The organism is Synechococcus sp. R5-15, assembly GCF_047462035.1.
Taxonomy (GTDB): Bacteria; Cyanobacteriota; Cyanobacteriia; order Thermostichales; family Thermostichaceae; genus Thermostichus.
Map to the genome: position 1 here is coordinate 1 of NZ_JANSIK010000072.1, position 57,671 is coordinate 57,671.

Annotated in this window: 52 protein-coding genes and 1 pseudogene; 27 read left to right on the plus strand and 26 right to left on the minus strand. The window is 58.8% G+C overall.

The features are described from left to right. Positions 1–465: 465 nt before the first annotated feature. The 6 genes from NW839_RS06670 to NW839_RS06695 all read right to left on the minus strand — a co-directional run bounded on the left by NW839_RS06670 (position 466) and on the right by NW839_RS06695 (position 4,326). Complete coding sequence (locus NW839_RS06670) at positions 466–738, minus strand: hypothetical protein (RefSeq protein ID WP_414347213.1); 273 nt, start codon at positions 736–738, stop codon at positions 466–468. Between the two features lie 47 nt (positions 739–785). Beyond that, entirely contained in the window at positions 786–1,124 is a 339-nt protein-coding gene (locus NW839_RS06675) for a DUF86 domain-containing protein (RefSeq protein ID WP_414349889.1), read from the minus strand. Beyond that, entirely contained in the window at positions 1,114–1,404 is a 291-nt protein-coding gene (locus NW839_RS06680; protein ID WP_414329506.1) for a nucleotidyltransferase family protein, read from the minus strand. Before NW839_RS06680 ends, NW839_RS06675 begins: the two co-directional genes overlap by 11 nt. A 203-nt stretch (positions 1,405–1,607) precedes the next feature. Continuing rightward, the gene (locus NW839_RS06685) at positions 1,608–1,802 is read right to left on the minus strand and encodes a PIN domain-containing protein (protein ID WP_202943711.1); all 195 of its coding nucleotides are present in this window, start codon (positions 1,800–1,802) and stop codon (positions 1,608–1,610) included. Positions 1,803–2,295: 493 nt separating this feature from the next. Continuing rightward, the gene (locus NW839_RS06690) at positions 2,296–3,273 is read right to left on the minus strand and encodes a putative CRISPR-associated protein (protein ID WP_414349890.1); all 978 of its coding nucleotides are present in this window, start codon (positions 3,271–3,273) and stop codon (positions 2,296–2,298) included. 711 nt (positions 3,274–3,984) lie between these two features. After that, complete coding sequence (locus NW839_RS06695) at positions 3,985–4,326, minus strand: DUF4288 domain-containing protein (protein WP_414349891.1); 342 nt, start codon at positions 4,324–4,326, stop codon at positions 3,985–3,987. 888 nt (positions 4,327–5,214) lie between these two features. Here NW839_RS06695 and NW839_RS06700 point away from each other — a divergent pair. Together NW839_RS06700 and NW839_RS06705 are read left to right on the plus strand one after the other, a co-directional pair. Further along, positions 5,215–6,195: an integron integrase gene (locus NW839_RS06700; RefSeq protein ID WP_414349892.1), complete on the plus strand. Its 981-nt coding sequence runs from the start codon at positions 5,215–5,217 to the stop codon at positions 6,193–6,195. Positions 6,196–6,436: 241 nt separating this feature from the next. Further along, the gene (locus NW839_RS06705; protein ID WP_414349893.1) at positions 6,437–10,423 is read left to right on the plus strand and encodes a magnesium chelatase subunit H; all 3,987 of its coding nucleotides are present in this window, start codon (positions 6,437–6,439) and stop codon (positions 10,421–10,423) included. Positions 10,424–10,500: 77 nt separating this feature from the next. Here NW839_RS06705 and NW839_RS06710 read toward each other — a convergent pair whose 3' ends face one another. From NW839_RS06710 to cphA, 3 genes are all read right to left on the minus strand, one after another. Next, positions 10,501–11,355 carry a prepilin peptidase gene (locus NW839_RS06710; RefSeq protein WP_414380536.1) on the minus strand — a complete coding sequence of 285 codons (855 nt, stop codon included), beginning with the start codon at positions 11,353–11,355 and terminating at the stop codon, positions 10,501–10,503. 137 nt (positions 11,356–11,492) lie between these two features. Further along, positions 11,493–11,693: a hypothetical protein gene (locus tag NW839_RS06715; RefSeq protein WP_011432545.1), complete on the minus strand. Its 201-nt coding sequence runs from the start codon at positions 11,691–11,693 to the stop codon at positions 11,493–11,495. A 322-nt stretch (positions 11,694–12,015) separates the two neighbouring features. Beyond that, positions 12,016–14,712, minus strand: coding sequence for a cyanophycin synthetase (cphA, locus tag NW839_RS06720; protein WP_414349895.1), 2,697 nt, complete (start codon positions 14,710–14,712; stop codon positions 12,016–12,018). Between the two features lie 257 nt (positions 14,713–14,969). Here cphA and NW839_RS06725 point away from each other — a divergent pair, with 257 nt between their 5' ends. Continuing rightward, the gene (locus NW839_RS06725) at positions 14,970–17,246 is read left to right on the plus strand and encodes a ComEC/Rec2 family competence protein (RefSeq protein WP_414349896.1); all 2,277 of its coding nucleotides are present in this window, start codon (positions 14,970–14,972) and stop codon (positions 17,244–17,246) included. 182 nt (positions 17,247–17,428) lie between these two features. Here the strand turns inward: NW839_RS06725 and NW839_RS06730 are convergent, their stop codons facing one another. Next, positions 17,429–17,704 (minus strand): hypothetical protein, encoded by a 276-nt coding sequence (locus NW839_RS06730; RefSeq protein WP_414349897.1) that lies wholly within the window; start codon positions 17,702–17,704, stop codon positions 17,429–17,431. Between the two features lie 248 nt (positions 17,705–17,952). On the opposite strand from NW839_RS06730, the gene NW839_RS06735 reads away from it, so the two are divergent. The 3 genes from NW839_RS06735 to NW839_RS06745 all read left to right on the plus strand — a co-directional run bounded on the left by NW839_RS06735 (position 17,953) and on the right by NW839_RS06745 (position 20,994). Next, complete coding sequence (locus tag NW839_RS06735; protein ID WP_414343102.1) at positions 17,953–18,756, plus strand: prohibitin family protein; 804 nt, start codon at positions 17,953–17,955, stop codon at positions 18,754–18,756. 80 nt (positions 18,757–18,836) lie between these two features. Further along, positions 18,837–19,775, plus strand: a complete 939-nt coding sequence (locus NW839_RS06740; protein ID WP_414349898.1) for a prohibitin family protein — start codon at positions 18,837–18,839, stop codon at positions 19,773–19,775. A 193-nt stretch (positions 19,776–19,968) separates the two neighbouring features. After that, positions 19,969–20,994, plus strand: coding sequence for an HD-GYP domain-containing protein (locus tag NW839_RS06745; RefSeq protein ID WP_414349899.1), 1,026 nt, complete (start codon positions 19,969–19,971; stop codon positions 20,992–20,994). On the opposite strand, the gene NW839_RS06750 is transcribed toward NW839_RS06745, so the two are convergent. After that, positions 20,972–21,664: a ComF family protein gene (locus NW839_RS06750; protein ID WP_414349900.1), complete on the minus strand. Its 693-nt coding sequence runs from the start codon at positions 21,662–21,664 to the stop codon at positions 20,972–20,974. The two genes, NW839_RS06745 and NW839_RS06750, sit on opposite strands and share 23 nt — an antisense overlap. 209 nt (positions 21,665–21,873) lie before the next feature. On the opposite strand from NW839_RS06750, the gene rpsL reads away from it, so the two are divergent. The 6 genes from rpsL (at position 21,874) to dapB (ending at position 27,797) form a co-directional block, all read left to right on the plus strand. After that, the gene (gene rpsL / locus NW839_RS06755; RefSeq protein ID WP_414349901.1) at positions 21,874–22,281 is read left to right on the plus strand and encodes a 30S ribosomal protein S12; all 408 of its coding nucleotides are present in this window, start codon (positions 21,874–21,876) and stop codon (positions 22,279–22,281) included. A gap of 83 nt (positions 22,282–22,364) precedes the next feature. Continuing rightward, on the plus strand, positions 22,365–22,835 hold the full coding sequence (rpsG, locus tag NW839_RS06760; RefSeq protein WP_011432554.1) for a 30S ribosomal protein S7: 471 nt from the start codon (positions 22,365–22,367) through the stop codon (positions 22,833–22,835). A 153-nt stretch (positions 22,836–22,988) separates the two neighbouring features. Then, complete coding sequence (gene fusA / locus NW839_RS06765; RefSeq protein WP_011432555.1) at positions 22,989–25,112, plus strand: elongation factor G; 2,124 nt, start codon at positions 22,989–22,991, stop codon at positions 25,110–25,112. 31 nt (positions 25,113–25,143) lie between these two features. Further along, positions 25,144–26,373: an elongation factor Tu gene (tuf, locus tag NW839_RS06770; RefSeq protein WP_414343112.1), complete on the plus strand. Its 1,230-nt coding sequence runs from the start codon at positions 25,144–25,146 to the stop codon at positions 26,371–26,373. Between the two features lie 124 nt (positions 26,374–26,497). Beyond that, positions 26,498–26,815, plus strand: coding sequence for a 30S ribosomal protein S10 (gene rpsJ, locus NW839_RS06775; protein WP_414328725.1), 318 nt, complete (start codon positions 26,498–26,500; stop codon positions 26,813–26,815). A 121-nt stretch (positions 26,816–26,936) separates the two neighbouring features. Next, positions 26,937–27,797, plus strand: a complete 861-nt coding sequence (gene dapB / locus NW839_RS06780; protein WP_414349924.1) for a 4-hydroxy-tetrahydrodipicolinate reductase — start codon at positions 26,937–26,939, stop codon at positions 27,795–27,797. Here dapB and NW839_RS06785 read toward each other — a convergent pair. The 9 genes from NW839_RS06785 to NW839_RS06825 all read right to left on the minus strand — a co-directional run bounded on the left by NW839_RS06785 (position 27,794) and on the right by NW839_RS06825 (position 38,075). Continuing rightward, positions 27,794–28,711: a methylenetetrahydrofolate reductase gene (locus NW839_RS06785; protein ID WP_414349902.1), complete on the minus strand. Its 918-nt coding sequence runs from the start codon at positions 28,709–28,711 to the stop codon at positions 27,794–27,796. The genes dapB and NW839_RS06785 overlap by 4 nt on opposite strands. A gap of 78 nt (positions 28,712–28,789) precedes the next feature. Continuing rightward, positions 28,790–30,385: a hypothetical protein gene (locus NW839_RS06790; protein ID WP_414349903.1), complete on the minus strand. Its 1,596-nt coding sequence runs from the start codon at positions 30,383–30,385 to the stop codon at positions 28,790–28,792. A 224-nt stretch (positions 30,386–30,609) separates the two neighbouring features. Further along, on the minus strand, positions 30,610–31,479 hold the full coding sequence (locus NW839_RS06795) for a DUF2993 domain-containing protein (protein ID WP_414349904.1): 870 nt from the start codon (positions 31,477–31,479) through the stop codon (positions 30,610–30,612). A gap of 106 nt (positions 31,480–31,585) precedes the next feature. After that, positions 31,586–33,034: an NAD(P)/FAD-dependent oxidoreductase gene (locus tag NW839_RS06800; protein WP_414349905.1), complete on the minus strand. Its 1,449-nt coding sequence runs from the start codon at positions 33,032–33,034 to the stop codon at positions 31,586–31,588. Beyond that, positions 33,021–33,635: a nucleotidyltransferase family protein gene (locus NW839_RS06805; protein WP_414349906.1), complete on the minus strand. Its 615-nt coding sequence runs from the start codon at positions 33,633–33,635 to the stop codon at positions 33,021–33,023. The genes NW839_RS06800 and NW839_RS06805 overlap by 14 nt, the downstream gene beginning before the upstream one ends. After that, positions 33,625–34,311: a twin-arginine translocase subunit TatC gene (tatC, locus tag NW839_RS06810; protein ID WP_414349925.1), complete on the minus strand. Its 687-nt coding sequence runs from the start codon at positions 34,309–34,311 to the stop codon at positions 33,625–33,627. Before tatC ends, NW839_RS06805 begins: the two co-directional genes overlap by 11 nt. Before the next feature lie 254 nt (positions 34,312–34,565). Then, complete coding sequence (locus tag NW839_RS06815) at positions 34,566–35,771, minus strand: amino acid ABC transporter permease (RefSeq protein WP_414349907.1); 1,206 nt, start codon at positions 35,769–35,771, stop codon at positions 34,566–34,568. Positions 35,772–35,774: 3 nt separating this feature from the next. After that, positions 35,775–36,947 (minus strand): amino acid ABC transporter permease, encoded by a 1,173-nt coding sequence (locus tag NW839_RS06820; RefSeq protein WP_414380538.1) that lies wholly within the window; start codon positions 36,945–36,947, stop codon positions 35,775–35,777. A gap of 108 nt (positions 36,948–37,055) precedes the next feature. Further along, positions 37,056–38,075, minus strand: a complete 1,020-nt coding sequence (locus NW839_RS06825) for an amino acid ABC transporter substrate-binding protein (RefSeq protein WP_414349909.1) — start codon at positions 38,073–38,075, stop codon at positions 37,056–37,058. A gap of 281 nt (positions 38,076–38,356) precedes the next feature. Between NW839_RS06825 and NW839_RS06830 the strand changes: the two genes are divergently transcribed. Further along, entirely contained in the window at positions 38,357–39,145 is a 789-nt protein-coding gene (locus NW839_RS06830; protein ID WP_414349910.1) for an amino acid ABC transporter ATP-binding protein, read from the plus strand. An 8-nt stretch (positions 39,146–39,153) separates the two neighbouring features. On the opposite strand, the gene NW839_RS06835 is transcribed toward NW839_RS06830, so the two are convergent. Beyond that, positions 39,154–40,002: a class I SAM-dependent methyltransferase gene (locus NW839_RS06835; protein ID WP_414349911.1), complete on the minus strand. Its 849-nt coding sequence runs from the start codon at positions 40,000–40,002 to the stop codon at positions 39,154–39,156. 28 nt (positions 40,003–40,030) lie between these two features. Between NW839_RS06835 and NW839_RS06840 the strand changes: the two genes are divergently transcribed. The 12 genes from NW839_RS06840 (at position 40,031) to NW839_RS06895 (ending at position 50,042) form a co-directional block, all read left to right on the plus strand. Next, positions 40,031–40,246, plus strand: a complete 216-nt coding sequence (locus NW839_RS06840) for a hypothetical protein (RefSeq protein ID WP_011430147.1) — start codon at positions 40,031–40,033, stop codon at positions 40,244–40,246. Positions 40,247–40,377: 131 nt separating this feature from the next. Next, complete coding sequence (locus tag NW839_RS06845; RefSeq protein ID WP_414349912.1) at positions 40,378–41,793, plus strand: ABC transporter substrate-binding protein; 1,416 nt, start codon at positions 40,378–40,380, stop codon at positions 41,791–41,793. A gap of 61 nt (positions 41,794–41,854) precedes the next feature. Next, complete coding sequence (trpA, locus tag NW839_RS06850; protein ID WP_414349913.1) at positions 41,855–42,670, plus strand: tryptophan synthase subunit alpha; 816 nt, start codon at positions 41,855–41,857, stop codon at positions 42,668–42,670. Positions 42,671–43,061: 391 nt separating this feature from the next. Further along, the gene (locus NW839_RS06855; protein ID WP_304411987.1) at positions 43,062–43,583 is read left to right on the plus strand and encodes a phycocyanin subunit beta; all 522 of its coding nucleotides are present in this window, start codon (positions 43,062–43,064) and stop codon (positions 43,581–43,583) included. 140 nt (positions 43,584–43,723) lie between these two features. Further along, on the plus strand, positions 43,724–44,212 hold the full coding sequence (locus NW839_RS06860) for a phycocyanin subunit alpha (protein ID WP_011432574.1): 489 nt from the start codon (positions 43,724–43,726) through the stop codon (positions 44,210–44,212). Positions 44,213–44,532: 320 nt separating this feature from the next. Further along, complete coding sequence (locus NW839_RS06865) at positions 44,533–44,802, plus strand: phycobilisome linker polypeptide (RefSeq protein ID WP_414349914.1); 270 nt, start codon at positions 44,533–44,535, stop codon at positions 44,800–44,802. A gap of 73 nt (positions 44,803–44,875) precedes the next feature. Next, the gene (locus NW839_RS06870) at positions 44,876–45,646 is read left to right on the plus strand and encodes a HEAT repeat domain-containing protein (protein WP_414349915.1); all 771 of its coding nucleotides are present in this window, start codon (positions 44,876–44,878) and stop codon (positions 45,644–45,646) included. A 64-nt stretch (positions 45,647–45,710) separates the two neighbouring features. Then, entirely contained in the window at positions 45,711–46,352 is a 642-nt protein-coding gene (locus NW839_RS06875; RefSeq protein ID WP_414349916.1) for a HEAT repeat domain-containing protein, read from the plus strand. Between the two features lie 58 nt (positions 46,353–46,410). Continuing rightward, on the plus strand, positions 46,411–47,136 hold the full coding sequence (locus tag NW839_RS06880) for a phycobilisome rod-core linker polypeptide (protein ID WP_414349917.1): 726 nt from the start codon (positions 46,411–46,413) through the stop codon (positions 47,134–47,136). A gap of 142 nt (positions 47,137–47,278) precedes the next feature. Continuing rightward, positions 47,279–47,590 (plus strand): DUF6825 family protein, encoded by a 312-nt coding sequence (locus tag NW839_RS06885; RefSeq protein WP_414329408.1) that lies wholly within the window; start codon positions 47,279–47,281, stop codon positions 47,588–47,590. Between the two features lie 29 nt (positions 47,591–47,619). Further along, on the plus strand, positions 47,620–49,323 hold the full coding sequence (locus NW839_RS06890; protein ID WP_414349918.1) for an ABC1 kinase family protein: 1,704 nt from the start codon (positions 47,620–47,622) through the stop codon (positions 49,321–49,323). Beyond that, complete coding sequence (locus NW839_RS06895) at positions 49,323–50,042, plus strand: PP2C family protein-serine/threonine phosphatase (protein ID WP_414349919.1); 720 nt, start codon at positions 49,323–49,325, stop codon at positions 50,040–50,042. Before NW839_RS06890 ends, NW839_RS06895 begins: the two co-directional genes overlap by 1 nt. Before the next feature lie 11 nt (positions 50,043–50,053). On the opposite strand, the gene NW839_RS06900 is transcribed toward NW839_RS06895, so the two are convergent. Next, on the minus strand, positions 50,054–50,971 hold the full coding sequence (locus NW839_RS06900) for a histone deacetylase (RefSeq protein WP_414349920.1): 918 nt from the start codon (positions 50,969–50,971) through the stop codon (positions 50,054–50,056). Positions 50,972–51,102: 131 nt separating this feature from the next. Between NW839_RS06900 and NW839_RS06905 the strand changes: the two genes are divergently transcribed. After that, positions 51,103–53,019 (plus strand): serine/threonine-protein kinase, encoded by a 1,917-nt coding sequence (locus tag NW839_RS06905; RefSeq protein ID WP_414349921.1) that lies wholly within the window; start codon positions 51,103–51,105, stop codon positions 53,017–53,019. A gap of 3 nt (positions 53,020–53,022) precedes the next feature. Further along, entirely contained in the window at positions 53,023–55,377 is a 2,355-nt protein-coding gene (locus tag NW839_RS06910) for a transglycosylase domain-containing protein (RefSeq protein ID WP_414349922.1), read from the plus strand. 147 nt (positions 55,378–55,524) lie between these two features. Here the strand turns inward: NW839_RS06910 and NW839_RS06915 are convergent, their stop codons facing one another. From NW839_RS06915 to NW839_RS06930, 4 genes and pseudogenes are all read right to left on the minus strand, one after another. Further along, positions 55,525–55,752, minus strand: a complete 228-nt coding sequence (locus NW839_RS06915) for a YccF domain-containing protein (protein ID WP_238376904.1) — start codon at positions 55,750–55,752, stop codon at positions 55,525–55,527. A 21-nt stretch (positions 55,753–55,773) separates the two neighbouring features. Beyond that, positions 55,774–55,962 (minus strand): annotated as a pseudogene (locus tag NW839_RS06920) (hypothetical protein); the annotation flags it as partial. A gap of 61 nt (positions 55,963–56,023) precedes the next feature. Further along, entirely contained in the window at positions 56,024–57,304 is a 1,281-nt protein-coding gene (locus NW839_RS06925; protein ID WP_414349923.1) for an MDR family MFS transporter, read from the minus strand. Between the two features lie 26 nt (positions 57,305–57,330). Next, positions 57,331–57,549: a hypothetical protein gene (locus NW839_RS06930; RefSeq protein WP_414331694.1), complete on the minus strand. Its 219-nt coding sequence runs from the start codon at positions 57,547–57,549 to the stop codon at positions 57,331–57,333. Positions 57,550–57,671 lie beyond the last annotated feature (122 nt).

A 57,671-nucleotide genomic window follows, 5' to 3' on the forward strand; every position in this document is an offset into this window, starting at 1 on the left:
ACGTGATCGAGCTGCTCTGGGATGCCTGTAGCGGCTTGCTGGAATCCCTGGTTCCCGGGATCCAATGCCCACCGTTGCCCCCCCGTGCTTGAGAGCTTGTGTGTTTACTTATAGTCAATTCAAATGGCGATGAGACGGTAGCCAGTACAATAGCTCCGTTTGCGATAGTCATTCCGAATAAGTCTGGGACATTTGCCCTGCCTTCGATCTCTAACCGGCCAACACAAACATACCCCTTATCTGTCTCCCAAAGCAGACTAGGGGAACCTGGGATCCCCAAGTTGCTTTCCTGCAGTCTGAAACAACCATATATCCTGGCCCAGAGGGATCCTCATCTAACTTAATTGCCTCTATTTCCGATAATTGCCTCTATTTCCGATGCTGCTCCGGCAATTTGTCGGATTCATCCTCATCAGCGTTTTGTGCAGATTGGGATCCACGTAACTCCAGACACCGCGCCTTTGCTTAGGTACGGGCTGAGAAGGGAACTTCCGGCTCCTCCGAGCCAACGATGTACGGGTCGTCTCCAAACGAAGTGTATTCGCTGTAGAGCTCGTCAGCAGTCATGCTGGGCCGCAAAGCCTCAATCAAAAACTCGTCGACGATACGCTTACAAGCGGCAATTGCGGCTTCGAGGGTCTCAAACTTTCCGTACTCGTACTCTTTATATTTCTCCACATAGTGGAAGTTGTCGGCAACCACCACAGTAAATGGGCGCGCTGGATCGGAGCCGGGCATGAGGTGAGGTCTAATGCTGCTGTTACTTCCGACATTATACATTTCTCTTAAGGGTTTATCAATTGTCGAAGAGAGGTTTCTAATAAAATAAGATCTTCTTGAATCGTTTGCCAGATGATGGACAAACTCACTTGAAAATACTCATGGATCACAATATTCCGCATTCCCCGCATTTCGTCCCATGGAACTTCAGGATGCGAAGCCTCCACCTCTGGTGGAATGCCGCGAACTGCTTCACCAATAATTGCAAGATTATACAAAACTGCCCCAACTGTCTTTCGATCGACTTGAAATTCATCGAACGTGATGTCTTTTATAAACTCTCGGATCTCTTCAATCGCAGCTAGCACGTCTCTTACTCTGTTCTGCCAATCTCTAGAAGGCACGAACCACCTCCCGGAGAACGGATTCTTGCAGATAGGGCTTGAGGGAGTCAGGCGTACCTAGATCAACCGGACTCTCTAAAATTTCCTCTAGATATCGTTTCAAGCGTACAAAAGTGAACAATCCAACTGGACGGTCAAACTCTACTAGCAGATCGATATCACTGTCTGTTTGCGCTTCATCCCTTGCTACTGAACCAAAGAGCATTAGAGACTTTACGCCAAAGTCCTTCAGAGTGTTCTGGTGATTTGCCAGTAATGTAAGGACTTCCTGTTTTTGCATTACCCAACCTGCAATGAAAAGAAAAGTCCATTATGAATTATAGCTCACCTATTTCCTCTCAATTACGACTCAAACAAAGATTCATAACGCTTTGCAGGTCGCAGGCACAGTTGAGCCGAGGCACACCTTGCAGAGGACAGGGATCCCTGGGTTCCCGCAATGAGGGCATTTGAGCTTGCTCATCATCTTGTCTCTGGGTACATCTAACGGCACGCACATCTTGCCTTGCCATTAACAGCCAGTTCAAGAAACTTGTCGTCTTTGGGATCACGACACGTCGCCACGCGCTCTACAATCTCCACCAAGACGCCATCTCTAACAAAAGTGCTCAAGAACTCCATCCGTTCTTCCTCGGTTATATACCTTTCAAATCCTTTGCGCCGCAGGACATCGCTCAATTCTTCTTCTTTACACGTGGGGTGGGAACACAGTGTGACTTGAGGGGGGAGAAATCAACCCCGGCATCCCTCACCGTGAACCTTAGCCTCCCTGCTTGCAGTGGCACCCTGCATGTCTTATCAAGGAACCCATCCCACATCGGATTCTCGATTTCGGTCCCGTACCTCATTACGCATCTCCCCCCCGCCTTACCCGCCACTTCGATGGTCGTAGAGCCGAAGGCGAAGAAGACCAACCGCCGCTCAGGAGTACACGCGCCGAAATCGATCTCAATATCAGCGCGCCCTCCCTGAGCGTGAGTCGGTACAGATGTCAGTGGCAAGACGAGCAGCGCCGAGGCCATAACCCTGAGAGCTATACATCTCTTCATCGGCAGACTTCTCATTATGAACCGCATCGATCAGCCATCTAACGGCCTGCGCTTCACCTGCGCCGCGAAGCGCAGCGGAGCGGTGTCAGGTGGAAGCGCGTGTTGGGCGGCGTAGTTGTTGTTCATGGTCTGTACTTCTGGTTTAAGGTGTATGCCGCCCATGCTAAGGCGATTGAAGATTCATCGGTAACATGAATCCAAAACCTTGCGCCAAAATTATCTTTATCTTGGAACGTTCCTATAAGCCGTTTTTTGCCATCTTCTTCTCGAACATAGAATCCAATACCCTTAATTGATTTCTGCTTGTCGTAAGGCAATGAGTTCGCTGTTACTATCCATGGGTTTTCCCGCCAAACTTTTCCCACGAAATCTCTAAACCCAATTGGGTAATGGTCATCTCTAAACGATGGCTCTTTTTTATTTTCGGCTGGTATTAGTCTTACCGGCTTTGGGTTGCGGATACGAAAACCTGTTAAGTAAATCTGCCCTATCGGACTTAATTCGTAAACAGACTCCCCATCAACAACAATCTCTGCCAATAAAACACGAAGCTTTTCGTCAATTTCACCTAATTCACTGCGCGAAAACGCTCCGCCGCGTTCAAAGTCTGTTAGTACATCTGCATTTTGTGCAAGAATTTCGTAGTCGAATGATATGGGCAACGGAGGAAAATCTATAATTTCCGAAAATCTCTCGTGTTTATAAAAAACAGGTATGTTCAATGCCTGCCCAACAATAACGGCTATTGCTATTTGCGCTTTGTATCCGCCAGTTGCGTCAATGGCGACATATTCAGCACCACCAAATCTTTGTATATATTCGCCAGCTTTGCGAACAAGATTTCTTAAGCCGTGAACTCTAAAATCTGTGGGGCGCTCATCTTGAAGATTATCAACAGTTTGATATTCGAGATTTCGTAAATTGAGGTCGGTACGTCGTTCAAAATAGCGCTTTAGAAATTCTCCTGTGTTTTTTCCTTTAGGAGTATCCGAAACAAGAAAAATTAGATTTTCAAGTTCAAGCCAGCTTTTTCTTCGGGCTTCTTCTATTGTGTTGATTTCAGCGCCGCACACTCTGTCGGTTGGCGAGACTCTAAGCATCTCTTCAGCTAAATTTGTCCAATTTTGTTCATCATAAGCCTAAATTTGTCCAATTTTGTTCATCATAAGCCTTGCGAATATTTTCCCAATTTGATGGCACATTGGGTGTAGTTGCTGACAAACGACTTAAGTTGCCTTCAAAAAGACTTGTTCCAACCGTGCATATCAAAGTATTTCTCTGGGGCATAAAATCTCTCCCAACTTGAACTTAGGCGAAGCCGCCCAACGTCTGAACTCACCCGCGGCCACTGGCTTTGGATGATATGAACAGCTTAGCATACGGTCGGGTGCAGTGACTTGTTATGTTGTGTAAATTTTTCCACCGATCGGTTCAACTACCCACAGACCCCAGCGCCCCTTCACCAACAACCTTGACTAGGCACAAGTCTAGCGCTGGCAACATAACGGCCGAACTCACCCGCCACCCCAAACCAAGGATCCCAATCAGTAATCTACCTCAAGGTCGGGTGCAGTGACTTGTTATGTTGGGTAACCCATCAGCCCCAAAAGCATCAGGATCCTCAGTGACCAGCCCCCAGGGATCCCTACCCAATCACTGACTTTCTACCAAGGCTGGCAACATAATGACAATGATTTGGGATGAGGCTCGCGCTATATCGAGATTTCTGAGCTTGGTTGAGGGATCCATTTTTTTTTGCTTATTGTATTGAGTACATTGAGACCATTAGAATTGAGCATAGGAAAGCCAAACTATAGTTCTTCACCTGACAAAAGTGGTTCAAACTCTTTGTATGCTTGATAATTACGAAAATGTCGAGCGTAAATTTCTGCTCCATCAAGATCGACATCATACAAAACTTGATTCACATCAACAATATGCTTTAACTTCCACGTTATTGAGTCACCTACTTCATTATTAAATGTACATATATGAGCGTTTGCATATTCCTGGGCTTTCTGATTTGCTTCTTCTAGAGAACTAGCCTTTATTAGCATAAAACTCTCTTCAAAAAGAGTTTTATAGTCTGGCGATGATGATGAAGATTCATAAACTAACACAGCGATATAAACGTTTATGTCTTGACGATCCATTCTGATTCTCCAACTATTTCAAAAATCCGCGATCATTTAACAGCTTCCACGCTTTCTTGTAGTTTGCGGCATTTCCCGCCTTTATGTTGCCAAGTGTTTCGTTCAAAAGCTCTCCTGGAAATTCTTGTCTGATTGATGCTTTTCGGCATCTGCTAATGAAGCTATCAGCAATGTCACCCAAATTGTTATTAGCAACACAGTCGGCAGACGGACAACTGGCGGTGTAGAAAGCTGGATCCGCTGAGGATAGGGATCGCTCTACGGATGGGCCACAGGGATCCGGGGCAGGCAGATAACAGCTATCTTCTACCTTCAGGCAGATAACAGCTATCTTCTACCTTATTGCAGGCACATCCCGGCGGTTGATGGCACTCCAAGTTGACGTTGATGCAGCTATTGCCACAGGCTTTACCCGTCACACATCGACGACAACAGGTACTGCAATCGACGGGATCACCTGGCTGTGACCGTTCTACCCCAATGATGGACAGTGATGGATCCGAGTTAATAGTCGAAGCAGTCCGAGATCCACTGCCACAACCCACAAATAGGAGCAGCGATAACAGTATTAGAAAAAACTGTGCGAGCTTAAATGGTTGAGCTTTCATACAATGAGATCCATCAGTTTGCTTCACTCGTGCTAATTGAGAGGACAAGGTATCGATGACAAGAGTTTTAGAATCTTGACTTGTCATGTCAATGGAATCCCTTTCTTTAGCAACGAGTCTTGATTAGGGCTGGCAACATAACATGTGTTTCTGCAGCTAGATGACTGATAATCACCTAAGAAGCAGACTTTTCCATCGCCTAGTGTAATGCTACCCTAATTTGTCTGTATAGTCAACATTTTGAGCGATAATTACCTCCAAAGGGTTTTTATCTGGCTGAATGAGCATTAACACACCCATACCTAGACCCAGAAAGCTCCTGGAGCAAGTCAGTGATGCCCTCCGGGTCAAACACTACTCCTACCAAACCGAGAAATCTTATCTTCTCTGGATCCGTCGCTTTATCTTGTTTCACAACAAGCGACACCCCAAGGAGATGGGCGGCGAAGAAATCAACGCCTTTCTCACTCACCTGGCGGTGGAGGGTAAGGTTGCCGCTTCCACCCAAAACCAGGCTCTCAGTGCGCTGTTGTTCCTTTACCGAGAAGTGCTGCATCTGGAGCTAGACCTTGACCTAGACGCCGTGCGAGCCAAACGGTCACGCTATTTGCCTACGGTCTTAACCCCTGAGGAGGTCAAAGACATCATTGTGCATCTATCCGGGATCCATCGCTTGGTGGTGCAGGTGCTGTATGGCAGTGGCTTGCGATTGGCGGAAGCCCAGCAGCTCCGGGTCAAAGATGTGGATTTTAACCAACGGCAACTGGTGATTCGCAATAGTAAAGGGATGGAGAGCCGGTTAACGATGCTGCCAGAAACCTTAGTGGAACCTTTGCAAGAACACTTGCTCTGGGCAAAGCGACAACATCAGCAGGATTTGGAACAAGGATACGGCTCAGTCTATCTGCCATTTGCTTTGGAGCGCAAGTATCCCAATGCGGAGCGGGAGTGGAGCTGGCAATATGTCTTTCCGGCAGAAAGGTTATCTCAGGATCCTCGCACTGGTATCACCCGCCGCCATCATTTGCATGAGTCTGGATTACAACGGGCGATTAAACAAGCTGTCCAAAAAACCGGGATCCCCAAGCGGGTCAGTTGCCACACCTTCCGCCATAGTTTCGCCACTCATCTCCTGCAAAACGGCTACGACATCCGCACCGTCCAAGAATTGTTGGGCCACAAAGATGTCAAAACCACCATGATTTACACCCATGTGCTGAATAAAGGCGGGCGCGGGGTGAGAAGTCCATTGGATCCTTAGAAGGGGACGCTCTCTGGGGAAGGGATCCTCTTCCCCTTTACAGTACCTCAGCGATCATTGCGAATTATTACGACCTTGCCGCCATGCTCCCAGCAGGGATCCGTTTCTCTGGTAGAACGGGAAACAGACAATAGGGGATCCTGCCTATCGCGTCAGAGGGACGGAGTCCTTTCGCGTTAGCAGGACAGAATCCTTTCCCCGGTTTACCCAATTTTTGCATTGCACGACGGAGAGCGACCGCATGTTTACTCTGGTTAAGCCCATCACCCGCCACGTTACCCCTGCCGAGGTAGGGGATCGCCGCTTGATGAAGGTGGTGTATGTGGTGTTGGAGCCGCAATATCAGAGTGCCCTGACCGCAGCAGTGCAGCGCATCAACGCCCACAACTCCAAGCTGGCGGTGGAGCTGTCCGGCTATCTGGTGGAGGAGCTGCGGGATCCCGCGGGCTATGAGGCTTTTCGGCGGGATCTGGAAACGGCCAATGTCTTTATTGGATCCTTGATCTTCATCGAGGACATTGCCCAGAAGGTGGTGCAGGCGGTAGAACCCCTGCGGGAACGGCTGGATGCGGTGGTGGTGTTTCCCTCCATGCCGGAGGTGATGCGCCTGAACAAGATGGGAGCCTTTTCTATGGCGCAGCTAGGCCAGTCCAAGAGCGCCATCGCCCAGTTCATGCGCAAGCGCCAGCAGGGATCCAACTTCCAGGAGGGGATGTTGAAGCTGCTGCAGACGCTGCCCAAGGTGCTGAAGTATCTGCCCTTCGACAAGGCGCAGGATGCCCGCAACTTCATGCTCAGCTTCCAGTACTGGCTGGGGGGATCCCGCGAGAACCTGGAGAACTTTTTGCTGATGTTGGCGGATCGCTACCTGCCGGGGATGCGGGGGCAGCTCTCCTTTGCCGAGCCGGTCACCTACTTGGAGATGGGCATCTGGCACCCCTTGGCGCCGCAGATGTTTGCCAGTCTGGCGGAGTATTTGGATTGGTACAACGCCCGCGAGGATCTGCCGCAGGACGTGAAGGATCCCTTGGCTCCCTGCGTGGGGTTGGTGTTGCAGCGCACCCACCTGGTGACGGGGGATGATGCCCACTACGTGGCCATGGTGCAAGAGCTGGAGTCGCGCGGGGCGCGGGTGGTGCCGGTGTTTGCCGGGGGTCTAGATTTCTCCAAGCCAGTGAACGAGTTTTTCTGGAACGCGCAGAAGACAGCGCCCATTGTGGATGTGGTCGTGTCGCTAACCGGGTTTGCCCTGGTGGGAGGGCCGGCGCGGCAGGATCACCCCAAGGCGGTGGAAGCGCTGCAACGGCTGAATCGCCCCTACATGGTGGCGCTGCCCTTGGTGTTTCAATCGACGGAGGAATGGGCTGCCAGCGACCTGGGGCTGCACCCGGTGCAGGTGGCTCTGCAGATTGCCATTCCCGAGCTGGACGGGGCCATTGATCCCATCATCCTCTCAGGGCGGGACGCGGCCACCGGCAAAGCTCACGCAATGCAGGATCGGATCGAGCTGATCGCGGCGCGGGCCATTAAATGGGCCAATTTGCGGCGCAAGCCCAAGCTGGAGAAGAAGATCGCCATCACCGTCTTCAGCTTCCCACCGGACAAAGGCAATGTGGGGACAGCAGCCTACTTGGATGTATTTGCCTCTATTCACCGGGTGATGCAGGCCCTGGCCCACAACGGCTATGACCTCGGCTCTGTTCGCGACAGCGGGACGGAGTCCTTGCTGCCCAAAACCCCGCAGGAGCTGATGGAGTCCATCCTGCACGATCCCCAGGCCCAGTACGCCAGCCCGGAGCTGAATGTGGCCGCCAAACTGTCGGTGCGGGAGTACGAGGCGCTGACACCCTACGTGAAAGCCATCGAGCAATACTGGGGGCCAGCGCCGGGGCACCTGAATACCGATGGGCAAAATCTGTTGATCTACGGCAAGCACTTTGGCAATGTGTTCATCGGGGTGCAGCCCACCTTCGGCTATGAAGGGGATCCCATGCGGCTGCTTTTTTCCAGGTCAGCCAGCCCCCACCACGGCTTTGCTGCCTACTACACCTACCTGGAGAAAGTGTGGGGGGCGGATGCGGTGCTGCACTTTGGCACCCATGGATCCCTGGAGTTCATGCCGGGCAAGCAGATCGGCATGTCGGGCGAGTGCTATCCGGATAATCTAATTGGATCCCTGCCCAACCTGTACTACTACGCCGCCAACAATCCCAGTGAGGCCACTATTGCCAAGCGGCGGGGCTACGCCTGTACCATCAGCTACCTGACGCCGCCGGCAGAAAACGCCGGCCTCTACAAGGGGCTGCAAGAGCTGCGGGAGATGATCGGCTCCTACCAAACCCTGCGGGAGGGGGCGCGGGGCATCGCCATCGTCAACGCCATCTGCGACAAGGCGCGGCTGGTGAACCTGGACAAGGATGTGGAGTTGCCCCAGGGGGACGCCGCCCAGTTGAGCTTGGAAGAGCGGGACAGGGTGGTGGGCAAGCTCTACGCCCAGCTGATGGAGATCGAGTCGCGGCTGCTGCCCTGTGGCCTGCACGTGATCGGGGCGCCCCCCACCGCCGAAGAGGCGATTGCCACCTTGGTGAGCATTGCCAGCATCGACCGCCCGGAAGAAGGGATCCTGGGTCTGCCGCGCATTCTTGCCCAAAGCCTGGGCCGGGACATCGACGAGATCTACCGCAACCGAGATCGGGGGCACCTGGCGGATACGGAGCTGCTGGATCGCATCAACAAAGCTTGTCAAAAGGCAGTGGCAGCTCTGGTGCAGGAGCAGACCGATGCCCAGGGCCGGGTCGCGCGGGTGGCCAAGCTCAACTTTTTCAACATGGGCCGGCAAGCCCCCTGGTTGGCAGTCCTAAAAGAAGCGGGCTACCCCCAGGTGGATCCGGATCTTTTGAAGCCCTTGTTTGAATTTCTGGAGGAGTGCCTCAAGCAAATTACCGCCGACCAAGAGCTGGGATCCCTGCTGCGGGCCTTGGAAGGGGAGTACATTTTGCCGGGGCCGGGGGGGGATCCCATCCGCAACCCCAATGTGTTGCCGACAGGGCGCAACATCCACGCTTTGGATCCCCAGTCTATCCCCACGGCAGCCGCGATTAAGTCTGCGGAGATCGTGGTGGAACGGCTGCTGGCCCGCGAGATGAGCAGCAACGGCGGCAAGTACCCGGAGACCATCTCGGTGGTGCTCTGGGGCACCGACAACATCAAGACCTATGGGGAATCCCTGGCGCAGGTGCTGTGTTTGCTGGGGGTGCGACCCAAACCCGATGCCCTGGGGCGGGTGAACAAGGTGGAGCTGATCCCCTTGGAGGAGCTGGGCCGTCCCCGAATCGATGTGGTGGTGAACTGCTCGGGGGTATTCCGGGATCTGTTTGTCAACCAGATGGATCTGATCGACCGGGCGGTAAAGCTGGCGGCCACGGCCAACGAGCCCCTGGAGCTGAACTTCGTGCGCAAGCACGCCTTGCAGCAGGCAGAAGAGCTGGGGCTGACGTTGGAGCAGGCGGCAACGCGGGTCTTTTCCAACGCTTCCGGATCCTACTCCGCCAACATCAACCTGGCGGTGGAAAACAGCTCCTGGGAGGACGAGAGGGAGCTGCGGGAGATGTACCTATCCCGCAAGTCCTTTGCCTTTGGCTCGAATCTGCCTAACCAGCAGATGCGGCAGCTTTTTGAAGCCAGCTTGAAGACGGTGGATGTGACCTTCCAGAACCTGGACTCCTCGGAGATCAGCCTGACCGATGTCAGCCACTACTTCGACGCGGATCCCACCAAGCTGGTGCAAAGCCTGCGCCCCGACGGCAAGGCCCCCTCGGCCTACATGGCAGATACCACCACGCCCAACGCCCAGATCCGCACCCTGAGCGAAACCATCCGTCTGGACGCCCGCACCAAGCTCCTCAACCCCAAGTGGTATGAGGGGATGCTCAAGCACGGCTACGAAGGGGTACGGGAGATCGCCAAGCGGTTGGTCAACACTTCGGGCTGGTCGGCCACGGCAGGTGCGGTGGACAACTGGATCTACGAGGAAACCAACGAGACTTTCATCAAGGACGAGGCGATGCGGCAGCGCTTGATGAACCTCAACCCCCACTCCTTCCGGCGCATTGTCGGATCCCTGCTGGAGGTGCATGGGCGTGGCTACTGGCAGACTTCCCAGGCCAATATCGAGCGTCTGCAGGAGCTGTACCAGGAAGTGGAAGACCGGATCGAGGGGGTGGAGTAGAGAGTTCTCCCTGTCCTAAGTTGGCCCGAACGGGCATCTCTACCCCTCTCTCTCCTGGGGAGGGGGGCAGGGTAGCTCTACCCCACCAGGTCAAGCCAGCGCAGGTAGCCCTCCACCAGTTGGGATCCGGCTAGAGCGGCTACCCCTCCGCCCATAGCCAAGTAGGGGCCGAAGGGGATGGGCTTTCCCAGGCGGGCCCGCCCCTTGGTCATGGCCAGCAAGCTAGCCAGCAGGCCAAACCCGGAACCCAAAAGAAGGGCCACCACCACCCCCTGCCAGCCCAACCACATGCCGATCAGGGCCAACAGCTTGCCATCTCCCCCACCCATGGCCTCCCGTCGCAAGGCCCACTGGGCCAAAAGGCCAATCCCCTCCAACAGCCAGAGGCCCAGCACAGCTCCTGCAATCCCTTCCACCAGTGACAGGCCTGTAGCGGCCAGGGATCCGGATCCCTGGAGCCACGGCAGAGCCAGGCGGGCCAAAAGCCCCACCACCAGGCCTGAACGGGTCAGCTCCTCCGGCAGCAAAAAGGTATCCAGATCGATGAGCGCCAGGGCCAACAGCCAGCTCAACAAGATGCAGGTGAGGATCCCTTGGGCAGAAAACCCCAAAGCGCCGATGCTGAGGGCAAACAGGCCCATTGTCAACGCCTCAACGGCAGGGTAGCGCCAGCTAATCTGCGCTCCACAATGGCGGCAGCGACCGCGCAGCAACAACCAGCCTAGGATGGGAATGTTCTCCGTGGGGCCCAGCGGCGTCTTGCAGCTTGGACAATGGGATCCGGGATGGAGCAGAGAAAGACCCTGCGGCAGGCGATAGACCACCACGTTCAAGAAGCTGCCCACACAGGCCCCCAGCACCAGTACCAGCACCCAGGCCAACAGGCGCAGCTCCCAGATTCTGTTGGCGTCGGCGCTGCTCAGCCACATCATGCTCAGCCACATCATGTGAGCGTTGTGCAGTAGGGGAGAATCTCGAGCATGGCAGCCATTCCCATCGCGTCGGCAGGACGGAGTCCCTAAAGGCAGAAAAAGGAAGGATCTGCTCTGTCAGCGTAGCTCCTTGTGCCTCACCGCAGCGGCTCCAATTGCTGCAGCGGAATAAAAGTTTCCTGGGGCAGCAGGATGGGGAACTCGGAAAAGATCAGATCCCCTCGCAGGGTACGGCGGTGAATAACTACCCCCCGCGGAGGTTGCTCCAGCACTTCCGGTCGATACTGCAGATGAAATTGATAAATCTGGCGAGCCGCTTGAAGCAGAGCGCTGTCCATGAGCTGTTTTCCTTGCCAAATTCACAACTACCCTAACGACATTCCCATCGCGTCGGCGGGACGGAGTCTTTAGACCTTTTGGGATCCCCAAAGTTCTGTCTGCCATCCCTCAGACTTTTTTAGAACGGTTAAGGCTTCTGAAAAGCCGAGGATCCCCTGAGCCGAACACCTGCTGCTTCCCAAAAGACAAGTCACCCGCCCCCGCCAGCCTAAACTTAGGATATCGCCGCCGAGGACTTATGGGTCACCTCCGCCCACTCAATTCTCGATGTCTGTCCAGGAATGGAGGCCATAGAGCACTCTGGAGTTGTCGGCAGCCAGCCTAAGACAGTTTGACGTCAGGGCTGGGGGAGATCAAATCTGGGCCGATGCTGTAGGAAGAGCCGCGGTAACTGGGTTTGGGATTGAGCTTGTCTTGAAAGCGGGTGATGATCTGGATGGTGCGCTGTACATCCGCCGGAAAGATCACCACCAGGTCTCCGGGTTCGGCTTTCTCCAGAGCGGTTTCGATAGCAGTTGCCTCATCCAAGATTTCCTGCAGACGATCCCCTGCCTTTTCCTGTTCCCAACCCTGCCGGATTAGGGCGGCCACCTCGCCTGGTTCCCGTCCTCGCCGGTCATCATCTTCTTTGACAATGGCTCGGTCGAACATGCGCGCTGCCAAGACTCCCAGCTCTCGTAGGTCGCTGTTGCGCCGATCCCCAGGCCCGCCGATAACCCCAATTTTTCGTTGGCAATCCCAGCGCTCCAGGGTACTTTGAATGGCTTCGTAACCTGCTGGGTTGTGGGCATAGTCCACCAACACCTGGTAGCCCCCTACATCAAACAAGTTGAGGCGACCGGGGGTCTGGGCTACAGAACTGGTGAAGGTGCCCAGCGCCATGCGGATGTCGTCGATGGAAACCCCGTGCAGGAAGGCTGCCAAAGTAGCGGCCAGCACATTTTGGATCATGAAGCTGGCCTTGCCAGAGAGGGTGAGGGGAATTTTGGTTACATCTTCTATGCGCAGTTTCCAGCCCCGTTTCAAAATTGAGATGTGGCCCTCTTCATAGACAGCTGCTATGCCCCCGGAAGCAATGTGCTTTTGAATGAGGGGATTTTCCGGGTTCATGCTGAAATAGGCCACTGTCGCCTTGACATTGGCGGCCATGGCGGCCACCAGACCATCATCGACATTCAAGACAGCGTAGCCCCGCTCGTGTACCGCTTCCACCAAGACGGATTTGACGCGGGCCATGTCTTCTAGGGTTTCGATATCCCCCAACCCCAAGTGATCTGAGGTTACGTTGAGCACCACGCCAATATCGCATTCCGGAAACCCCAGCCCCTCTCGCAAAATGCCGCCTCGCGCCGTTTCCAGCACCGCCACTTCTACGGTGGGATCCCTGAGCACCAGGCGGGCGCTGTGGGGGCCGGTCATGTCTCCCTTGGCAATTTGATGGTTTTGGATGTAAACGCCGTCGGTGGTGGTGAAGCCGACCCGCTTGCCGATGCCTTTGAGGATGTGGGCGATCAGGCGGGTGGTGGTGGTTTTGCCGTTGGTGCCGGTGACGGCCAGGATGGGGATGCGGGTGTGGCTGCCGGGGGGAAAGAGCATGTCGATGATGGGCTCAGCCACATTGCGCGGGATCCCTTCGCTGGGGGCCAGGTGCATGCGCAAACCCGGAGAAGCGTTCACCTCGACAATGCCGCCACCGGTTTCGTTGACGGGCTGGGCAATGTCCGGGCAGATGAGGTCGATGCCCGCCACATCCAGGCCGATGATCTGAGCTGCCCGTTCGGCAATGAAGGCGTTGTAGGGATGGATGATATCGGTGCAATCGACGGCGATGCCTCCGGTGCTCAGGTTGGCGGTGGATTTGAGGGTGCAATGTTCTCCTTCGGGCAGCACCGTATCCAGGGTGTAGCCTTTGCTTTCGAGGATGCGCAGGGTCATGTCATCAACGCTAATTTGGGTCAGCACGTTTTCGTGGCCAAACCCCCGCCGCGGATCCCTGTTGACTTCGTCGATCAGCTCTTGAATGGTGGAGCGGCCATCTCCCACCACATAGGCTGGGATCCGCTTGGCCACAGCCACCAGCTTGTTGTTGATCACCAGCAGTCGGTAGTCATCCCCCACCAGGTGCTTTTCCACCAACACCACATCGGAGTATTGGCTGGCGGCATCGTAGGCGATCTCGGCGGCTTCCAGGCTGGTGATGTTGACGGTGATGCCCTTGCCGTGGTTGGCGTTAAGGGGCTTGATCACCACCGGAAAGCCCCCGACATCCTCGATGGTGGCTGCCAACTCGCTGCGGCGACGCACCGTATAGCCCTTGGGCACCGGGATCCCCATGTCCTGCAGCAGTTCTTTGGTGGCCCGCTTGTCGGCGGCCAGGTCGGCGGCAATGATGCTGGTTTTTTCAGTGGTGGTGGCTTCGATGCGCTTTTGGTAGACGCCGTACCCCAGTTGCACCAGGGATCCCTTGTTGAGGCGCAGATAGGGGATCCCGCGCAGGGCGGCCTCGTCCAGCAAAGCTTGGGTGCTGGGGCCGAAGCGGACGTTCTCTCGGATCTCTCGCAACTCTTGAATGTCCAGTTCTAGGTCGCGGCGGTAGTCTTCTCCATCCACCAAAGCCTGACAGAGGTAGACTGCAGCTTTGGCCGCAAAGCGCCCGGCCTCTGCCTCTTGATACTCGAACACGACGTTGTAGGTGCCGGGGGTGGAGGTTTCGCGGGTGCGGCCAAAATCCACTTTCATGCCGGCCAGAGTCTGCAGTTCCAAGGCCACATGCTCCACCACATGGCCCATGAGGGTGCCCTCTTCCACCCGTTGCAAGAATCCCCCATAGCAGCCGCGGGAGCACTGGTGTTCCCACAGTCCCGGCAACAGGGCCTCCAACCTTTCTTTGAAACCCGGGATGGTGTTGGTGGGTCGCTCCTGCAAGTCTTCCAGATCAAGCCGCATTTGAATCAGCTTATGACGACGGATGCTCCAGTAGTTGGGGCCACTGAGAACGCGGATGGATCGGATGCGCATAGGGTCTAGGGGAAACAGCGGGGAAGGGGACAGATAACTTAGGGTCGTTTTAGGGTCGTTTTCAGGATGCCGGCGCAGGAAACTGCCAAGGACTACATCCCGCTGGCGCGACCAGCCCTAATCTACACTCCCTTTGCCAAGGTCGAGAAAGAGTATCCTTTAATACAATTCTTTCGGCAGGCGAGCAAGGTTAAGACAACGCAATGGATCCCGCTTGACCACATCGGTACAGTGGGGGGCAGACGGGTCTGCGGCACATGGAAAGAACCTATCTGCTGGGGTTGGGCTGGATCTTGGGCCTGCTGGTGCGGGCTTGGCCCCAGGCTGCCGGGTGGGGCTGGGGGATCCTGCTGGGATTGGGGCTGGCGGGATCCCTGCTGTGCCGGCGGCAACCGCGTCTGGCCCGCACTTGGCTGGCGATGGGTCTGGTGGGGTGTCTGGCTTGGAATTACCTGGGTTGGCGGCAGCCTTTTCCCGGCCCGACGGATATCAGTCTGTTGGCCCCCCAGCAGCAGATGAACTTGGTGGGCACCGTCCTCTCGGAACCTCGTCCCACCCGCAGCGAACGGCGGCAATTTTGGCTGAGAGCAGAGCAGGTGCTCAACGCCGACTCCACGGCCCGCCAGGTCAGCGGCAAGCTCTACGTCACCACCGGCCCTGAGGCCCTCCAGGACAAGGATCTCCACCCCAACCAACGGGTGCGCCTGACGGGATCCCTGTACCTTCCCAGTCCGGCCTTGAACCCGGGCAGCTTTGATTTTCAAGCCTACCTGCAGCGCCAGGGGGCTTTTGCCGGCTTCAGCGCCCGTGAGGTGATCCTGCAGCCGGGGGGAAGAGGTTGGGGGGGCTGGGTGTTGCGGCGGCGGGTGCGAGAGGCGTTCGTTGCTGGATTGGGGGAGCGGCAGGGGAATCTGTTGGCTTCCTTGGTGCTGGGATCCCGGGCCGCCCAATTGGATTTCGACTTGCAGGATGCCTTCCGGGAAATCGGCATGGCCCATGCGCTGGCCGCCTCTGGGTTCCATGTGTCGCTGTTGGTGGGGGTGGTGTTTGTCCTGACACGGCGGTTGGCGGTGCGCCTGCAGCAGGGGAGCATCCTGGCGGTGCTGGGGCTTTATACCGCCCTCACGGGGTTCAGCCCTTCGGTGTTGCGAGCGGCACTGATGGGGGCGGCGGCCATGCTGGTGCTGACGGAGCCGCGCCTGGAAGGAAAGGTGAAGCTCAATCCCCTGGGGACGCTACTGGTGGCGGCAGTTTTGCTCTTAATCTACGAGCCGCTGTGGATTACAGACCTGGGGTTTCAGCTCAGCTTTGCCGCCACCCTGGGCCTGCTGGTCGGAACAGCCCCAATTGTTTCCCGGCTGGACTTTTTGCCTCCGGCTGTGGCCACCGCCTTGGCCGTTCCGCTGGCAGCCCAGATCTGGACCTTGCCGCTGCAAGTGGCCATCTTTGGCCGCATCCCTACCTACTCGCTGCTGGCCAACCCGCTGCTGCTGATTCTGCTAGTGCCGCTGCTGGTGGCGGGGTTCGGGGTGGCCTTTGTGGCTTTACTCTCTCCAGGGCTGGGATTCCTGCTGGCAAGGCCCCTAGGGCTGCTTCTCACGCCTTTGATCAACTGGGTGAGCTGGATAGCCGGTTGGCCCTTCAGCTCCTACTACACCGGCGGAGTTTCTCTGCTCCAGTGCTTGCTCCTCTACGGCGCGCTGGTGGCCGTGACCTTTTGGCCACGGTGGCAACGGGCTTTCCGCTGGCAGGGCACTGCCTTGATCCTGGTCGGGATCCTGTTGGGGCCGGGGTTGTGGCCGGGGCCAGCCGTTCAGATCACCGCCTTGGCCAGTGGGCGAATCCCCATCCTGGCCATTCAAGCGGAAGGGCGCCACCTCTTGCTCAACAGCGGGGATCCCCGTTTGGCAGAACGCACGGTGTTGCCCTTTTTGCGGCAGCAGGGCTTGCACCGTCTGGACGGGGCGGTGGCCATGACCTCCGCCGGCTCTGCCAATGGCGGCTGGGAGATCCTGCTGTCGGCTTTCTCCAAAGGACTGCGTCCCGCCAGCGCGATTGGGCAATTTTGGGATGGGGGAGGGGCTAATGCGGCTTCCGAAAGTTACCTGCGCTCCCTCAGTGCTGTGCAAGCTGCCGGGATCCCCTATCAGGTGCTGCAGCCAGGCGATCGGATGCCTTTCTCGGAGCGGCTGCGGCTGCAAGCTGTCTACACCAATCCCCTGGTGTTGACACTGGAGGCTGAGGGATCCCATTGGCTGCTGCTGGGCTCTGCCGGCACCCATGTGCAAGCCGAGCTAACCGGATCCCCACTGATGCCGGCCCAGATCGACTGGCTGTGGTGGGACGGAGGATCCCTGATTCTGGATCTGTTGGAGCGCTTTCAGGTGCAGGCGGGCATTAGCTCTGGCTCTGTCGGCGAGACGGTGGTCACCTGGTTCCGGCAGAAACAACGACCCCTCTACGTAGCCGATCGGTCTGGAGCGGTAAGCTGGTCGCGGCGGGGAGTGCAAACCTTGAGGTCACAATTGGATTGAGCAGCGCTGTAGTCTGGGGTACAAACTCGGTAGAATTCGAGCAAAAAAGCTTGCAGCTTCCCAAACAAAGTGGGAGAGAGGCCAGCAGGGCAAGGCGGCGGGGGATGTCTTAGACATGTTCAGAGTAGCTACAGAGGAATAGCTACAGAAGCCGATCCCGCATTCGTCCACAGAGGGTACCCCTACACCTGCAGCGGTTCCCTGGGACAAGCGGGCAGTCGCCAGCACATCTCCAGCCAGCTTTTTAGCTCCTCAGGTTGGCCCATGAGGCTCATTTCCACCAGCAGAATGGCGGCTCGGTCGGCGGCTCCTTTGGATCCGAGACGAATCAAGGCAGACAGGCTTTCTTCCCGCCAGCAGACGGATACCCCCTGCCGGATCAAGGCCCGGGCGGCAACGGGGATGCACGAGAGTGGCACTTGGATGTCCCGCCGCTCGTAATCGGGAATGGACAGCATGAACGGCAACCCAAATCTTTATTATGTCTTAATCTTCTTCCCTTTTCGCCTGTCCGTCACGGGTCTTTGCAAAGTATGAAGTAATCTTTTGTAAACTTTGTAGAGTTCTCGACATCGTTGAGAACAGTGGGTAAGCAAGCGCGGGATCTCTCGCGGGATCCCTGGAGAAAACTTAAAAGATAGCGGCGATTTCTCAGCCTCATTTCCCCACAGCCGCGAGAATGGCTGCATGCGCAGGAGATGGGGAGATGCGAGCAGAAGGTTGGGAAAGGCGAGTTGGTCGCTGGTTGCCCAAGGCCACCCTTGCCGGAGCCGTATTGATCCTAGTGGCAATGGGCAGGCCGCTGCGACTGGTGGGCAACGGAGAAAATATGGTGGTGTTCACCTGGGGAGGGGGGGTGAGCCCGATGGCTTTGCAGCCAGGTCTGCATTGGGTGCCGCCTTTTGTCTCTCGCACGGTGATTTTTGATGTAAAAACCCAAGCTCTGACCTGGAAAGACAACGACCCGACCGCCTACGCACCGCGGCTGGTGGCCCTTTCTCAGGATGGGCAGCAGATTGCGGCTGAGGCGACGCTGCAGTTTCGCATTGTGGACGCCCCCAAGGTCTATACGCAACTGGGGGAAAATTACCTGGATCGCATCGCTCCCATTGTTCGGTCGGTCATTCTGAATGAGACCAGCGGCTTTTCTGCCCAGGCTCTGTATTCCACGGAGCGCCCGCTGCTCCAGGGCCAAATCCGCGAACGGGTGGCTCTTCTGCTGAAGGAATACGGCATCGAGGTTTTGGATTTTCTGCTGCGGGATGTGGATTTCGATCCTGATTTTGTAGCGGCCATTGAGGCAAAGACCATTGCCGAAAATCAACTGGCGCAAAAGCAATTTGAGATCGAGCAGGCCCGCCAAGATGCCCGCGCCATCATTTCTCAAGCGGAGGCAGAAGCCGGTCAATTGAGAGCCAAAGCACAGGCCCTCACCCAAAATCCGCAGTACTTAGAGGTGGTGAAAGCTGCGGTACTGGGATCCCGTCTGGAAACTTTGATCACCAAATAACTCAACAGGAAATCAATCCTTTTAGCCTGTCCCCAATTTCCTCAGCTCTTCTCACCGACCCTAAAACGGGAGCAGCCGCCATGTATCCAACAGGAGAAGCACCCCAAAGCAGAGTGGGTTGGTTAACCGTAGGAGGGATCGCCGTCTTGGCGGCCCTGGGAGTGCTCCGCGCTTGCCTGTACGTCACTTTGCCCGGACATGCCACTGTAGTTTTCAATACCTTTTCCGGGTTGCAGAAGGGGCGGGTAGAATTGCCGGGGGTCATCTTCCGGATCCCGGGGATCGAAACGCCGATCACCTACACCGTGCTCACCCGCGTTTGGGAGTTTACCAACGACCCCGCCTCGGCCAATGCCATCAGCAACGCCATCACCGTGAACACCGCCGATGGGCAAGCCTTTGCCATCGATGTAGCCATTGCCCTCAAGCCCAACCTCGCCACTTTGGACGAGCTGCACGCCAACATCGGCGAGAACTATCTTTCCACGGTGGTGGTGCCGGTGGTGCGCTCCAAAATCCGGGATATCTCCGCCTCTTTCAATTCGGAAGACTTTTACCGGAAAAGCCAGCGGGCTGCCATCGAACAACGAGCGCTGGACTTGATTCGCCAAGAGATGCCTACTGTCAACCGCGATGGCCAAACCCTGCCTCTGGTGCAGGTGGAGGGCCTGTTTCTGGGCAACCCCGATTTCCCACAAGCCTTAAGAGACTCGATTGAACGCAAACAGGTGGCCTCGATTACAGCACAAACGGCGGCAGTGCGGGCGCAAATTCAGGAAAAAGAGACCGAGCGGCTGCTGATCTTGGCGGCGGCCAACCAGCGGGCCATTGAGCTGAAAGGACAAGCGGCAGCGCAGAACGCGCAACTGGCGGATCTGCTGTTCTACGAGAAGCTGCAAGAGCGCATCCAAAACCCGACGGGCTCGCTGCCCCGTTTGCGCATCATCCGCGTCGAGGGAGATGCCACCGTGTTTCTCAATGTGGATCCCCATCAGGCAGCCCTGCAAAGAGGGCAGTAGGTTCAGCAAAGTTGCGGAGTACAGACTTAAAAGTCTGAGTATAAAGTGTGTCCAGATGTGAAGGCGGAGGGATGTCATTCGAGTTCGTTGACATCCTACCGCCAGGAGTCTGGGCTGGGATCCCTCGTAGAGTTGCGCCGAATCCAACTCAGGGGGAAAGCTCGTACTCGATGCAAGGCTAGGTTTTACCACCATGAACTCCCACCTGATCCACACCCCCTTTCCCCGCCTAAACCCGAAGCTGGCGGAGGCGGATCATGTTTTGGTGGTGGACGATCAGGCCAGCAGCCGCCTCTACATCGGTGAGCTGTTGCGGTCAGCCCACTTCCGCGTGAGCGAGGCCACCAACGGCGAAGAGGCTTTAGAAGCCGTGGAGCGACTCCGGCCAGACTTGGTGCTGCTGGATGTGCTGATGCCGAACATGAGCGGGTTCGATGTCTGCCGGCAACTGAAGGCCAATGAGCTGACCCGCCTGATCCCCGTTGTGCTGATTACAGCCCTGACCGACCGCTCCAATCGCCTGATGGGGATGCAGGTGGGGGCCGACGACATTTTGACCAAGCCCTTCGATCACGTGGAGCTGCTGGCGCGGGTACGCTCATCCATCCACCAAAAGCGTTTGAACGAAGATCTGGATCACGCCGCCAAGGTGTTGTTTGCCATTGCCCGCGCCGTGGAAAGTCGGGATCCCACCACGGGTGACCATTGCGAACGCTTGGTGGCCATGGGGGAACAGTTTGGCCGTTACTTGGGGCTGTCTCGTCAACAGATCAAGGCCCTGCGCTGGGGCGGCTACCTGCACGACATCGGCAAAGTCGGGATCCCGGATGCGATTTTGTGCAAGCAGGGCAAGCATACCCCGGAAGAATGGGAGATCATGAAGTCCCACGTCTTGATTGGCGAAGACATTTGTCGGGGCTTGCGCACCATGCAGGATGTGCTGCCGATCATCCGCCACCACCACGAGCGTTGGGATGGCAGCGGCTACCCGGATGGGCTGGCAGGCGAAGAGATTCCCCTGTTGGCCCGCGTCTTTCAGGTGATCGACATCTTCGACGCTCTGATCTCCCCTCGCCCCTACAAACCCGCCTTGACTGCCGAACAGGCCATAGGAGTGCTGCGGGAGGAAACCCGCAAGGGCTGGCGGGATCCGAACTTGGTGCGCGAGTTTTGTGACTTTATGTTTGTCACCGCCTTTAATTTGGTGGAGGCGGGATAGGGTCTGGAGGGCCGGGCCAGTCTGGAGAGGCGGCTTTTGGGGTTTGAGCGGCAACGATTACCCCGGCTACACGGATCCCGGCAGCGGCCAATACCTGCTGGGCGGCTTGCACAGTAGAGCCGGTGGTGTAGATGTCATCCACCAGCAACACCGGTGTGGCCGGAACTTGTTTCAGGGCAAAGGCCCCGGCCAAGTTGTGCTGTCGTTGCAGCGGGTTGAGCTCATGTTGAGCCGCTGTGGCCCGCACCCGCACCAGAGCATCGGGCAGGTGGCGAAGACCGGTGCGCTCGCAAAAAGCCTGGCTGATCAAGGCTGCCTGATTATAGCCCCGCTGCCGCAGCCGCTCTGCATGCAGAGGGATGGGCACCACCGTGTAGGCCCCAGGGGAGCCTAAAGAGGTGGACTGGCTTTCGACCCAACGGGATCCCAGCCATTCTCCCAAAACCGAGCCAATGCGCCGTTGTCCCTCGTACTTCAGGCAGTAGATGGCCCTGCGCAGCGCCCCCCGGTGGATCCCCCAGGCGTAAAGTGGCCAAGGCGAGGTGGTGACTGGCCAAGTGGCAAGGCGCTCCGCCTGCAACCGCCTTTGACAGTCTTGACAGAACACGGCCTTGGCAGGGCGCCGGCAAAGCGGACATGGAGGCACAATCCACCAATCTAACCAGCCCATCGTCTGCTAGGGATCCTTTCTGGTGTGCAGAGTCTCCTAAAAAGCTGAGGCAAGGGGGGAACGAGGCCGAAATTCAGACTCGGCCAGGCTAACAGCCCAGCAGTCCATCCCCAAGTTGACGCTGGGATCCCGCCTTGCTAGGATTCAATATCGCCGGATAATTCAACCGGATAATTTAAAATTTAAGCCGTGACCTTCTCTGCCAGCCCATGCCCACCATTCAGCAACTGATCCGTGAGGAGCGCAGCGTTGCCGCTCGCAAAACCAAGTCCCCTGCCCTGAAGGCTTGTCCACAGCGGCGGGGGGTTTGCACCCGAGTGTACACGACAACGCCCAAAAAGCCCAACTCGGCCCTGAGAAAAGTGGCTCGCGTTCGCCTCACTTCCGGCTTTGAGGTCACTGCCTACATTCCTGGCATCGGCCACAACCTGCAGGAGCACTCTGTGGTCCTGATTCGCGGTGGGCGGGTTAAGGATTTGCCCGGCGTGCGTTACCACATTATCCGGGGCACCCTCGACGCTGCAGGGGTCAAAGACCGCAAACAAGGCCGCTCCAAATACGGGGCGAAACGGCCCAAGCCGGGCCAAGCTCCAGCCGCCGCTGGCAAGAAAAAATAGCTTTGCCCTCACCCTCAACCCTCCATATCCCACTCGTCATCTTTCTTTCTGCCATCCTCATCTGAACAAGCAACCCAGCTCCTATGTCTCGCCGCAACCGTGCCCCTCGTCGTGATGTGCCCCCGGATCCCAAGTATGGGAGCCGTCTGGTTACCATGCTGATCCGCAAGTTGATGATGAGGGGTAAGGCATCCCTGGCTGCCAGGATCCTCTATGAAGCTCTGGACATTGTGCGGGAGCGCACTGGCCAAGACCCACTGCCCTTGCTGGAAAATGCTGTTCGCAACGCCACCCCACTGGTGGAGGTGAAAGCCCGCCGGGTGGGCGGAGCCACTTATCAGGTGCCTGTGGAGGTGAGAGGAGAACGGGGCACTTCCCTAGCGCTGCGCTGGTTGGTGACCTTTTCGCGCACTCGTCCAGGTCGCACCATGGCCGCCAAGTTGGCCAATGAGCTGATCGATGCAGCCAACGAAACCGGCAGCGCCATTCGACGGCGGGAAGAGGTGCATCGCATGGCCGAGGCCAACAAGGCCTTTGCCCACTACCGCTACTGAACTAGCCTGGCGGAGCAGTGGAGACTTTTGGGATCCCTGTTCTGCCCAGCCCGAGTTCCAGCGAGGTGGAGAAAAATCGGCAAAAAAGATTAGAATTGTAAAGGATTTTTTAGTTTGCCCAAGTCGCAGGGCGACGAGGATTGGGAGGTTGACGTGGCACGCACAGTTCCCCTAGAACGAGTCCGAAACATCGGCATCGCGGCTCACATCGATGCTGGCAAGACCACGACCACAGAGCGGATTCTCTTCTACTCCGGTCTGGTGCACAAAATTGGCGAAGTTCACGACGGAACTGCGGTCACCGATTGGATGGCCCAGGAGCGGGAGCGGGGCATCACCATCACCGCTGCGGCCATCACCACCCGTTGGACTAAGCGGGATCCCGCAAATCCTTCCCAGCCCCTCTCCGGCGCACCGGAGTACACCATCAACATCATCGATACTCCTGGGCACGTCGATTTCACCATCGAAGTTGAGCGCTCCATGCGGGTGCTGGATGGGGTGATCGCCGTCTTTGACTCGGTGGGCGGCGTGCAGCCTCAGTCTGAGACCGTCTGGCGGCAAGCCAATCGTTACAATGTGCCCCGCATTGCCTTCGTCAACAAAATGGATCGCATGGGGGCCAATTTCCTCAAGGTTTACAACCAGATCCGGGAGCGCCTCAAGGCCAATGCTGTGCCCATCCAACTGCCCATCGGTGCCGAAGACGGGTTTTGCGGCATTGTTGACTTGGTGCGGATGCAAGCCCGCATTTATATGGATGAGATCGGCAAAGACATTCGTCCGGCCCCCATCCCTGAGGAGATGAAAGATCTCGTGGCAGAGTATCGGGCCAAGCTGGTGGAAGCAGTGGCCGAGACGGACGAAGCTCTGATGGAAAAGTACTTCGCCGAAGAAGATCTGAGCGAAGCCGACTTGATGGCGGGTCTGCGCAAAGGCACGATCAGCGGCCAAATTGTGCCCATGCTGTGTGGCTCTGCCTTCAAGAACAAGGGAGTCCAGATGCTGCTGGATGCGGTGGTGGATTACCTGCCCTCGCCTGTGGATATTCCGGCCATCAAGGGGGTGCTGCCAGATGGTTCAGAAGTGTCCCGCCGTGCCAGCGACGATGAGCCCTTCTCCGCCCTGGCCTTCAAGTTGATGAGTGATAAGTACGGGGATCTCACCTTTATTCGCGTCTACTCGGGGGTGTTGACCAAAGGTACTTATGTGCTCAACTCCACCAAGAACAAGAAGGAGCGAATTTCGCGGTTGGTGGTGCTGAAGGCCGATGAACGCTTGGACGTGGATGAGCTGCGGGCAGGAGATCTGGGAGCTGTGGTGGGCCTCAAGGACACCACCACCGGAGACACCCTCTGCGACGAAAATGCGCCGGTGATCCTGGAGTCTCTGTTTATCCCAGAGCCGGTGATCTCAGTAGCGGTAGAACCCAAAACCAAAGCCGATATCGATAAGCTCTCCAAGGCCCTGCAGGCCCTGGCCAAGGAGGATCCCACCTTCCGCGTGTCTGTGGATCCCGAGACCAATCAAACCATCATCTCTGGGATGGGCGAGCTGCACCTGGAGATCTTGGTGGATCGGATGCTGCGGGAGTTCAACGTAGAAGCCAATGTTGGCAACCCACAGGTGGCCTACCGCGAAACCATTCGCAAGCCGGTTAGCCGCGTGGAAGGCAAGTTTGTTCGCCAGAGTGGTGGCCGCGGCCAGTACGGCCATGTGGTTATCGACCTAGAGCCGGCGGAGCCGGGTACAGGATTTGAGTTCGTTTCCAAGATTGTGGGTGGCGTTGTGCCTAAAGAATACATTGGGCCAGCCGAGCAAGGGATCCGAGAAGCCTGCGAATCCGGTGTGCTGGCGGGCTATCCCCTGATTGACATCCGCGCCACCCTGGTGGATGGCTCCTACCACGAGGTGGACTCCAGCGAAATGGCCTTCAAGATCGCCGGTTCGATGGCTCTGAAGGAGGCCGCTCGCAGGGCAAGCCCTACCCTGCTGGAGCCGATGATGAAGGTCGAAGTGGAAGTCCCTGAAGCCTTTGTGGGGGATGTCATCGGGGACATCAACGCCCGCCGCGGCCAGATGGAGGGGATGAATACAGAAGGCGGCATTACCAAAGTCAATGCCAAAGTTCCCTTGGCGGAGATGTTTGGCTATGCCACCGACATTCGCTCCAAAACCCAGGGTCGAGGCACCTTCACGATGGAGTTCAGCCACTACGAGGAAGTTCCTCGCAGTATCGCCGAAGCCATCATTGCCAAAAACAAAGGAAATGAGTAGCTGACTGAAACCAAAAAGGAAGTGACGATTCATGGCACGCGCTAAGTTTGAACGCACCAAACCCCATGTCAACGTTGGCACCATCGGCCATGTTGACCACGGCAAGACCACCCTGACGGCTGCCATCACCACCACCTTGGCCGCTTTGGGCCAGGCTACAGCCAAGCGGTACGATGAAATCGACGCAGCGCCAGAGGAAAAAGCTCGCGGCATTACCATCAACACCGCCCACGTCGAGTATCAGACTGCCAACCGTCACTACGCCCACGTGGATTGTCCCGGCCACGCCGACTACGTGAAGAACATGATCACAGGCGCGGCTCAGATGGATGGGGCCATCTTGGTGGTGTCTGCAGCTGATGGTCCCATGCCCCAAACACGGGAGCACATCCTGTTGGCCCGTCAGGTAGGGGTGCCCAGCTTGGTGGTCTTTCTGAACAAGGCAGACATGGTGGACGATCCAGAGCTGCTGGAGTTGGTGGAGCTGGAAGTGCGGGAACTTCTCTCCAAATACGACTTCCCCGGCGACGACGTTCCCATCATCAGAGGATCGGCGCTGAAAGCTCTGGAACGGATGACCGCCAACCCCAAAACCCAGCGGGGCGAAGATCCTTGGGTGGACAAAATTTATGAGCTGATGGATGCGGTGGACTCCTACATTCCCACGCCTGAGCGGGATGTGGACAAGCCCTTCCTGATGGCTGTGGAGGATGTCTTCTCGATTACTGGTCGGGGCACGGTGGCCACGGGCCGGATCGAGCGGGGCCGCATCAAAGTGGGCGAAACGGTGGAACTGGTGGGCCTGCGAGAAACTCGCTCTACCACCGTTACCGGCCTGGAGATGTTCCAGAAAACCCTCGACGAAGGGATTGCCGGCGACAACGTTGGTGTGCTGTTGCGGGGCATTCAGAAGAACGAAGTGGAGCGCGGCATGGTGCTGGCCAAGCCCAAGACCATTACTCCTCACACCAGCTTCGAGTCTGAGGTGTATGTCCTCAAGAAAGAGGAAGGAGGTCGCCACACGCCGTTCTTCGCCGGCTATCGTCCTCAGTTCTATGTGCGCACCACCGATGTAACCGGCACCATCTCTTCCTTTACGGCTGATGACGGATCCCAGCCAGAGATGGTGATGCCTGGTGACCGCGTTAAGATGACGGTGGAGCTGATCCAGCCCATCGCCATTGAGCAGGGGATGCGCTTTGCTATCCGCGAGGGTGGCCGTACTGTCGGAGCGGGTGTTGTCTCCAAGATCCTGAAGTAAGCTGCTTTTTCCTGGCAGGGATTGAGTGCCGACGGCCCCAGACCAACTCAGTTGCGATAGTGGCGCGGAGCACTTTCCCTGCCAGCTTTTTTGAGTCCCCCTTTTTCTGGATTGCTCTCCGGCCATGCCTACCTTGACTCAACAGAAAATTCGTATCCGCCTGAAGGCTTACGATCATCGGCTGCTGGATACTTCCTGCGACAAAATCGTGGATACGGCTCGTCGTACCGACGCCGTGCCGGTTGGCCCGATTCCTTTGCCTACTCGGCGCCGCATCTACTGTGTGCTGCGCTCCCCCCACACCGACAAGGACTCGCGGGAACATTTTGAAACCCGCACCCACCGGCGCATTATCGACATCTATTCCCCCTCTTCCAAAACCATCGATGCTCTCATGAAGCTGGATCTGCCAGCAGGGGTAGATATCGAGGTGAAGCTGTGATGGATCTGCAGGGATCCCCCGCTTTCGCAGTCATTTCGTAGAGCTTGGATGAGGGCAGCAGCGGGTGACAACATCGGTTGATCCGGTCGATCGCGATAGTGGTGCAGACCCCTCTCAGGGGTTGGCAACTCCAGGAGCGGCCCAATCCCCCATCCCGGTTTTGGTGGTGGGGGCCCTGGGCAAAATGGGGCGGGAGGTGGTGCGAGCCGTTGCCCAGACGCCCGACATGAGGTTGGTGGGGGCGGTGGCCCGCTCGCAATTGGGCTCGGATATTGGCGAGGTGCTGGGCCTGGGATCCCTGGGGGTGGAGATTACCGACGACCTGCCGGGGCAGTTGCTGAGGTTGTCGCAGCGCAGCAACCGCGGCGTGATGGTGGATTTTACCCATCCTCGGTCGGCATTTGAACATGTTCGCTCGGCCATTGCCTTTGGCGTGCGTCCGGTGGTGGGGACGACGGGCCTGACGCCGGAGCAGGTGGAGCGGCTGCGGGATCTGGCGGACAAGTCGGGTGTGGGCTGTTTAATCGCGCCCAATTTCGCCATCGGCATGATTTTGCTGCAGCAGATGGCCCTGCAGGCGGCGCAGTATTTTGACCACGTTGAGATCATCGAGCTGCACCACAACCGCAAAGCGGATGCCCCCAGCGGCACGGCTCTACAGACGGCCCAACGGCTGGGACAATTGGGCAAAACCTTTAACCCGCCCGTTCGCGACAGCGGGACGGAGTCCTCAGTGGAAGAAAAAGAGCTGATCCCCGGTGCGCGGGGAGGGCTCTCTGGCCCCAACATTCCCATTCACAGCGTTCGTCTGCCGGGGTTGATCGCCCATCAGGAGGTCATTTTTGGTGGGATGGGGCAAACCCTCACCTTGAGACACGACACCACCGATCGGATAGCTTTTATGCCGGGGGTGATCCTGGGGATCCGCAAGGTGCTGCAGCTTCAAGGTTTGGTCTACGGGCTGGAGCAGGTCTTGAGCTAGTGGGTCAGGGGAGGGATCCCGGCCTCATCCAGAATGCGGGGGATGAGGTGCTCGGCTTTGACGGCCATCAGATGCACCCCATGGCAGATCTGGCGGGCCTGACGCACCTGTTCGGCGGCAATGCGGATCCCTTCTTCGAGGGGGTGGGCGGCGTTGGCCAGCCGCCGGATGATCCCGTCTGGGATCTTCACTCCTGGCAGGTTGCGGTTGATAAACTCGGCATTTTTGGCCGACTTGAGCAAAAAGATGCCGGCCAAAATGGGCTTGCCGGCGGGACGGCCCAACTTATCCATGAAGCGCTCCAGCTGCTCAAAGTCGGTGACCATCTGGCTCTGGAAAAATTGGGCCCCGTTTTCCAGCTTGCGGTGGAAGCGCCGCTCCAGGCCGGAAAAGCTGCCCGATTGGGGTTCTACTGCTGCCCCCGGCAACAGATGCGTGCCCCCATCCGGGAGAGGTTTGCCGTTGCAATCGAGGCCATTGTTCAGCCGTTGGATAAGCTGCAGCAAGCGCACCGACTCCAGATCGAATACGGGGCGGGCATCGGGGCAATCGCCGATGTGGATGGGATCCCCGGTGAGGGCCAACACATTGCGCAGGCCGAGAGCTGAGGCCCCCAACAGATCCCCCTGGAGGGCCAGGCGGTTGCGATCCCGACAGGCCAACTGCAGGATCGGTTCAACGCCTGCCTGATGCAACAGCAGCGAAGCTGCCAACGGGCTCATGCGGGCCATGGCTCGGTTGGAGTCCGTAATGTTGATGGCATGCACCCGCCCCTTGAGCTGCTGGGCCAGAGACAGCAGGGTGCTGGTGTCGGATCCCTTGGGGGGGGTGATCTCGGCGGTGAGCAGAAATTCCCCCCGCTGGATGGCCTGGGCGAAGCGGGACAGGGGAGGTGATGAGGGGATCAGGGCCACAATTTCGGCAGAAAGGGTAAAACGGGCTGGCCTATTATCGACTTTTCCAGGAGGTTTTTCCAGACAGGTCGTCCTTTCTCAGAGCTTGGGCGAGGGAAGGGGGCTGGGCGGGGGCTGCACCCGCATTTCCCCCAGCCATATCTGGGGATCCCCCTGTTGCAGATGCTGCCGCCAATCTTGTGCGGCTGCAGGAGGGATCCCGTCCCCGCTCAAGGCCCAGCTCCAGCCGATCACCTGAGGCCAGCGTTGGGCCTCTAGGGCTGCCAGCAGAGGTTGAGAGGCTTCCGAGCCCAGGGCTGGCCCGCGGATCACCACAGGCACTTCCGGGTTGAGGGCCTCAAGGCGGCGGTACAGCGGTTCAAAAGCGGCGGGATCCCCCGTTACCTGTAGGCTCAGCCAGTCCATCCCAGGGAAGTTAGCCCAGGTGGACACGGCCTTGGCATCTTCTCCGTCCAGCTCCACCACCCAGAGCAAATTGGCCGGGGACTCCGTCCCGCTAACGCGAACAGAGCGCAGGGTTTGCATCAGGTGTTGGTAAGCCCGTTGTTGCAGCGAGGACTCCGTCCCACCAAAGGGCTCCCCACCGCTACCGCGAGCGCGTTCGGGATCCCCGTCGCCAACAACGACGGCCAGGATGATGGGGGTGGCAAAGCGCTGGATCCCGCGGGCCCAAGAGCGCAAGGTCTCATCGTGATCCCCATTGGCCAAGGCAGAAAGTTGGGCTGGATCTAGCCGCAGGCGCAGGTAGGGGACTGAGCCGCTTTCCCGCAGGCGACTGGCCAACTGCTGTGGAAAGTCCTGGCGGGGATCCCAGAGGTGATCCACGGCTGCCCAGGCGGGGGGTTGACCGATGGCCTGGCGATAGGACAAGAGCTGATCCCAAGTGGGAATGCCCGGCCAAGCGACCCCGTGATACAGCCGACCCGGAGGTGGCGGCAGCGGCCTACCCCGCAGAAAGGGGGCGGAATCGGGTGGGATTGGCGAGGTGAGAACAACCTCCAGCCGCAGCGGCGGCAAGACCTCACCGGCAGGGGGATGCGGCAGGGAGAAAGGGAGGATCCAACTGCGCTCCTGGAACTGGCCTCGGATGATCTGCTGGGTGTGAAAGTCCTGGGGAGGTGGCAGCGGTTCCAGCGGGTCTTCCCCCCAGAAAGCCCGTTGGATTACCAAGCGCACCCCTGCGCCGGGGTGGATCAGAGGCGTGGTGGTATCCAGGTGAAAGCTACCCCTGAGGCGGGTGGACGTCTCATTGGGCTCAACCCGGAAGGAGAAGGTGAGCTGGTCAGATCGGTAGGTGCCTGGAGCGGGGGAAGCAGTGGGGGGCGGGGATCCCGGCAGGCTTTCGCAGTCGGTGCAGGGAAAAATGGCCTGCGGATGGAGAGAGACAGAAGCCTCGCGGGCGGATTGCAGTTGCTCAGCAGTGATGACAAAACTGGCCCAAAGGTGTTTCAGACGGGGCTCCCGACCAGGCTGAATATCGGAAAAGGATCGGCCTTCGGGAGTGGCCGTCCGCGTGCCGACAGCAGCGCCATCCAGAGGGACTGTAGAAACCGGGTCGCCAGCACATCCCCCCAAAAAACCAACCGACAAAATCAGCAGCAGCGCCCAGCCGCAAGTGCTCCGCACCGCTACCGCGACCCAGGGGTCGAGTTTGCAGTTGGATGGCTGGATCATGATCTCACCTCAATACACCACTCCTGCCCGGCTACCGAAGGGAGTCGATGCCGCTCTCGTCTTGTGGACGGTGCGGTTCCCGACGGGGCACCAACGCAAACGGCCAGCAAGATCCCTTTCCCTCCGGTTGCTAGAGGGATCCTCGCCCAGAGGCACACCCTTTGAGATTGATCCCGATCACACCCGTTGCTGAACGGGAAAGGTCTCCGTCCTGCCCAGGCGAACTATCCCTGCGGCACGGTTGCGACTTCTGGGTAAATGGTCAGGATCCCTTCGTAGAGGATTTGGCCGGGCTGCAACTCCAAGCGGTCGATGCGCACGCCGGGATCCAACTGAATGGGGAAATCGGCCAGGCCGGGGATGGGGATCTCTTGGCCTTCGCTCACCCAGAGGGGATTGACCAGCCGCAACCGGTTGGGGCCTTGGGCTTCTAGGCCGGTCAGCACCGTCACCGGCGCTTCCACCCCTTCCGGAGTGGTCAGGTTAGCCTGGATGCGCAGCCGACCCTGTTCCAGCGTGACCTGAGGCTGGCGGATGAGAAAGGGCACCACTTGGCCCCCAACGGGCAACTGCACCTGGGCCTGGGCCAGTTGGGCTTGGATGAGGGGAGCCTGAAGGGTGCGGTTCAGGTCTTCCTCGGTGAGGCGTAAACTCACCTGCACCGGCACAGGGGCCAATAGCCGCAGCGGGCTCCGTCCCTGGATGGCTTCGCCCACATTGAGGCGAATATCCTGGCCCCGCAGCCGCAGATGGCTGACCTGAAAGCCTTGATAGCTGAGGTTGTCTCCCGACACCTGGGCCTGAGGGATCTGCCCGTTCAAAATCTGGGCGTCGGAGCCGGCAATCTGTACCTGCAGGTTATCGACCCTCTGAACCTCCGAACGGATCCAAGCGGCCACCAAGGGGCTGAGAAGGGATCCGGCAATCTGGGCAAATCCGGGGGGCCAAGGCCAAAACATGGTGGGTAGGCTGAGCAGCAGAGCAAACCCCAGCCGCTGCCCCGCTTGCGAGAGCCGTTGGCGGCGACAGGTTGCCGATTGGGTTTGGAGAGGAGACGGATCTGGACTGGGCCGATGGCAAGACGTGAGCAGCACTGGATACCTCGGGAGCAACAACAAGCGATGGTTTCCACCCAACTACGACCAGACTAGGGCAGGACTTCTCCGCCGAACAGAGGGATCCCCCGCACACTTGGAGAGGCTATCCATCCGTCAACTGCCACCAAAGATACCCCAGCCGCAGGTAGTGAAGCCGTAGCCAGGGCAAAGGGAAAGAGCGGGGCGGCTGGCGAAACAGAGCGCTCATCTGGGAAGGGATCCCGGCAATCTCCTGGGCCAGCATTTTGCCCGCCCACACTGCTGTGGCCACACCGCTGCCGTGATAGGCCAAGCCGTACCACAGGCTGGGATCCGCCGGCGAAGGGCCAATATGGGGGTGAAACTGCCGAGAAAGGCAGACCAGTCCATTCCAGGCGTACTCGATCTCCACCCCTTCCCAAGCAGGGAAAAGACGATAGAGCTGTCGAGTCATCCAAGTGCGCAACTGCTGTCGCTCCGTCGGGGTATCGCGGGTGCCACCCCGTCCCCCAAACAGCAGGCGCCCATCCGGCAGCAGACGGTAATAGAACAGCAGCCGCCGCATGTCGTAGAGCGGCGTCGGATCCCACCACCCTTGCGCTTTCTGCTCCTGAGGCGTCAGAGGTCGGGTGACCAGGATGTTGGACAGTGCCGGCAACAGGGATCCCGCCAGTTGGGGATACAGGGCCTCTGGGGTGTAGCCATTGGTGGCGATGACCAAGTGCCGAGCGCGCACCGTTCCTCCCGGCGTGTGGCAGCAGTGGTGGGATCCCACCTTTTCCCAGGCCGTGACCGGACTGCCGCTGTACAGCTTCGCCCCCCACCGGTGGGCTGCTTGGGCCAGCCCTTGGGTGAGCTTGAGGGGGTTGAGGCCAAACCCCACCCCGATGTGCAAAGCGCCGTGGTTCTCTTGGCTGTTGAAGCCGCGTTCCCGCAGCTCTTTGGGGTTGAGGAGCTGGGCCGGGTAGCCCGCCACCTGAGTACAGATCTGGTACTCGGCCTCTAACTCCGACCATGCCTGTGGACGATGGGCCACTGCATAGCAGCCCTGTCCCTGAGCCTCTAGGGAGAAGCCCTCGCTGGCCGCCAGCTCCTGAACGGTTTCCACCGCCTGCCATTGATCCCGGTAGTAGCGCTCCGTCTCCGCCAGCCCCACCCGCCGCACCATCTGGGTGTGGGTAAGGTGGCTCGACCCCACCCCGCAAAAGCCACCGTTGCGTCCCGAGGCCCCCCAACCCAGGGATCCCGCCTCCAGCAGACAAGCATGGATGCCGTGGTCGCGGGCCAGGTGCAAGGCCGTCGATAGCCCCGTCAATCCTCCCCCCACAATGACCACCTCCGCGCCCACCTGCGCTTGCAAAGGTGCCGGATGCCGCCAGCCGGGATCTGCTATCGTGCTGTCCCAGTAGCTGCCGACCGGGCAGGCAGGATCGTAGGTGCTGGCAGGATAAAGGCCCTTTCTCATACGAGCAATGGGAAGAACATCTTGCTGGGCAACGCCGAAGTGCTCGGTACCGCTGAGGCGACCGGTCGCAGGACAAGTGCTGAAGGGGATCCCCTCACTCCTGGGCAACGCTGTCGCAACCGGCAGCAGCGGCCTCCATATCGGCAGGGGTATTGCAGTCCAGGAAGATCTCAGGAGTGTAGAGCTCCACCTCCTGTACCCGCCTGCCCAGATCCTGCAACAACCGGCGCAGGCCCAGGGTTTCTTCTCGGAGATCCAACAGCTTTTCCCGCAAGCGCCTGTCGATCAGGGTAGGGTGCCCCCGTCGCCCTCGATGCACCGGCACAGTAACCCAAGCGCGATGGCGCAGATGGTACTCCAGCAAGCTGTGGTAGATCCACGCCGGGCGGGGCTGATCCACCGCCGAAATGGCCAGCACCTGAAAATCGGCAGGGATCCCTTCCACCCCTACCCGAATGGAGTGGGTCTTGCCCAGCTCAGGAGCCGGATTGACCAGCACCTCTGCCCCTGCCAAGTGGGGTTGGGCTGCCGCCAAATGCTGGGATCCCAGCACCACCCAGGGTTGAAACCCCGCCTGTCGCCACTGAAAAATCTGGTAAGAGAGCAGGGTTTGCCCGTCTTTCCAGGGCAGAAAGGCTTTCGGCTCTCCCATCCGCGTGGAAAACCCAGCCGCCAAGATCAGCGCATGCAGCTTCGGCTCATTTGCCAAGGAGCTTCACCAGCAGAATGCCAAACAAATATAGAAACGTCACAGCCCCGGCCAAAAGGCTCTGGGTGAGGGGATCCGTCGAAGGGGTGAGAATGGCCCCCGCCACCACCGCGCCCAGAACCACATAGCGCCAGCCCTTGAACATCTGCTCGGCAGTCACCAGCCCCAGCGCCCCCAGCAGCGCCTGCAAAATCGGCACCTGAAAGGCCAGGCCGGTGCTGAACAGCAGCAGCAGCACAAACTCGAAGTAGCGGTCGATGGACCAAGCCTGATCCACCACCCCTTCGCCGTAGCGGATGAAAAAGTTAAGCGCCGCCGGAATGAGGAGATAGTAGGCAAAGACCAAGCCGGCCACAAAGAGAAGGCTGGATCCCAGCACCACCGGCCCCAGCAGCTTGCGCTCCTTCACGCTCAGCCCCGGCAAGACGAAGCGGGCAATTTGGTAGAGCAAAAAGGGTGTGGCCAGCAATAACCCCGAGTAGGCCGCCACCTTCACAGAAACGAAAAAATACTCCCCCGGCGCCAGTTGCAAAAAGGTAACCCCCTGCGCGGGCACCTCCAGCAGGGCGACAATGCGGTTCACCACGGCAAAGCAAGCGATGATGCAGATCACCACCGCGATCACGCTGGCCAACAGGCGGCTGCGCAGCTCTTCCAAGTGCTCCATCAAGGTCATTTCGACCTCGTAGGGAAACTCCGGATCCCGCACCCGACCAGACTCAGGGGCCGCCGCGGCTTGCTCCGGGGATTCGGTCTCAGAGGCAAGGGTCATGGGCCAAGGTGTAACGAGACGTTCCCCGCTATCTTAGCGCTGCCCCCTCTCCAGGGAAAAGCACTTGTCGAGCCGCTATAGGGGGATGTAGCCCTGGCCTGTTAAGGGGATCCCGGGGCCTGAGCAGATGAAACTGGGAAGGGGAGCGGTTGCAGTTTCTAGCGCTTGCCCAAGCCCAGCGCCTTTTCCACCTGCTGGGCGGCATAGGCCATGGCAAAACAGCAGATGAAGTAGATTAGGCCGATAAAAAACAGCACTTCCCGCTGGGTGCCTAGCCAGTTGGGGTTGGTGAACACCACGCGCCCCGCCTGCAGCAGGTCGATGAGGCCGACAATGAACACCAGCGACGTGTCTTTGAAGAGGGTGAGGAACTCGTTCACCAGCGCCGGAACGGCTGCCCGCAGTGCCTGGGGCAAAATCACCAAAGCGGTCACTTGAAAGGGGTTCAAGCCCAGCGCCCGTGCCGCCTCCAGCTGGCCCAGCGGGATCGACTGCAGGCCGCCCCGCACGTCCTCGGCCACGTACACGGCTGTAAACAAGATGAAGGCCACCTCCGCCCTGATGATCAGGTTGACGCTGATCCCCCCCAGAAAGAAGGGCACCAACAGCCAGGCGGCAAACAGAATGGTGGTCAGGGGCACCCCCCGCACCAGCTCGATCACCAGCGTGCAGAAGATCCGGATCACCGGCAACGCCCGATTGGCCCGGCCCAACGCCAGCAACACCCCAATGGGAAAGCCGATGATCATGGCGGCTGCCGCCAAGATCAAGGTCAGCAGCAGTCCAGACAGTTGCTCGGTTCGCACTGCCGGCCAAGGGGGGCCCAGGTTGCCCAGCAGCAGCTCCAGACAGAGGGGCAAGATCAAGGCCCAAACCCAGATGGAAGCCAGCCGCCAGGATTCCCGTCCGCGACTGAGGGCAATAGCGGCAAAAGTGACGCCAGAGCAAACCGCCAGCCACCCCTGCGACTGGGTTCCCAAAGGCAGGAAAGCGGCCAAGCCCATAGCAGCTCCCAAGAGAATGAGGTAGTGCAGCAGCACACCGCCCCAAGCCCCCCCCGCTACCCCCAAGGTGGCCAGCACAATTCCCAACACCGCCCACACCCGCCACAGTTGGCTGCTGGGGTAGGTGCCGCTGGCAAAGATTTTCAGGTTGGCCGGGATCACTTCCCAGCGGGCTTGGGTGAACGCCCAGTTCCAGAACAGGGAAATTGCCCAGGCCAACACCAAGGCGGAGACCAAGGTGAGCAAGGTGCTCAACCAGGAGTCAAACAGGTTGCGACGCACCCAAGCCAGCGGACTTTGTTTCTCCGTGGGGGGGAGTACCTTTTCTTCTACAAGGGGAGAGGAGAGACTGCTGGGCATGGGTTAGCGCTCCACCAATTTGACGCGGGCATTGAGCCAGTTCATGCCGTAGGAAACCACCAGGTTAAAGGTCAGGTAGGTGGCCATGAGGATGGCGAACATCTCCACCGAACGTCCCGACTGGTTGATGATGGTGCTGCTGATGTTGAACAGATCGGAAAAGCCAACGGCAATGGCCAAGCTGGAGTTTTTAATCAAGGTGAGATACTGAGTGTTCAAGGAGGGGATCATGATCCGCAGGGCCTGGGGCACAATCACCAAGCGAAAGGTTTCCAGCTCCGACAGGCCGACGGCCCGGGCCGCCTCCCACTGCCCCCGCGGCACCGCCAAAAAGGATCCCCGCACCACTTCGGCAATGTAGCAGCCGGTGTAGGTCACCAAGCCCAGCATCATGGCGGTAAACTCCGCCGAAAGCTGGATCCCACCCCGGAAGTTAAAGCGCTCCAGTACCGGGACATCCAGCCGCACCGGCGGCTCTGGGAAGAGCACCCAGCAGGCCACCGCCAGCAGCACCACCCCCGCAGCCACCCACAGGTTCCGCTGCAGGGATCCCAGCTCGGGTCGGCAGACTAGGAGCAGCTTGCGGATCCCCCACCCAGCCGCGATTACAATGGCCAGCGCGGGAACCAGCCAGCCGCTGGGATCCAACCCGGGCAGCTTCACTCCCCGCTGGTTGATAAAGACAAGCCCGCCGATGGAGAGACTGTTGCGCACCCCCGGCAGGGTGAGGATCACCCCCTGGTACCAGAAGATCACGATCAGCAGCACCGGGACATTGCGAAAGATCTCGGTAACAACGGTGGCCAGCTGGCGGGCCAGCCAGTTGCTGGAGAGGCGGGCGATCCCCAAGACAAAGCCCATCGCCGTCGCCAACACAATGCTGACCGCGGACAGCCAGAGGGTGTTCACCGCCCCCACCACCAGCGCCTTCAGGTAGCTCTCGGAGGGGTCGTAGGGGATCAGCCCCTCGGTGATCCCAAAGTTGGCGGAGTTGCCCAGAAAGCGAAAGCCCAAACTGATGCCCAGGCGGCGCAGGCTGGCGAGGAGATTTTGGGCGAGGATCCCGAACACCAGCAGCACGGCCACGACAAAGGCCACCTGCAGCAAGAGCTTCAGGATACGCTCATCCCGCCACCAGGGGGGGCGAAGGTGGGACTGGTCGGACAGAGAAGTCATGCGGGGCAAGCAAAAATTCAGAGCACAGCAGAGAATAGGGGATCCCCGGCCGGTACTGACCAACCGGGATCCCTGTCCCAGGGGGGGCGATGGCTCCCGGATTTGCGATTAGCGGAAAGGCGGCGCGTACTGGATCCCGCCTTTGGTGTAGGGCTGGTTCAAGCCCCGCGGCACGCCCAAGGGGGTCAGGTGGCGGTCGAAGATCTCGCCGTAGTTGCCCACCGCCTTGATGACATTGACCACCCAATCCGGCTTCAGGCCCAGCAGCTCTCCCAGGTTGCCTTCCTGGCCCAAGAAGCGGCGAATGTCGGGATCCTCCGACTTGAGAAACTCCTCCACATTGGCGCTGGTGATCCCCTTTTCTTCTGCATAGAAGAGGGCGTAGACCGTCCAGTTCATAATGTCGGAGAAACTCTCATCTCCGTGGGGAACCAGCGGCCCCAAGGGCTCTTTGGAAATGATCTCCGGCAAGATCACGTGGTCATCAGGAGAAGCCAAGCTGGCCCGGCGGGAGATGAGGGCGCTTTGGTCGCTGGTGATGGCATCGCAACGGCCCTCTTCGTAGGCGTTGAAAGAGGAATCATCGCCGTCGAAGGTTACTGGCGTAAAGGCAATGCCACGGGCGCGGAAGGTATCCGCCAAGTTCAGCTCGGTGGTGGTGCCGGCAATCACACAGATGGTGGCCCCGTTCAGGTCTTCCAGCTTTTCCACCCCCAGCGACTTCCGCACCATAAATCCTTGGCCGTCGTAGTAGGTGGTGGGGCCGAAGGTCACCGCCCACTCGCGATCCCGGGTGAGGGTCCAGGTGGTGTTGCGGCTAATCATATCGACCTCGCCCGACTGAATCGCAGACTGGCGATTGGCCGCCGTCAGGTAGACGTATCGAACCTTGTCCGGATCTCCAAAGAGAGCGGCAGCTACTGCCCGGCAGATGTCGATATCAAAACCCACATACTTGCCTTGGTCATCCAGGTTGCCGAATCCGGGCAGTTGGTTGTTTACCCCACAGATCAACTCGCCCCGAGCCTTGATGCGGTCGGTGAGCGGCCCCAGCTGCGCCCAAGCGGGAAGGGACTGCAGGCCCATAGACAACGCCAGTGCCCCGGCCAAGGGAGCCAATCCGTTCAAATGCTTTATCCAGTTCATAAAATTACCCCATGTCAATCCTCAAGATCTTCGTCGTCAACAGTCGTTCATACACGGCACTTCAACCGAGATACCGTGCCATCGGGTTACACTCCTGCCACACCCCACACCCCATAGAATGGTTTGCCATAGGCGCCTACGATTTTCTCAAAGCCTTACATGTCAGGGCGTATGGAAATGTTGCAGAGGCTACGGTTGTGGCTCGGCCAGTTCTGCCATGGTACCCATGCCTGCTTTGGTGAAACTTAGGGAGTCACCCACCCATGCAAGGATCCCCGCACATAAGGTCTTCACTCTCTCCGCAAAGTGCAGCCAGCGCTGACATTATCCAATGCGAAGATGTTCACAAGTGGTACGGCGAGTTCCACGTCCTCAAGGGCATTACCACCCGCATCCGCCGCGGAGAGGTGGTGGTGATCTGTGGGCCTTCAGGTTCGGGCAAGTCCACGTTTATTCGCACGTTGAACCGCTTAGAAGAACACCAGAGAGGGCGCATTGTGGTAGATGGCATTGAGCTGACCAGCGACCTGCGCAACATCGATGCCATTCGCCGCGAAGTGGGCATGGTTTTTCAACAGTTCAACCTGTTCCCCCATCTCACGGTTTTGCAAAATGTAACCCTTGGCCCAATCCACGTGAAAAAGATGAAAAAAAGTGAGGCGATAGAGCGGGCCATGGAACTGCTGAGCCGGGTGGGGATCGCCGAGCAAGCGGAAAAATACCCGGGGCAGCTTTCGGGGGGGCAGCAGCAGCGGGTGGCAATTGCCCGCGCCTTGGCCATGAATCCGGCGGTGATGCTCTTCGATGAGCCCACCTCGGCCTTGGATCCAGAGATGATCAAGGAGGTGCTGGACGTGATGCGGGAGTTGGCCCGCTCGGGGATGACCATGGTGTGTGTAACCCACGAGATGGGCTTTGCCCGCGAGGTGGCGGATCGGATTATCTTCTTCGACCGCGGCAAGATCGTGGAGGAAAACACCCCCCAAGAGTTTTTCAGCAATCCGAAAGAAGAGCGCTCCCGCCTGTTTTTATCCCAGATCCTTTCCCACTAGCGAGTCCTTCAGAAGGGGGTGAGGCGTGCCAGAAAAGCCCCCTCCGGCTCTTGATAGACAATCTGCCCCTGCCAGCCGTTGGCGTGGGCACACTGCAGCAGGGTTTCCGGATCTACAAATAGCCAGGGAAAGGGATCCCCCCGCTGGCCGTTGTACTCGGCTACAAAGTTCACTACCTTGGCTTTTGCCTCGCTCCCTTCCTGCCAATCTTCTGAGCCACCTGCTTCGAGGTGGGCAGGAGCGGCCAGCTTGCCAGAGGGATCTTCCAAGTTTTCTAAACGCCCTCCCTCTTCTGCCGGCAGATTCCGCAGATCTGCGAGGTCGCTGGCATCGCTCAAATCGGTGGAATCCAGGAGCAACTGGCCAGTGGGCTGAACCCAGTGGCGAGCCAGGCGCAAAAAACGCTCCAAGCCCGACAGGGATCCCGCCAAGCCGACGCCGTTCATCAGCAGGAGTAGGGTATCGAAGGGCTCTCCTGGCCCCGCCCAGTGGAAAAGATCGGCGGCAATGCGGCAGCGCACCCCCCGCTCTGCCATGATCTGCAACGCCACCGGGGAGCGATCCAAGGCAGCCACGGCCAATCCTTCCTCCTGCAGCAGCAGGCTGTGGCGGCCCGTGCCGGCGCCGATGTCCAGCACCCGACCGCGGCATAGATCCAAAGCCATGGCCTCCACCTCCGGCAGCTCCTGGGTGAAGAACACCTCTGGGGAGACCACCTGGGGCTCTTCCGCCAACGGGATCCCCTCCAGGCCGTAGGCATGCAAGAGCAGGGATCCCTTGGCCTGGCCTCGGTGCCAGTCCCATAGGGCTTGCTCTAAGGGATCCTGAAGTGGGTAATTCTCGACAGCCTTTATCATGGAAGGGGAAAGCTAAACCATTGACCCGATGGCCATCGTCGCCTTTCTTTACGGTGCCGCTATCGTCCTTTTGCTGATTGCAGCAGTGGTTTGGGCAACATCTCGGCAGTTCAATGTGGAGACCGAGACGCAGATCGGCACCTCGCCAGAAGAGCCCTCCGAGACCTCATCCGTTCCCATTTCCATTGTGGAGCAGCTAGAGCGCCAATACCGCAACAGCCCTTCCTACCGTCCCGATCCGTGACATACTCCCGCACTCATGTTGATGCATAGTCGGAGATCCTTAGAGATCCTTGGAAAGATGACTTTTGAGGATTCCTGAGGATACAAGCAGTGTCTTTGCTGGCCAAAAGCTAGCGTTTTCTCTCTCTATATATGGTTGCCAAGTCTCCACCACCCATTGTCTACATTGCCTTGGGGCTATTGCTACTCTGGGGCGGTCATCGCGCTTGGCAGGCGGGCTATGTTCGCTGGCCGGAAGGCATTTCTCTACCGCCAGTATCGCTGCCAGGGTTGGGGGGTGGAGCACAAGATCTGCTCCTGACCAGCGGCGAGCGCACCTTGTTTGCCGATAGCAGTCCCGCTGCCGTTGCCGCTGCAGAGCTGTTGCGCCAAGGTAACCTCAGCGCAGCCATCCCGGTGTTGGAGATGGGGCTGCAAAGCAACCGCAACGACCCGGAAGCTCGCATTTTCTTGAACAATGCCCGTGCCCAGCAGCAGGGCAGTCCCTTGAGCCTGGCGGTGGTGGTGCCCATCTCCAGCAACCCCAACCGCGCCAAAGAGACCCTGCGCGGGGTGGCGCAAGCTCAGGAGGAGCTTTTCCAACAGGGGGGAATCGGAGGACGGCTGCTGCGGGTAGTGATTGCCGACGATGGCGATAACCCTGAGCGAGCAGCAGCGGTGGCCAAAGCCCTGGTGGCGCAGCCTGAGATCTTGGGGGTGATTGGCCATAACACCAGCGATGCCACCCTGGCTGCAGCCGAGGTTTATCAGCCTGCCGGCTTGGCGATGATCTCCTCCACCTCCACCAGCACTCGCATCAGCATGCTGGGGGATGCCATTTTTCGCACCGTGCCCTCCGATCAAGTGGCCGGCACGCAACTGGCCCGTTATGCTCTCAACACGTTGCGGCTGCAAAGGGTGGCCATCTTCTACAACCCCAACAGCGCCTACAGCTCCAGCTTGCGCGATGCCTTTGCCTCCACCCTGACCAGCGAGGGGGGAATTGTGCTGGCGGAGTTCGACCTATCAGCCTCGGACTTCAACCCCCAGGCCAGCCTGCAAAGGGCCGTCGGCCAAGGAGCCCAGGTAGCTTTTTTAGCTCCCACGGCTTCCGTAGCCGAAAAAGCGCTGGCCGTAGCCCGCGAGAACGCTGTAGCTGGTAAGCCCCTTGCTCTTCTGGGCGGCGATGTGCTCTTCAGCCTCACCACATTGCAAGAAGGGGGAGCAGCGGTAGAGGGCTTGGTGGTGGCGGTACCCTGGCATCCCCAGGTGCCGCGCAACCGCGAGTTTGCCCAGAAGGCAGCCCAGCTCTGGGGAGGGCAGGTGAGCTGGCGCACCGCTCTGGCTTATGATGCCACCCGGGTTTTCTTGCAAGCTTTCAGCCAAGGAGCCACCAGCCGCAACGCTGTGCTGGCCCGTTTGCAGGATCCCAACTTCCTCCTCCAGGACGGCGCTTCCGGAGAAGTGCGCTTCTTGCCCTCCGGCGACCGCAATGCTCCCCATGTGCTGGTGCGGGTTGAGCCCGGCAACCGCTCCGGTACCGGCTACGATTTTGTGCCTCTCCCCTAGGGATCCCGGCAGACGCTACAGTGGGGGATGCTCTCAATCTCCTCAGAATCGAATGGATCCCATGCCCACTCGGATCACAGCCTGCTTTCAAGCGCTGCGCAGCCGCGGCGAAAAAGCCCTCATCCCCTACCTCACCGCCGGGGATCCCAACTTGGAAACCACCTTTGAGGCTTTGCAGGTTCTGGATCAGAGCGGCGCCGATCTTATCGAGCTGGGGGTACCCTACTCGGATCCCTTGGCGGATGGGCCGGTGATCCAAGCGGCAGCCACCCGCGCCCTCAGCCGGGGAGTCACTTTGGGCGCCATTCTACAAGGCTTGCGCCGCCTCTCTCTGCAGGCCCCCCTGATCCTGTTCACCTACTACAACCCCATCCACCAGCTCGGCATCCCCAACTTTCTGCATCAACTGCGGCAGGCCGGCTGTGCCGGCTTGGTCGTCCCCGATCTGCCTCTGGAAGAGGCGGGATCCCTGCGACAAGCAGCCCAGGCCGAAGGGATCGACCTCATCCTGCTGGTGGCACCTACCAGCCCCCCGGAGCGCATGCGCCGCATTGCCCAGCAGTCCAGTGGCTTTGTCTACTTGGTCAGCACCACCGGCGTTACCGGCGAACGGGCCACCCTGGAAAAGCGGATCCCGGCTTTGCTGCAGCAACTGCGCCAACAAACCCCCCTGCCGATTGGGGTGGGCTTCGGCATCTCCACTCCCGACCAGGCCCGCCAGATCGCTCTCTGGGGAGCAGATGCGGCGATTGTGGGCAGCGCATTTGTGCAACGGCTGGCCAAAGCCCCCACGCCTGAAGAAGGACTGCAACAAATAGCTCACTTTTGTCGAGCCCTCAAAGCGGCCCTGCAAGAGGTGACCACTCCAGAGTGTTAACTTCTGTTCAGGAAGGTGCCCACTCAGACTGCTTCCATCTCAAAACAAATGTTTACATTTTGTGAGCCAGCCCGCAGACCCATTTCCCCCTGCTGCGCCCCATAGTCCAGGGATCCCAGCCTAGGCAGACATTTTGGGGTTGGTAGGTTTGCAAATCTTCACAAAACACTCATCCATCCCGCGATATAAAATTAGGCTGGATGCTCGGCTGTCTGAAAGTCGCAGAGGTTCTTGACCTATCTAAAAATTTAGGGGTTCGGTGGGGGGTCTGCTGCCACGGAATCCTTGATTTTTGGGGGTCAAAGAGGATCCCGCAAAAAAGCTTGGGATTCGGCTTTTGGGAGGTTCAGCCAGTCGCTCACCACTTTTTGGAAAGACCAGAAGGAGATCCATCATGCAAGATGCTTTTACCCGGGTGATCGCTCAGGCAGATGCACGCGGTGCCTTTTTAAGTGACCAAGACTTTGACCGTTTGGCGGCTTTGGTGGCAGAGGGCAACAAGCGCCTAGATGCTGTCAACCGCATGACCAGCAATGCCGCCCAAATCGTAACCAATGCAGCTCGCTCTTTGTTTGCTCAAGAGCCAGATCTGATCGCTCCCGGCGGCAATGCCTACACCAACCGCCGCATGGCTGCCTGCCTACGGGACATGGAGATCATCCTGCGCTACATCACCTATGCCACCTTGGCCGGGGATAGCTCTGTGCTGGAAGATCGCTGCCTGAACGGCCTGCGGGAAACCTACATTGCTCTGGGGGTGCCCACCACTTCTGTGGCCAACGGCATTGCTGCCATGAAGAAAGAAGCCCTGGCCAAGATCATGGATCCGAAAGGCATCACCCCTGGCGACTGCTCTGCGCTGCAAAGCGAAGTGGCCAGCTACTTCGATAAGGCTGCTGCCGCCATCGTTTGAGCTTTGGGTCGAAGCTGGCTTAGTCGTCCCTTTTTAGATCGGTTAGATCCCTTCATTTCTGATAGGCAGGTGGAGATCCAGTCCGCCTTTCCTACAGAATGTTCGTTAACAACACAATTGATGAATTTAGGAGTTGCAAGGTGAAAACCGTCATCACTGAAGCGATTGCTGCCGCTGACAATCAAGGGCGTTTTCTGAATGCCAGCGAGCTGCAGGCCGTGAATGGTCGTTACCAGCGTGCTGCTGCTTCTCTGGAAGCGGCCCGTGTCCTAACCAACAATCAGCAAACCCTGGTGCGGGAAGCGGTGCAGGAAGTGTTCAAGAGGTTCCCTTACTTGACCCAGCCGGGTGAAATGGGCCACGGCGATGTGTTTCAGGCCAAGTGTGCCCGCGACATCGGCTACTACCTCCGCTTCATCACCTATTCCCTGGTTGCGGGTGGCACCGGCCCCCTCGATGAATACTTGGTAGCCGGGCTGCGGGAAGTGAACCGCTCCTTTAACCTCTCTCCGAGCTGGTACATCGTGGCTCTGCAGTACATGAAGAGCCGCGCTCTGGGCATGCTGAGCGGCCAAGCGGCCAACGAAGCTGCCATCTACTTCGATTACGCCATCAACGCCCTCAGCTAAGGGATCCCAGGGCAAAGATCCCCGCTTGTTGGGAGGGGACGATCTCTTTCTTCGTCTTCCAAGTGTGTATCTCTCCAGAGCAGGCGGCGGCTCCAGAGAGGTCTATTCCACCTGTTTCTAGGTTGGCTTAGCGCCTCGGCTCCCTTTGAGCCAGTTGGGTTAGTCGCCTGCTCTCTAGTCTGGGGGAGTTAACCTCTGGGTTCTAGACATTGCCTGGTGGCAACGCGGCTGGCCCGCGAAAGTAGCCGGTACAGCTTGTCCGGCGCTTGGTTGCCCCTGACAGTCCTCTAAACGAAATCTGATAATAATTGGGGAAAGCGATGTTCGGTCAAAGCACCACCAGCCCTGAAGCTCTGACAGAAGCCGGCAGCCGGGTTTACCGAGTTGAGTACACCGGCCTGCTCAACCCTCCCGATGCTCTGGCCACCTCTGCCAAAGTTCGCCGCAGCACCCTGAGCGCCACCGTCCCCTACAGTCGGTTGTCTGCCGAGATGCAGCGCATTCTGCGGATGGGTGGCAAAATCGTGCAGGTCACTGCCTTGTCGGGAGCCAATGCCTCTCCTGCTCAGGACAACGGTGCTGCTGAGTAAGGGATGCTCGACGGCTAACTGAAGTTACCGGCAAGGTTGCCCAGGTGTCATGAACAGCTCTGCAACGGTTCGTATGGCATCCAACACGGCGGTGCTGCCACAGCAGCTTAGCTGGGAGCAGGCGATAGCCCGGCTGCAAGGGGATGACTTGCAAGATCGCTACTATGCCGCCTGGTACTTGGGCACAGTTCGGGATCCACGTGGGGTAGAGCCACTGCTTTTGGCGTTGCAGGATGAACGGGATCGCACCGCCTTGGGGGGCTATCCTCTGCGCCGCAATGCTGCCAAGGCCCTGGGGCAAATCGGGGACGTGCGGGCCGTGCCCGGTTTGATCGAGGCCCTCACCTGTACTGACTTCCACGTGCGGGAAGAGGCTGCCTATGCCTTGGCTCAATTGGGGGACAAGCGAGCAGTGGATCCCTTGCTGGCACTGTTGCAGTCTCGCGAACAGGATCAGCCCTGGGAAGCCCTTATCGAGGCCTTGGGTCAGCTTCAGGCCACCGAGGCTGAGGCAGCGATCCGGCCCTTTTTGAACCATCCCTCTGAGCGGGTGCGTTCGGCAGCGGCTTGGGTGCTCTATCGCTTTACGCAAGCCGAGGAGCTGACCCAAATCCTGGTGGCGCTACTGGCCCACTCCAACTCCAGCCTACGACAGGCCGCTTTGTTCGACCTGGCCGAATCGGGATGGGTGGCGGGGGCGCCGCTGCTGGCCACAGCCGACGTGGCTCTCAACCTGCGCATCAATGCTCTGAAGCGGCTGTTCGATGTGGCGCTTCAGTTGGGGTGGGTGCCGCTGGCTCAGGTGACGGCGGTGATCCTGCCGCAACTGGAGAAGCTCTTCTAGGATCCTGGGGGGCTCAGTGCCTTTGATCAGCGGTTTCAAGTGTACCTTTGACTATTCGTTGCCTATGTCCTCCGCCTCGGCTGCTCAAGCGTTTCCCATTGCTGTGGCTCAACTGGCAGCAGAATTGGAGCAGGCCACGTCGCCTGAGGAATTGTTGCGGGTGGTGAGGGCGCTGGGGGCTCTGGGCCAAGTGGAAGGGATCCCCATCTTAATTCGCGCCTTTGGGTTTAATCGCCCTGCAGTTGGGGAGGCTGCTCTGGAGGAGGTGCTGCGCTTTGGGGAGGCGGCGGTGCAGCCCTTGCTGAGCCATATTGACGGTTTCGATTACGGGGCGCGGGCCTATTCGGTGCGGGCTTTGGCTCGCATTGGCCATGGGGATGCCTACCCCTTTTTGGCAGAAGCCATTGTGGCGGACTTTGCCCCCAGTGTACGGCGGGCGGCGACCCGTGGGCTAGGACGAGTGGCGGCCAAGCGGCCCTTGCTCGATCAAGAGCGAGCCTTGCAACTGTTGCGGCAATGTCTTGCCGATGCCGATTGGGGAGTCCGCTACGCCGCCGTTGGATCCCTGACGGACTTGGCTCGCCAGGGTGAACAATCTCTGCGCCCCTCAGTCGAGGCTGCGCTCCAGATGGCCCTGGAAGATGCCGATCCTCTGATCCCTCTCCGCGTCCAGATGAGCTGGCAGGAATTGGCTGCCGAGCCTTAGCTTCCCTGCCCCACTGTGTTTTTCTTAAGTTTTTCTCGTTTTTTTAGGAGCACCATCTATGTCCCTTCCGTTGCTTGCCGATCGCCCCACCACCCAAAATGAACGGGTGCCTCGCTACTTTGTAGCCAGCGACGAAACCCCGCCGGTCTACCGTCCTGACGACCCGACAGGTATCGACAACATCATTCGCGCTGCCTATCGCCAGATCTTCAGCGAGCATCTGATGCTGGAGAGTTATCGGCAAAAAGCTCTGGAGTCCCAGTTGCGCAACGGGGCAATCTCGGTCAAAGAGTTTGTGCGCGGCCTGGGCAAGTCGGAGGTGTACCGGGATCTGGTCATGGTTCCCAACGACAACTACCGCTTCATCGAGGTCACCTTCCAGCGCTTTTTGGGTCGGCCCACCTACAGCCAACAGGAGCGCATCAAGTACTCCATCATCGTTGCCACCAAGGGGCTAGATGGCTTCATCGACGCTGTGGTGGATAGCGAAGAGTACAATGCCGCCTTTGGGGACGATGTGGTGCCTTACCAACGCCGTCGCCTGTCGGAAAAGCCCGCCAACCTGGTAACCCCCCGCTATGGAGCCCGTTGGCGCGATGTCTCCGGCGTGAAGCGCTCGACGCGGGAAGTGGTGCGCACCTATCGTCTCACCCGTCCTCCCAAACCCGGGGATCCAGAAAACTTCCTCAACATGGCCCGCATGCTCAATCCCAAGCCGGCAGCGCGGCAAAACATCAGCGTCTTCGATCTGAAGATCCCGGACATGACCACCAGCCGCCGCTAGGACTGGGCAAGCTTCCGGGGACAACCCTTTGCGGGCTCTGCCGGGCCGATCGATCCGAGGCTGTTCGGATGGGTCGGCCTGCCGCTGTGCCTGGGGCAAGATTCGTTATAATCCTGGTGATGCTTCTTAACACTTGGGTCGCATGAAGAATCCGGTTGTGCGGGCTTTTTTTGTCGGCAAGGCTGTGGCGGATGTCCTACGGGAGCGTTTGGAAAGCGCCCTCACCGATATTGCCGGAGAAGTGGGCAAGGTGTGGGCCGAGCTGCAGGAGGGCTGGCAAACCTTTGCCCAGGATGTCATGACCCGAGCTGAGGCAGAAGCATCCGTGGCCGCTCAGGAAAGGGTGCCGCCTCCTTTCCAGACAGAAGATCTGCAGGCAACTCTGGACGACTTGCGGGCAGAAGTGGCGCAGTTGCGCTCCGAGTTGCAGAAGTACCGGAGTCGAAACGCTTGAACGCGAGCCTTTTGGGATCCCGGACTTCTTTGGGATCACAACCCGTCAAGCCCTATACCGCCTACCGCTGGGCCCGGGAGAACTATACTCGCCAGGGCCGCATGCTGGACATTTGGCGATTTGTGCTCACCTGGCTGTTTTACCTTTGGCTGGATCAGCAGGCTTGGAGCTATGGGGGACAACCCACGCCCGAGCGAAAGGCCCAGCGCCGCCGGGCCAGAGCCATTTGGATCCGCGAAACGCTGCTTAACTTAGGCCCTACTTTTATTAAAGTGGGGCAGTTTTTCTCCACCCGCGCCGATCTCTTCCCCTCGGAATATGTCGAGGAGCTCTCCAAGCTGCAGGATCGGGTGCCTGCTTTCAGCTACGAACAGGTGGCGGCAATCGTGCAGCAGGAGCTGGGCAGGCCGATAACCCAAATCTACAGCTACTTTGATCCCACCCCTTTGGCCGCTGCCAGCTTGGGGCAGGTGCATCGCGCCAAGCTCAAAACCGGGGAAGAGGTGGTGGTGAAGGTGCAGCGTCCGGGGCTGACTCGCTTGTTCACCATCGATCTGGAGATCTGCCGCGGGATCGCCGAGTTCTTTCAGTATCGCACCCCTTGGGGTGGGCCAAGCCGGGACTGGATCGGCATCTATGAAGAGTGTCGGCGCACCCTCTGGGAAGAGGTGGATTACCTCAATGAGGGCCGCAATGCCGATACCTTCCGCCGCAACTTTCGGGATATGCCGCAAATTGCTGTTCCCAAAGTGTATTGGCGTTACACCTCTCCTCGCCTGTTGACATTGGAATACCTGCCGGGGATCAAAATCAGCGATTACGAAGCCCTGAGCGCGGCAGGGTTGGATCGCAAGGTTTTGGCTCGTCTGGGGGCAGAGGCTTATCTGCGGCAACTGCTCAAGGATGGTTTTTTTCACGCCGATCCCCACCCCGGCAACATTGCCGTGAAGCCCGATGGCACGCTGATCTTCTACGACTTCGGCATGATGGGCCGCCTGCCCTCCGATGTGAAAGAAAAGCTGATGGGCACGCTGGCAGGTGTGGTCTCCAAAAATGCCGATCAGGTGGTGGCCTCGCTGGTGGAACTGGGGGTGCTGGTGCCCACCGCCGATCTGGCTCCGGTGCGCCGCTCGGTGCAGTACATGCTGGATCACTTTATGGACAAACCCTTTTCCAGCAACTCGGGAGAAATCTCGGTGGCGGCCATTAGCGAAGACCTTTACGAGCTGGCCTACGATCAGCCGTTTCGTTTTCCGGCTACCTTCACCTTTGTGATGCGGGCCCTGACCACGCTGGAGGGATTGGGGAAAGGGTTGGATCCGGAGTTCGACTTTATGGAGGTGGCCAAACCCTTTGCGGAAGAGCTGATGAGTTTAAACGGAAGCAAGAATGAGACCCTCTTGGCCCAGGTTGGCCGTCAAGCGGCTGAGTTCACCAGCAGCAGCCTCAGTTTGCCCCGCCGGATCGAATTGACCTTGAGCAAGTTGGAACAAGGGGAGCTGCGCCTGCGGGTGCGATCCAGCGAGACGGAGCGCTTGCTGCGCAAGCTGAACAACACCGGGCTGGGAGTCATTTACGGGGTGTTGTTTGCGGCCTTTTTTTTGAGCGCAACTCAGCTCTTTTTGGCCGGACATGCTACCTTAACGGTTATCACTTTGGTTTTGGCTGCCCTCGCTGCTCTTGCTTTAATCAGAGTACTCTTAAGGTTGAATCGGTCAGAGCGATTGATGTGATGCGACGATATGCCTGCGCTACGGATCCCGGCAAGATCCGCAGCAGCAATCAAGATGCCTGCTACTGCGATCCAGAGGGGCGCTATTTTATTGTTGCCGATGGTATGGGAGGACATGCTGCCGGGGCTACAGCCAGCCTGTTGGCTGTCGAGACCATCCGAGAATATCTGGATCGAGGCTGGAAAAACGTGCCGGCACCCCGGTTGCTCAGCGAAGCCGTAGAAGCAGCCAACAGTGCCATCCTCAAGGATCAGCGGGAAAATCCAGAGCGGGCAGACATGGGCACTACGGTGGTGGTGGCCATGGTGGATCCCAATGACAACTGCTGGAGCGCTCACATCGGTGATTCTCGCCTCTATCGCCTACGGGGATCCGAAATGCAGCAAATGACCGAGGATCACACCTTAGTGGCTCGCTCCATTCGACTGGGGGAGCTGACCTATGAGCAGGCCCGGATTCACCCTTGGCGACATATTCTCGAGCGCTGCCTGGGCCGACCCGATGCGGGTCCACCTTCTGTGCAGCCGATTACAGTTTACCCAGGGGATCGCCTGTTGTTGTGTAGCGACGGCCTAACTGAGGAGCTGGACGACGAAGTGATCATCGAGTATTGCCTGCAGGTGGAAGATTTGGAGCAACTTCCCCTAAAGCTCATCGAGGCGGCCAAAGAGCGGGGCGGGCGAGACAACATCACAGTAGTGATTGCCGAATACGCCTAGTTTGCGCCCGGCTAAAGACGGTATTGGCGGTACACTTCGCTGGCAGCCCGGTGCAGCAGGGAGTGGCGATACACGAGGCGGTTGAGGTCTTTGCCGTAGCCGCCGCCGATGACGCAGGCGACAGGATAGCCCTGCTTTAGACAAGTGTTCAGCACTTGCATGTCTCGCCGAAACAGGCCCTGGTCGCTAAGGGCCAGCTTGCCCAAGAGGTCTTCTTCGTGGGGATCCACACCGGCATCGTAGAGCACCAGGTCAGGGCGCACCTGAGCCAACAGATCGGGCAAGTGGTCGGCCAAAGTCTGGAGATAGGCTTCATCTTCCATGCCTACTGGCAGGGGCACGTCCAGGTCGCTCTGTTGTTTGGTGGCGGGGAAGTTGGCCTCGCAGTGCATGGAAAAGGTGAACACCCGCGGCTCGGAGCGAAAGATCCAAGCAGTGCCATCTCCTTGATGGACATCCAGATCCACGATCAAGAGCCTTTGCACCAGCCCTTGCTGCAGCAGGACTTGGGCGGCAATGGCCAGGTCGTTGAAGATACAAAAGCCGGAGCCGTAGGCAGGGAAGGCATGGTGGGTGCCGCCGGCGGTGTTGCAGGCCAGGCCGTGGCGCAGGGCCAATCGGGCGGTCAAGACGGTACCCCCCACCGCTCGACAGGTGCGCTGCACCAGCTCCGGGCTCCAGGGCAGGCCGATGCGCCGCTGCAGCTTGGCCTCCAGGGATCCCTCACAGTAGGCCCTGACGTACTCAGGGGTATGTACCGACTCAATCCAGGCGAGGGAGGGCAGCTCGGGGTGGTGCACTTGTTGGGGGCGGATCACCCCTTCCCGCAGCAGCAGCTCTTGCAAGAGGCGAAATTTCGGCATGGGAAAGCGGTGGTCCGGCGGCAGGGGGGCACTGTAGTCGGGGTGGTAAACAATTGGCAAAGACATCAAGGGCAATCGAATTGACGGCGGTGAGCATGGCCTATAACGGCTCCAGTGCTTATGGTAGAGGTAGCCCGCTCCTGCCGGATCCCTTCGAGACTCTTGCAAACCTGTTCTCCGTACCGCCGCGATTCCCTATGTTTACTGCGTCGGATCCCTTTTTGGGTCGCCTCTTGGCTCAGCGTTATCGACTTGTACATCTGCTGGGACAGGGGGGCATGGGGCGAGTCTATTTGGCTCAAGATTTGCTCTTTGGTGGGGTGGAAGTGGCTGTCAAGCTGCTTTCCCAGCCGGCAATGGATCAGCGCACCCGCCTGCGCTTTGAACGGGAAGCGAAAGCCTGCGCGGCTTTGGGCCAAAAAAGCCTGCACATTGTCAAAGTCAATGACTATGGCCTTACCCCCGATGAGGTGCCTTTCTATGTGATGGAATACCTGAACGGCCAAACCCTCAAGGATATTCTGGCCGCAGGGGCTTTGCCTTTGGAGCGCTTCTTCCGGCTGGCCCGTCAAATTGGCTTGGGGTTGAAAGCAGCCCACGAGGGGATCCTCATGGAAGGGCAACGGGTGCAGGTGATCCACCGCGATTTGAAGCCGGCCAACGTGATTGTAGTGCCTGATAGCAGTTTTGGGGAACTGGCGAAGCTGGTGGATTTCGGCATTGCCAAGCTGCTCAACAGCCATGAATCTTTGAGCTTTACCCATGCCTACCTGGGAACGCTGGCCTATTCTTCCCCGGAACAGCTGGAAGGGTTGCCGCTGGACGCCCGTTCCGATATCTACAGCTTCGGGATCATGCTGTACCAGATGGTGTCCGGGGAGATGCCCCTCAAGCCCACCACCGAATCTTTCCCGGGCTGGTACCAGGCCCACCACAAGCACCGGCCCATCCCTCTAGAAGACTGGGGACTGAAGTTTCCGCTGCCCGCCGGTTTGTCTGACTTGATCCTCGGTTGCCTGGCCAAAGATCCTGCCGCCCGCCCGCAATCGGTGGCTAACGTGTTGACGGAGCTGGAGCACATTCAAGCCAGAGCACAGGGATCTATTGCCCCTCAGGTCCCAGTCGCCTCGTCGGAAGAGGCTGCCTCTGGCCCACTTTCTGGAGGTCTCCCTGCCGCTGCGCCGTCCTTGGTTACAGCCGGTACTCTGCGGCTCAGGCCCCTGACGGCGGCCACGGAGGTCGAGAACGGGGGATCCCTGCTTTGGGTGCGCCTGATTCCCTTTCTGATGGGCGGGCTGCTGGGCTGGGTTTTGGTGAGTTGGCAATGGGGACAGTTGCTGCAGCGCCCCTCGGCCCCCCGTGTTTCCGGGCCAGGATCTCGTCCGGCAGTGGAAGATCCCATTGCCCCAGAGAATGCCCATCCCCTGTCTGAGGAGAGTGGTTCGAGCGAGGAGCCGCCGCTGGAGGGGATCCCTGAGTTCCTTGTTTTGGCTTCAGAGCAGAACGGACGGCGGGATCCCGCGCCGGAGCTGGAACCCTACAACAGGAGCGAGCCGGTGTTTCGCGCCTTTCCCCTGGAGACTTCCCGCGAGACGGTACGAGCCAGCCTGGGATCCCCCAACCAGCAGGGGCAGGGCGCTTGGCCCAATACCGTGTACGACCTGTACCGCTTTGGCGGGGTGGACTTGGGCCTCACCTACGACGAATCCAGCCTGGCCCTGCGGCAAACCGAAGCCACCGTCACCGCTGGCGTACCCACCCCGCAAGTGGAAGGCCTCTTGGAGGATATGCTGCAAGCCCCCTTGCCTGCTCAACTGCAGCGGGAACTGCGAGCCGTGCGCGAGGGGCGTTCCGAGCGGGTACAATTCCGCGTTGGCCCCTGGGCCGGCGTGATCGAGCGCAGCGCTCAAGGCCATCTTTACATGGCCCTCTGGGATCCCGCGCTGCCCAGCGGTGCTCCACCACCTTTCCCCTCCTCTCCCACCCTACCCCCGGCTGCCCCCGTTGCCCGGCCTCCCAAGGCCCGTAACCTCAATTCAGCAGCAGGCGGCCCTCGTCCCGGCCAGACCATGCAGGAGCTGCTGCGCCGTGCGCGCGAATTGCGGGGGGACTGAGCCATGTCTGCTTCTGAAGACAAAAAGCCGCTGTTGAGCACCGTCGCTCGCCTCTTCAAAACTCTGGCGAGGCCTTTCCCTGTCGGGCCTACGGCTCTCCTCAAACCCCCCGAACCTCCTCCCCCCAAGCGCCCGGTGCGCCTGCGGATTACCTGCCCAGGAGAGCCCCCCCAGGTGGTTGCCCTGAAGGGCTCCGACATTCTCGGTCGCAGCCAGACGGTGGCCACCATTCGCATCCCTGCCCCCGCGGTGAGCCATCTCCACGCCCACATCCGTCCCCGCCCGGATTGGCGCCTGCCCGGTCTGGGTTGGCGGATCCCGTTGCCCCCTATTCTCTACTGGCTGGGGTGGAATGCCGGTCGCTACCAGCTAGAAGATCAAGACTCGACCAACGGCGTTTTCCGCCTCAAACCCTTCGGTGGTGTCGAGCGGGTGCGCCGGGTGATCTTGCGGCATGGCCAGCAACTGAGCCTTGGCCCGCCTCGGGATCCGGAGAGCGTCTGGATTCAGGTGCTGGATCCACCCCCACCACAGGTGTATGGGGTGCGCGGCTGCCTCATCCTGATGGTGGTCTTGGGGCTGGGGGCGAGGATTTGGATCGGCCATGAGTGGGGCAAGTTCTCAGTGGAGCCACCCCTCTCCGCAGATCGCAACCCCCTGATCGTCCTGGCCGGGGATCAGCAGACGGAGCTGCGCCGCCATCAGGGGGACACCTACCGGGAGCTGCCCGACCTGGAAGCTTTTGGGCCGATTTTGCCCAAGGTGGTGGTCGCCGCTGAAGATCACCGCTTTTACTCCCACTTTGGGGTGGATCTGCTGGGCATTGCCCGCGCCTTTTGGGTGAACCTGCGCTCGGGGGAAGTGCAGCAGGGGGGCAGCTCCATCAGCCAACAACTGGCCCGCACCGTGCTGCGGGACTACACCGGCTCCGGCAACACCTTCGGGCGCAAGCTGCGGGAGGCCGTCGCCGCCCTGAAGCTGGAACAGCGCTACAGCAAAGACGAAATCCTCGCTCTCTACCTCAACAATGTTTACCTGGGCAACGGCATCTACGGCTTTGAAACTGCTGCCCAGTTCTATTTCGGGATCCCAAGCCGCCAGCTCAGCCTTTCCGAAGCTGCGACCTTGGCGGCCATTTTGCCCGCGCCCAATGCCTTTAACCCTGTCGCCAACTATGATGCCGCCGTTCGGGGCCGGGATCGGGTGTTGGATCGCCTGAGCGAGCTGAAAGTCTTCCCCGAAGAGGAGATTCGGCGGGCCCGGCGCAGTCGCCTCACCCTCAACCCCAATTTGCGCTCCCAAACCTCGACAGTTGCTCCCTACTTTTACAGTGCCGTCTTCCAGGAGCTGCGGCAGCTCTTGGGCCAAGACCTCTCGGCAGAGGGCAACTTCATCATCGAAACCACGGTGCATTTGCCCTACCAGCGTTTGGCAGAGCAAGTCCTGGCCCAAACGGTGCGCGAGTCCGGATCCCGCTTGGGCTTCAGCCAAGGCGCTTTGGTCAGTCTCGACAGCCGCAACGGCGAAGTGCTGGCTTTGGTGGGCGGGATCGACTACAACGCCAGCCCCTTCAACCGGGCTACCCAAGCTCAAAGGCAGCCGGGCTCCACCTTCAAAGTGTTCACGTATGCGGCTGCCCTCACCCAGGGGATCCCTCTCTCCCAAGTGTTGTCTTGCGAGCCCCTCACCTGGGGCAACCTCACCTTTCGGGGCTGTCGCTCGGGATCGGCCCCTATGGATTTGGCCCGCGGCCTGATCCTCTCCGAAAACGTGATTGCCCTGCGGTTGGCCCAACAAGTAGGTCTAGAGCAAGTGGTGGCGACGGCCCGGCAAATGGGCATCCAATCGCCGTTGCAACCCTATCCTTCTATGGTGATTGGCACCATGGAGGTGAACTTGCTGGAGTTGACAGCAGCCTTCACTCCTTTTGCCAATCGTGGCCTTTGGTCAAGGCCCCACACCATCCGCCGCATCTTGGATAGCAGCGATTGCGCCAGCCCCAACGACTTTCGCACCTGCCGCGAGATTTACCCTGGTCGGGAGGATCCCCGCTCTCAGCGACTTGTCCTGCCAGAAACCGTCGCCCAACAGATGACAGCCGTACTGCAAGGGGTGATCAGCTCCGGCACCGGCACTGCTGCCCGGCTCGGCATTGGAGAAGCCGGTAAAACCGGCACCACCACCGCCAACAAGGATCTGCTCTTTATCGGCTACACGCCCAACCCTCCCCTGGTGACCGGCATTTGGCTGGGCAATGATGACTCTAGCCCAACACGAGGAAGCAGCAGCATAGCCGCTCAAACTTGGGGAAATTACATGAGACAAGTCATTACCAATAGTTTGACGATGGTTCAATAGAGCAACTCCGAGAGCAGCCTTGGCAATTGGCAACCCCAAATCCTGACAACCCGACAGAAAACTCTCCTGCATCCCAAGTGAGAAATGCCTAATAACCAGTTTGGCCGTACCCCTCAATAAACCCACAATCTAGGTTCACCCACTTTCTCAGCGCAGATCTCGGCCAAAGGGCAACAACGACAAAATAATTAACTTCATGTGTTGTTTGGCAAAGGGGATCCCAACAATGGTGATTGCCAGAATCACAGCCCAGAAGAGATGGTTAAGCACCAACGGCCAGCCAAACAGCAATAGCCAGATGACGTTAAAGATCAGCAGCAGCGGGCTGTTGGCATCGGGATACTCCACCACTTCCTTTCCGAAGGGGGCAAGCACTGCAAACCCCAGTTTGATGCTCTGCCAGCCAAAGGGAATGCCGATGATTGTCAGGCAAAGGCTCAGTCCTCTAAGATGTAGCCCAAACCTGTCAGCAAACCCCCGAAGATTAGCCAGATGATGTTGCCAATCAAGCTCATGATTCAGATCCTCCACCGTTGAGACCAAATTGCAGGGTACAAGAGCAGAACTAGCCTTCCTGTTCGACATCCATACTCTAACCAGCTGTTGGCCAAGACTGGGATCCCAAAATCTGCTTCTTTCCTGGGCTCTAGCGTTCTGCGTCACCGAGGGGAGCGGGCTCCATCACCGGAGGCACTGCGGCCCTATTCACCTTGCAGGGCAGAATGCGGTTCAGAAAGCGGAGGATCCCCCAAACCCAACTGACGGTGATCACCCAAAAGATCCACAACCCGCTTGCCCACGGTTGCGGCAAGTCCAAGGCCATCCCCCCAATCATTGGGCCAAGAGCAAACCCCGCCGCCCAGCAGAGGGAGTTGACCGACAGATACACCCCCCGCAAGTGATCCGGCGCCAAATCCGCCACCAAAGCAGAGGCAGAGGGGTTGTAGCTCACCAACGCCAAAGAGAGCACCGCCAGCGCCAAGACTGCCACCGCCGGGGCCGGAGCCCCCAATTCCGCCGCCAGACCGCTAAGCCAAACCAAAAGAAATCCCACCCCCCACATCAGGGCGGATCCCTGCAACCCTTGGATGCGCGTCCGGCGATTCAACCAACGGGCCACCGGCATCTGCAGCAGAGCAACCAAGGCCCCATGCAAGGCAAACAAAATGCCGATTTGCACCTCTGGGATCCCTACCCCATTGCGGAAGTAAAGGGGCATGCTGCTGCTGAGCTGGGCCACATAGGTGGTGAACAGGATATTCGACAGGCCAAACACCAAAAGGGAGCGATCTCTAAGGGCGGTTTTCCAACCTGCCAACACAGGCTCTGCTGCCGGACAAGTCGCCCGAGTTTCCCGGATAAAAAACCAAAGTACTGCCAGAAAGATTAGAAAAGTGACACCGTCGATTACAAACAAGAGCCGATAGGCCCCCGTCAGAGCCACCAGCGTGCTGGCCATAGCCACCCCAAGGCTGAGGCCCAGGTTATCCCCCAGACGGTTGAGAGCGTAGGCTTCGTTGCGCTGCTCACGAGTGGTTAGATCTGCTACAATCGCTTCCGCAGGCGGCCAGTACAACCCCTGCCCCAAACCTGCAGCCACATTGGCCAGAGCAAAACTCCAGAAGTTATGGGAGAGCGCAAACCCAAACGACCCCAAGCTGGAAATGGCCAGGGAGAGGATCAAAGTGGAGCGGCGCCCCCAAGCTCCATCGGCCATCGAGCCGCCCAGGATGCGGCCAAACACCCCGGCAAAAGCCATAATGCCCAGCCCCAAGCCCACTTGGGTGGCGGTCAGCCCTACCTGATTGACAAAAAAGAGGGTGGCATAAAACAGGGTAAAGCCGGTTCCGGTTTGGGAAAGCAGCCGACCGATAAAGATCAGCCAAACCTGAAAACTGAGCTTCGGCCACCAAGAAGGGATCCGCATGTTGGGTGCAGTGGGGGAGGGCCTACCTAGCCTACGGGATCCCGATCCTTGAGGCCAGGGCAAGGAGCCTGCTCTGACAAGTAAACTGAAAATTTGTGCAGCCAGGCTTGATGTTCGTTGCCAGAAGGCTCTTCACCCAGCGAGCCAGCAGACAGGGCAACCCATTTCCCCAACTCCAAATATTCGCTCAACAGCCGCGCCAACTTATAAACTCGATAATCGAGCTGCACTAAGCTACTTTTCATCTGCCCCAAAACACCCAGTCCTCTTCTGAGCCAACTTACAACCTTCAACCTTTCCCAAAACCTGCTGATCGCGTCAGCGGGACGGAGTCCTTGCAGGAAGCCAACCCCCATCTTGCTTGCTG

Excerpts from the sequence above, each read along its gene's own strand:
- NW839_RS06905 (WP_414349921.1), top strand. The coding sequence starts at position 51,103 with ATGTTTACTGCGTCGGATCCCTTTTTGGGTCGCCTCTTGGCTCAGCGT.
- NW839_RS06705 (WP_414349893.1), top strand. The coding sequence starts at position 6,437 with ATGTTTACTCTGGTTAAGCCCATCACCCGCCACGTTACCCCTGCCGAG.
- tatC (WP_414349925.1), bottom strand. The coding sequence starts at position 34,311 with ATGACCTTGATGGAGCACTTGGAAGAGCTGCGCAGCCGCCTGTTGGCC.
- NW839_RS06900 (WP_414349920.1), bottom strand. The coding sequence starts at position 50,971 with ATGTCTTTGCCAATTGTTTACCACCCCGACTACAGTGCCCCCCTGCCG.
- NW839_RS06845 (WP_414349912.1), top strand. The coding sequence starts at position 40,378 with ATGGTTGCCAAGTCTCCACCACCCATTGTCTACATTGCCTTGGGGCTA.
- NW839_RS06885 (WP_414329408.1), top strand. The coding sequence starts at position 47,279 with ATGAAGAATCCGGTTGTGCGGGCTTTTTTTGTCGGCAAGGCTGTGGCG.
- tuf (WP_414343112.1), top strand. The coding sequence starts at position 25,144 with ATGGCACGCGCTAAGTTTGAACGCACCAAACCCCATGTCAACGTTGGC.
- NW839_RS06670 (WP_414347213.1), bottom strand. The coding sequence starts at position 738 with ATGCCCGGCTCCGATCCAGCGCGCCCATTTACTGTGGTGGTTGCCGAC.
- NW839_RS06700 (WP_414349892.1), top strand. The coding sequence starts at position 5,215 with ATGAGCATTAACACACCCATACCTAGACCCAGAAAGCTCCTGGAGCAA.
- NW839_RS06875 (WP_414349916.1), top strand. The coding sequence starts at position 45,711 with ATGTCCTCCGCCTCGGCTGCTCAAGCGTTTCCCATTGCTGTGGCTCAA.
- NW839_RS06835 (WP_414349911.1), bottom strand. The coding sequence starts at position 40,002 with ATGATAAAGGCTGTCGAGAATTACCCACTTCAGGATCCCTTAGAGCAA.
- NW839_RS06680 (WP_414329506.1), bottom strand. The coding sequence starts at position 1,404 with ATGCAAAAACAGGAAGTCCTTACATTACTGGCAAATCACCAGAACACT.
- NW839_RS06895 (WP_414349919.1), top strand. The coding sequence starts at position 49,323 with ATGCGACGATATGCCTGCGCTACGGATCCCGGCAAGATCCGCAGCAGC.
- NW839_RS06730 (WP_414349897.1), bottom strand. The coding sequence starts at position 17,704 with ATGCTGTCCATTCCCGATTACGAGCGGCGGGACATCCAAGTGCCACTC.
- NW839_RS06840 (WP_011430147.1), top strand. The coding sequence starts at position 40,031 with ATGGCCATCGTCGCCTTTCTTTACGGTGCCGCTATCGTCCTTTTGCTG.
- NW839_RS06695 (WP_414349891.1), bottom strand. The coding sequence starts at position 4,326 with ATGGATCGTCAAGACATAAACGTTTATATCGCTGTGTTAGTTTATGAA.
- NW839_RS06870 (WP_414349915.1), top strand. The coding sequence starts at position 44,876 with ATGGCATCCAACACGGCGGTGCTGCCACAGCAGCTTAGCTGGGAGCAG.
- NW839_RS06820 (WP_414380538.1), bottom strand. The coding sequence starts at position 36,947 with ATGACTTCTCTGTCCGACCAGTCCCACCTTCGCCCCCCCTGGTGGCGG.
- NW839_RS06790 (WP_414349903.1), bottom strand. The coding sequence starts at position 30,385 with ATGATCCAGCCATCCAACTGCAAACTCGACCCCTGGGTCGCGGTAGCG.
- NW839_RS06735 (WP_414343102.1), top strand. The coding sequence starts at position 17,953 with ATGCGAGCAGAAGGTTGGGAAAGGCGAGTTGGTCGCTGGTTGCCCAAG.
- NW839_RS06830 (WP_414349910.1), top strand. The coding sequence starts at position 38,357 with ATGCAAGGATCCCCGCACATAAGGTCTTCACTCTCTCCGCAAAGTGCA.
- NW839_RS06715 (WP_011432545.1), bottom strand. The coding sequence starts at position 11,693 with ATGGACAGCGCTCTGCTTCAAGCGGCTCGCCAGATTTATCAATTTCAT.
- rpsL (WP_414349901.1), top strand. The coding sequence starts at position 21,874 with ATGCCCACCATTCAGCAACTGATCCGTGAGGAGCGCAGCGTTGCCGCT.
- NW839_RS06910 (WP_414349922.1), top strand. The coding sequence starts at position 53,023 with ATGTCTGCTTCTGAAGACAAAAAGCCGCTGTTGAGCACCGTCGCTCGC.
- NW839_RS06690 (WP_414349890.1), bottom strand. The coding sequence starts at position 3,273 with ATGCTTAGAGTCTCGCCAACCGACAGAGTGTGCGGCGCTGAAATCAAC.
- NW839_RS06745 (WP_414349899.1), top strand. The coding sequence starts at position 19,969 with ATGAACTCCCACCTGATCCACACCCCCTTTCCCCGCCTAAACCCGAAG.
- rpsG (WP_011432554.1), top strand. The coding sequence starts at position 22,365 with ATGTCTCGCCGCAACCGTGCCCCTCGTCGTGATGTGCCCCCGGATCCC.
- NW839_RS06750 (WP_414349900.1), bottom strand. The coding sequence starts at position 21,664 with ATGGGCTGGTTAGATTGGTGGATTGTGCCTCCATGTCCGCTTTGCCGG.
- NW839_RS06710 (WP_414380536.1), bottom strand. The coding sequence starts at position 11,355 with ATGATGTGGCTGAGCAGCGCCGACGCCAACAGAATCTGGGAGCTGCGC.
- NW839_RS06725 (WP_414349896.1), top strand. The coding sequence starts at position 14,970 with ATGGAAAGAACCTATCTGCTGGGGTTGGGCTGGATCTTGGGCCTGCTG.
- NW839_RS06815 (WP_414349907.1), bottom strand. The coding sequence starts at position 35,771 with ATGCCCAGCAGTCTCTCCTCTCCCCTTGTAGAAGAAAAGGTACTCCCC.
- rpsJ (WP_414328725.1), top strand. The coding sequence starts at position 26,498 with ATGCCTACCTTGACTCAACAGAAAATTCGTATCCGCCTGAAGGCTTAC.
- trpA (WP_414349913.1), top strand. The coding sequence starts at position 41,855 with ATGCCCACTCGGATCACAGCCTGCTTTCAAGCGCTGCGCAGCCGCGGC.
- NW839_RS06865 (WP_414349914.1), top strand. The coding sequence starts at position 44,533 with ATGTTCGGTCAAAGCACCACCAGCCCTGAAGCTCTGACAGAAGCCGGC.
- NW839_RS06930 (WP_414331694.1), bottom strand. The coding sequence starts at position 57,549 with ATGAAAAGTAGCTTAGTGCAGCTCGATTATCGAGTTTATAAGTTGGCG.
- NW839_RS06880 (WP_414349917.1), top strand. The coding sequence starts at position 46,411 with ATGTCCCTTCCGTTGCTTGCCGATCGCCCCACCACCCAAAATGAACGG.
- cphA (WP_414349895.1), bottom strand. The coding sequence starts at position 14,712 with ATGCGCATCCGATCCATCCGCGTTCTCAGTGGCCCCAACTACTGGAGC.
- NW839_RS06925 (WP_414349923.1), bottom strand. The coding sequence starts at position 57,304 with ATGCGGATCCCTTCTTGGTGGCCGAAGCTCAGTTTTCAGGTTTGGCTG.
- NW839_RS06740 (WP_414349898.1), top strand. The coding sequence starts at position 18,837 with ATGTATCCAACAGGAGAAGCACCCCAAAGCAGAGTGGGTTGGTTAACC.